The 55063-nt window shown below is 71.5% G+C and carries 53 protein-coding genes and 1 pseudogene (2 of these 54 cut by a window edge); 38 read left to right on the top strand and 16 right to left on the bottom strand.

What is annotated here, in order from left to right; translation table 11 throughout:
- On the top strand, positions 1 to 303 hold the 3' portion of the coding sequence (locus JOD31_RS15165) for a GNAT family N-acetyltransferase (protein ID WP_204951257.1). 156 nt of this gene lie to the left of the window's left edge; only the last 303 of its 459 coding nucleotides appear in the window; the start codon falls outside the window, past its left edge; the stop codon is at positions 301 to 303.
- Positions 304 to 402: 99 nt separating this feature from the next.
- Here the strand turns inward: JOD31_RS15165 and JOD31_RS15170 are convergent, their stop codons facing one another.
- Together JOD31_RS15170 and JOD31_RS15175 are read right to left on the bottom strand one after the other, a co-directional pair.
- A complete protein-coding gene (locus tag JOD31_RS15170; RefSeq protein WP_246482546.1) occupies positions 403 to 1974 on the bottom strand; it encodes a phosphoenolpyruvate carboxykinase in 1572 nt (523 codons plus the stop codon).
- A 260-nt stretch (positions 1975 to 2234) separates the two neighbouring features.
- The gene (locus JOD31_RS15175) at positions 2235 to 2483 is read right to left on the bottom strand and encodes a DUF3297 family protein (RefSeq protein ID WP_204951259.1); all 249 of its coding nucleotides are present in this window, start codon (positions 2481 to 2483) and stop codon (positions 2235 to 2237) included.
- 270 nt (positions 2484 to 2753) lie between these two features.
- On the opposite strand from JOD31_RS15175, the gene JOD31_RS15180 reads away from it, so the two are divergent.
- The 3 genes from JOD31_RS15180 (at position 2754) to JOD31_RS15190 (ending at position 7325) form a co-directional block, all read left to right on the top strand.
- Positions 2754 to 3968 carry an extracellular catalytic domain type 1 short-chain-length polyhydroxyalkanoate depolymerase gene (locus JOD31_RS15180; RefSeq protein ID WP_204951260.1) on the top strand — a complete coding sequence of 405 codons (1215 nt, stop codon included), beginning with the start codon at positions 2754 to 2756 and terminating at the stop codon, positions 3966 to 3968.
- 69 nt (positions 3969 to 4037) lie between these two features.
- Positions 4038 to 5705 (top strand): alpha-amylase family protein, encoded by a 1668-nt coding sequence (locus JOD31_RS15185; protein ID WP_204951261.1) that lies wholly within the window; start codon positions 4038 to 4040, stop codon positions 5703 to 5705.
- A gap of 36 nt (positions 5706 to 5741) precedes the next feature.
- Complete coding sequence (locus JOD31_RS15190; protein ID WP_204951262.1) at positions 5742 to 7325, top strand: alpha-amylase family glycosyl hydrolase; 1584 nt, start codon at positions 5742 to 5744, stop codon at positions 7323 to 7325.
- 12 nt (positions 7326 to 7337) lie between these two features.
- Here the strand turns inward: JOD31_RS15190 and JOD31_RS15195 are convergent, their stop codons facing one another.
- Complete coding sequence (locus JOD31_RS15195) at positions 7338 to 8348, bottom strand: WD40 repeat domain-containing protein (RefSeq protein WP_204951263.1); 1011 nt, start codon at positions 8346 to 8348, stop codon at positions 7338 to 7340.
- 248 nt (positions 8349 to 8596) lie between these two features.
- Between JOD31_RS15195 and JOD31_RS15200 the strand changes: the two genes are divergently transcribed.
- The 5 genes from JOD31_RS15200 to JOD31_RS15220 all read left to right on the top strand — a co-directional run bounded on the left by JOD31_RS15200 (position 8597) and on the right by JOD31_RS15220 (position 11974).
- Positions 8597 to 8845: a hypothetical protein gene (locus tag JOD31_RS15200; RefSeq protein ID WP_204951264.1), complete on the top strand. Its 249-nt coding sequence runs from the start codon at positions 8597 to 8599 to the stop codon at positions 8843 to 8845.
- A gap of 339 nt (positions 8846 to 9184) precedes the next feature.
- Positions 9185 to 9403, top strand: a complete 219-nt coding sequence (locus JOD31_RS15205; protein ID WP_204951265.1) for a hypothetical protein — start codon at positions 9185 to 9187, stop codon at positions 9401 to 9403.
- Complete coding sequence (locus tag JOD31_RS15210; RefSeq protein ID WP_204951266.1) at positions 9400 to 10140, top strand: metal ABC transporter ATP-binding protein; 741 nt, start codon at positions 9400 to 9402, stop codon at positions 10138 to 10140. Before JOD31_RS15205 ends, JOD31_RS15210 begins: the two co-directional genes overlap by 4 nt.
- A gap of 4 nt (positions 10141 to 10144) precedes the next feature.
- The gene (locus JOD31_RS15215) at positions 10145 to 11020 is read left to right on the top strand and encodes a metal ABC transporter permease (protein WP_204951267.1); all 876 of its coding nucleotides are present in this window, start codon (positions 10145 to 10147) and stop codon (positions 11018 to 11020) included.
- 30 nt (positions 11021 to 11050) lie between these two features.
- Positions 11051 to 11974, top strand: coding sequence for a metal ABC transporter solute-binding protein, Zn/Mn family (locus JOD31_RS15220; protein ID WP_204951268.1), 924 nt, complete (start codon positions 11051 to 11053; stop codon positions 11972 to 11974).
- A gap of 174 nt (positions 11975 to 12148) precedes the next feature.
- On the opposite strand, the gene JOD31_RS15225 is transcribed toward JOD31_RS15220, so the two are convergent.
- A complete protein-coding gene (locus tag JOD31_RS15225; RefSeq protein ID WP_204951269.1) occupies positions 12149 to 12619 on the bottom strand; it encodes an SRPBCC family protein in 471 nt (156 codons plus the stop codon).
- Positions 12620 to 12757: 138 nt separating this feature from the next.
- Here JOD31_RS15225 and JOD31_RS15230 point away from each other — a divergent pair, with 138 nt between their 5' ends.
- The 7 genes from JOD31_RS15230 to JOD31_RS15260 all read left to right on the top strand — a co-directional run bounded on the left by JOD31_RS15230 (position 12758) and on the right by JOD31_RS15260 (position 20311).
- The gene (locus tag JOD31_RS15230; protein ID WP_204951270.1) at positions 12758 to 13738 is read left to right on the top strand and encodes a tyrosine recombinase XerC; all 981 of its coding nucleotides are present in this window, start codon (positions 12758 to 12760) and stop codon (positions 13736 to 13738) included.
- A gap of 109 nt (positions 13739 to 13847) precedes the next feature.
- Positions 13848 to 14990 (top strand): CobW family GTP-binding protein, encoded by a 1143-nt coding sequence (locus JOD31_RS15235; protein WP_204951271.1) that lies wholly within the window; start codon positions 13848 to 13850, stop codon positions 14988 to 14990.
- A 102-nt stretch (positions 14991 to 15092) separates the two neighbouring features.
- Complete coding sequence (locus JOD31_RS15240) at positions 15093 to 16634, top strand: gamma-glutamyltransferase (RefSeq protein WP_204951272.1); 1542 nt, start codon at positions 15093 to 15095, stop codon at positions 16632 to 16634.
- 95 nt (positions 16635 to 16729) lie between these two features.
- The gene (locus JOD31_RS15245) at positions 16730 to 17872 is read left to right on the top strand and encodes an alpha-D-ribose 1-methylphosphonate 5-triphosphate diphosphatase (RefSeq protein ID WP_204951273.1); all 1143 of its coding nucleotides are present in this window, start codon (positions 16730 to 16732) and stop codon (positions 17870 to 17872) included.
- Positions 17869 to 18567 carry a DUF1045 domain-containing protein gene (locus JOD31_RS15250; protein ID WP_204951274.1) on the top strand — a complete coding sequence of 233 codons (699 nt, stop codon included), beginning with the start codon at positions 17869 to 17871 and terminating at the stop codon, positions 18565 to 18567. Before JOD31_RS15245 ends, JOD31_RS15250 begins: the two co-directional genes overlap by 4 nt.
- A gap of 122 nt (positions 18568 to 18689) precedes the next feature.
- Positions 18690 to 19349 (top strand): DUF1007 family protein, encoded by a 660-nt coding sequence (locus JOD31_RS15255; RefSeq protein WP_204951275.1) that lies wholly within the window; start codon positions 18690 to 18692, stop codon positions 19347 to 19349.
- Complete coding sequence (locus JOD31_RS15260; RefSeq protein ID WP_204951276.1) at positions 19346 to 20311, top strand: nickel/cobalt transporter; 966 nt, start codon at positions 19346 to 19348, stop codon at positions 20309 to 20311. Before JOD31_RS15255 ends, JOD31_RS15260 begins: the two co-directional genes overlap by 4 nt.
- A gap of 5 nt (positions 20312 to 20316) precedes the next feature.
- Here JOD31_RS15260 and JOD31_RS15265 read toward each other — a convergent pair whose 3' ends face one another.
- Complete coding sequence (locus JOD31_RS15265; protein WP_204951277.1) at positions 20317 to 21042, bottom strand: ArsR/SmtB family transcription factor; 726 nt, start codon at positions 21040 to 21042, stop codon at positions 20317 to 20319.
- 129 nt (positions 21043 to 21171) lie between these two features.
- On the opposite strand from JOD31_RS15265, the gene JOD31_RS15270 reads away from it, so the two are divergent.
- Positions 21172 to 21516 (top strand): antibiotic biosynthesis monooxygenase family protein, encoded by a 345-nt coding sequence (locus JOD31_RS15270; protein WP_204951278.1) that lies wholly within the window; start codon positions 21172 to 21174, stop codon positions 21514 to 21516.
- Between the two features lie 10 nt (positions 21517 to 21526).
- Here JOD31_RS15270 and JOD31_RS15275 read toward each other — a convergent pair whose 3' ends face one another.
- Positions 21527 to 22099: a Uma2 family endonuclease gene (locus JOD31_RS15275; protein WP_204951279.1), complete on the bottom strand. Its 573-nt coding sequence runs from the start codon at positions 22097 to 22099 to the stop codon at positions 21527 to 21529.
- 155 nt (positions 22100 to 22254) lie between these two features.
- Here JOD31_RS15275 and JOD31_RS15280 point away from each other — a divergent pair, with 155 nt between their 5' ends.
- The 9 genes from JOD31_RS15280 (at position 22255) to JOD31_RS15320 (ending at position 31474) form a co-directional block, all read left to right on the top strand.
- On the top strand, positions 22255 to 23103 hold the full coding sequence (locus JOD31_RS15280; protein ID WP_246482514.1) for a potassium channel family protein: 849 nt from the start codon (positions 22255 to 22257) through the stop codon (positions 23101 to 23103).
- 109 nt (positions 23104 to 23212) lie between these two features.
- Entirely contained in the window at positions 23213 to 24271 is a 1059-nt protein-coding gene (hemH, locus tag JOD31_RS15285; protein WP_204951281.1) for a ferrochelatase, read from the top strand.
- A 204-nt stretch (positions 24272 to 24475) separates the two neighbouring features.
- Positions 24476 to 26905, top strand: a complete 2430-nt coding sequence (locus JOD31_RS15290) for a sensor histidine kinase (protein WP_204951282.1) — start codon at positions 24476 to 24478, stop codon at positions 26903 to 26905.
- 14 nt (positions 26906 to 26919) lie between these two features.
- Positions 26920 to 28461: a tRNA (adenosine(37)-N6)-threonylcarbamoyltransferase complex ATPase subunit type 1 TsaE gene (gene tsaE, locus JOD31_RS15295; RefSeq protein WP_204951283.1), complete on the top strand. Its 1542-nt coding sequence runs from the start codon at positions 26920 to 26922 to the stop codon at positions 28459 to 28461.
- Between the two features lie 20 nt (positions 28462 to 28481).
- Positions 28482 to 29180: a nucleotidyltransferase family protein gene (locus JOD31_RS15300; protein WP_204951430.1), complete on the top strand. Its 699-nt coding sequence runs from the start codon at positions 28482 to 28484 to the stop codon at positions 29178 to 29180.
- Between the two features lie 93 nt (positions 29181 to 29273).
- Positions 29274 to 30239, top strand: coding sequence for a signal peptide peptidase SppA (gene sppA / locus JOD31_RS15305; protein ID WP_204951284.1), 966 nt, complete (start codon positions 29274 to 29276; stop codon positions 30237 to 30239).
- A 78-nt stretch (positions 30240 to 30317) separates the two neighbouring features.
- Positions 30318 to 30626 (top strand): integration host factor subunit beta, encoded by a 309-nt coding sequence (gene ihfB, locus JOD31_RS15310; RefSeq protein ID WP_204951285.1) that lies wholly within the window; start codon positions 30318 to 30320, stop codon positions 30624 to 30626.
- Positions 30623 to 30982 (top strand): lipopolysaccharide assembly protein LapA domain-containing protein, encoded by a 360-nt coding sequence (locus tag JOD31_RS15315; protein WP_204951286.1) that lies wholly within the window; start codon positions 30623 to 30625, stop codon positions 30980 to 30982. Before ihfB ends, JOD31_RS15315 begins: the two co-directional genes overlap by 4 nt.
- 96 nt (positions 30983 to 31078) lie before the next feature.
- Positions 31079 to 31474: a DUF6180 family protein gene (locus tag JOD31_RS15320; protein ID WP_204951287.1), complete on the top strand. Its 396-nt coding sequence runs from the start codon at positions 31079 to 31081 to the stop codon at positions 31472 to 31474.
- Positions 31475 to 31478: 4 nt separating this feature from the next.
- Here the strand turns inward: JOD31_RS15320 and mutS are convergent, their stop codons facing one another.
- The 3 genes from mutS to JOD31_RS15335 form a co-directional block, all read right to left on the bottom strand.
- Positions 31479 to 34157, bottom strand: a complete 2679-nt coding sequence (gene mutS, locus JOD31_RS15325) for a DNA mismatch repair protein MutS (protein WP_204951288.1) — start codon at positions 34155 to 34157, stop codon at positions 31479 to 31481.
- A 97-nt stretch (positions 34158 to 34254) separates the two neighbouring features.
- Positions 34255 to 35325: a GNAT family N-acyltransferase gene (locus tag JOD31_RS15330; RefSeq protein WP_204951289.1), complete on the bottom strand. Its 1071-nt coding sequence runs from the start codon at positions 35323 to 35325 to the stop codon at positions 34255 to 34257.
- Positions 35326 to 35491: 166 nt separating this feature from the next.
- Complete coding sequence (locus JOD31_RS15335) at positions 35492 to 37216, bottom strand: ATP-binding protein (protein WP_204951290.1); 1725 nt, start codon at positions 37214 to 37216, stop codon at positions 35492 to 35494.
- Positions 37217 to 37354: 138 nt separating this feature from the next.
- Between JOD31_RS15335 and greA the strand changes: the two genes are divergently transcribed.
- Positions 37355 to 37834 (top strand): transcription elongation factor GreA, encoded by a 480-nt coding sequence (greA, locus tag JOD31_RS15340; protein WP_204951291.1) that lies wholly within the window; start codon positions 37355 to 37357, stop codon positions 37832 to 37834.
- A 26-nt stretch (positions 37835 to 37860) separates the two neighbouring features.
- Here the strand turns inward: greA and JOD31_RS15345 are convergent, their stop codons facing one another.
- Positions 37861 to 38610 carry a HugZ family pyridoxamine 5'-phosphate oxidase gene (locus JOD31_RS15345; RefSeq protein ID WP_204951292.1) on the bottom strand — a complete coding sequence of 250 codons (750 nt, stop codon included), beginning with the start codon at positions 38608 to 38610 and terminating at the stop codon, positions 37861 to 37863.
- Between the two features lie 137 nt (positions 38611 to 38747).
- On the opposite strand from JOD31_RS15345, the gene JOD31_RS15350 reads away from it, so the two are divergent.
- Genes JOD31_RS15350 through JOD31_RS15370 form a run of 5 tightly spaced genes read left to right on the top strand, consistent with a single transcriptional unit; the run spans position 38748 to position 42616 of the window.
- Positions 38748 to 39458 carry a response regulator transcription factor gene (locus tag JOD31_RS15350; RefSeq protein ID WP_204951293.1) on the top strand — a complete coding sequence of 237 codons (711 nt, stop codon included), beginning with the start codon at positions 38748 to 38750 and terminating at the stop codon, positions 39456 to 39458.
- Positions 39459 to 39496: 38 nt separating this feature from the next.
- A complete protein-coding gene (locus JOD31_RS15355) occupies positions 39497 to 41290 on the top strand; it encodes a sensor histidine kinase (protein ID WP_204951294.1) in 1794 nt (597 codons plus the stop codon).
- Entirely contained in the window at positions 41287 to 41883 is a 597-nt protein-coding gene (locus JOD31_RS15360) for an HPr kinase/phosphorylase (protein WP_204951295.1), read from the top strand. Before JOD31_RS15355 ends, JOD31_RS15360 begins: the two co-directional genes overlap by 4 nt.
- A complete protein-coding gene (locus tag JOD31_RS15365; RefSeq protein ID WP_204951296.1) occupies positions 41880 to 42281 on the top strand; it encodes a PTS sugar transporter subunit IIA in 402 nt (133 codons plus the stop codon). The genes JOD31_RS15360 and JOD31_RS15365 overlap by 4 nt, the downstream gene beginning before the upstream one ends.
- 44 nt (positions 42282 to 42325) lie before the next feature.
- Complete coding sequence (locus JOD31_RS15370) at positions 42326 to 42616, top strand: HPr family phosphocarrier protein (protein WP_204951297.1); 291 nt, start codon at positions 42326 to 42328, stop codon at positions 42614 to 42616.
- A 3-nt stretch (positions 42617 to 42619) separates the two neighbouring features.
- Here the strand turns inward: JOD31_RS15370 and cysW are convergent, their stop codons facing one another.
- From cysW to JOD31_RS15385, 3 genes are all read right to left on the bottom strand, one after another.
- Positions 42620 to 43456, bottom strand: a complete 837-nt coding sequence (gene cysW / locus JOD31_RS15375) for a sulfate ABC transporter permease subunit CysW (RefSeq protein ID WP_204951298.1) — start codon at positions 43454 to 43456, stop codon at positions 42620 to 42622.
- A complete protein-coding gene (cysT, locus tag JOD31_RS15380) occupies positions 43453 to 44277 on the bottom strand; it encodes a sulfate ABC transporter permease subunit CysT (protein ID WP_204951299.1) in 825 nt (274 codons plus the stop codon). Before cysT ends, cysW begins: the two co-directional genes overlap by 4 nt.
- Positions 44278 to 44435: 158 nt before the next feature.
- Positions 44436 to 45446, bottom strand: a complete 1011-nt coding sequence (locus tag JOD31_RS15385) for a sulfate ABC transporter substrate-binding protein (RefSeq protein WP_204951300.1) — start codon at positions 45444 to 45446, stop codon at positions 44436 to 44438.
- A 291-nt stretch (positions 45447 to 45737) separates the two neighbouring features.
- Between JOD31_RS15385 and JOD31_RS15390 the strand changes: the two genes are divergently transcribed.
- The 5 genes and pseudogenes from JOD31_RS15390 (at position 45738) to JOD31_RS15410 (ending at position 50769) form a co-directional block, all read left to right on the top strand.
- Positions 45738 to 46382: a phosphoribosylanthranilate isomerase gene (locus tag JOD31_RS15390; RefSeq protein WP_204951301.1), complete on the top strand. Its 645-nt coding sequence runs from the start codon at positions 45738 to 45740 to the stop codon at positions 46380 to 46382.
- A 30-nt stretch (positions 46383 to 46412) separates the two neighbouring features.
- Positions 46413 to 47645: a tryptophan synthase subunit beta gene (gene trpB / locus JOD31_RS15395; RefSeq protein WP_204951302.1), complete on the top strand. Its 1233-nt coding sequence runs from the start codon at positions 46413 to 46415 to the stop codon at positions 47643 to 47645.
- Positions 47642 to 48475 carry a tryptophan synthase subunit alpha gene (gene trpA, locus JOD31_RS15400; protein ID WP_204951303.1) on the top strand — a complete coding sequence of 278 codons (834 nt, stop codon included), beginning with the start codon at positions 47642 to 47644 and terminating at the stop codon, positions 48473 to 48475. The genes trpB and trpA overlap by 4 nt, the downstream gene beginning before the upstream one ends.
- 27 nt (positions 48476 to 48502) lie before the next feature.
- Positions 48503 to 49451 (top strand): annotated as a pseudogene (accD, locus tag JOD31_RS15405) (acetyl-CoA carboxylase, carboxyltransferase subunit beta); the annotation flags it as partial.
- The gene (locus JOD31_RS15410; RefSeq protein ID WP_204951431.1) at positions 49450 to 50769 is read left to right on the top strand and encodes a bifunctional folylpolyglutamate synthase/dihydrofolate synthase; all 1320 of its coding nucleotides are present in this window, start codon (positions 49450 to 49452) and stop codon (positions 50767 to 50769) included. The pseudogene accD and the gene JOD31_RS15410, both read left to right, overlap by 2 nt.
- 108 nt (positions 50770 to 50877) lie before the next feature.
- Here JOD31_RS15410 and trxA read toward each other — a convergent pair whose 3' ends face one another.
- From trxA to JOD31_RS15425, 3 genes are all read right to left on the bottom strand, one after another.
- Positions 50878 to 51198 (bottom strand): thioredoxin, encoded by a 321-nt coding sequence (gene trxA / locus JOD31_RS15415; RefSeq protein ID WP_020186722.1) that lies wholly within the window; start codon positions 51196 to 51198, stop codon positions 50878 to 50880.
- 186 nt (positions 51199 to 51384) lie between these two features.
- Positions 51385 to 52791, bottom strand: coding sequence for an adenosylhomocysteinase (gene ahcY / locus JOD31_RS15420; RefSeq protein ID WP_204951305.1), 1407 nt, complete (start codon positions 52789 to 52791; stop codon positions 51385 to 51387).
- A 207-nt stretch (positions 52792 to 52998) separates the two neighbouring features.
- Entirely contained in the window at positions 52999 to 53802 is an 804-nt protein-coding gene (locus JOD31_RS15425; RefSeq protein ID WP_204951306.1) for an outer membrane protein, read from the bottom strand.
- A 262-nt stretch (positions 53803 to 54064) separates the two neighbouring features.
- Here JOD31_RS15425 and JOD31_RS15430 point away from each other — a divergent pair, with 262 nt between their 5' ends.
- A protein-coding gene (locus JOD31_RS15430) for a Tim44 domain-containing protein (protein WP_204951307.1) crosses the window boundary here: on the top strand, positions 54065 to 55063 show its 5' portion. It continues 27 nt past the right edge of the window; the window shows 999 of its 1026 coding nt (coding positions 1-999); its start codon is at positions 54065 to 54067; its stop codon lies off the right edge, out of view.

The raw sequence follows: 55063 nt of genomic DNA on the forward strand, positions 1-55063 counted from the left end.
GCCGGCGCCGAGCTCGACGGCCGTCTGGTGGGCTTCGCGGTGTACTACGACCTTCCCGAAGCCATCTCCCGCCGCCGCGCCGGCCAGCTCGACGACCTCTACGTCGATCCCGCCTGCCGGGGCCGCGGCGTGGCGCAGGCGCTGCTGGAGCGGCTCGTCGCCCATGGCGAGACGCTCGGCTGGGTGCACCTGCGCTGGATGGTCCCCGAGGGCAACCCCGCCGCCGCGCTCTACGACCGCCTCGCGGAGCGCGCGCCCTGGCGCAACTACGTCATCCGGATCGACCGCTCCGTGCACTGGTGAGCGGGCTGGGGTTGCGGCGCTCGAGATCGACCACCCGTCGGCGGTCCCGGCGACGGGGCGCCCCTCATGGAAACCGGGAGGCGCGGAAACCGGGAGGCGCTACTCCGCGGCGGCCGCCACGTTGGCGAAGCCGCCGCCGAGGCGCGGACCGGCCTCGCGGATCTCGGCGTCGACCTCGCTGAAGGCCTCGAAGTTCTTCTGGAACATGCGCGCCAGCCTTCGGGCGGCCCGGTCGTATGCGGCGGGGTCGCTCCAGGTGTCGCGCGGGCGAAGCAGCTTGGCGTCGACGCCGGGCACGTCGGTCGGCACGGCGAAGCCGAAGGTCGGGTCGACGTAGGTCTCGACGTCCTTCAGCGCGCCGCTGAGCGCCGCCGAAAGCAGCGCGCGGGTGGCGGCGATCGGCATGCGCCGGCCCTCGCCGTAGCCGCCGCCGGTCCACCCGGTGTTGACCAGCCAGCAGTCCGCGCCGTGCTCGGCGATCAGGCTCTTCAGAAGCTCGCCGTAGACCTCGGGCCGGCGCGGCATGAAGGGCGCGCCGAAGCAGGTGGAGAAGGTGGCCTGGGGCTCGCTGACGCCGTTCTCGGTGCCGGCGACCTTCGCGGTGTAGCCGGAGAGGAAGTGGTGCATGGCCTGCGCCGGCGTGAGCCGCGCGATCGGCGGCATCACGCCGAAGGCGTCGGCGGTCAGCATCACCACGTTCTTCGGATGCCCGGCGCGGCCGCTGGCGTGGACGTTGCGCACGAAGCGCAGGGGATAGGCGGCGCGGGTGTTTTCGGTGCGGGTCCCGTCGTCGAAGTCCGGCTGGCGGGTCACCGGGTCGATCGCGACGTTCTCCAGCACCGCGCCGAAGCGGCGGATGGCGCCCGCGATCTGCGGCTCGGCCTTAGGGTCGAGCCGGATGGTCTTGGCGTAGCAGCCGCCTTCGAAGTTGAAGACGCCGTTGCGCCCCCAGCCATGCTCGTCGTCGCCGATCAGCGCACGCTCGGGGTCGGCCGACAGCGTGGTCTTGCCGGTGCCCGAGAGGCCGAAGAACACCGCGACGTCGCCGGCCTTGCCGACGTTCGCCGAGCAGTGCATCGGCATCACGTTGCGCTTCGGCAGCAGGTAGTTCAGCGCGGTGAAGACCGACTTCTTCATCTCGCCCGCATAGGCGGTGCCGCCGATGAGCACGACGCCGCGGGCGAAGTCGATCGCGATCACCGTCTTGGAGCGCACGCCGTGGCGCTCGGGATCGGCCTGGAAGCTCGGGACGTCGACGATGGTGAGGTCGGGGCGGAATCGCGCGAGGTCGGCGCGCTCGGGCTCGATCAGCAGCGTGCGGATGAACAGCGAGTGCCAGGCGTATTCGGTGAACACCCGCACCTTGAGGCGGTTCGAGGGGTCCGCGCCGCCGTGGAGGTCCTGGGCGAACAGTTCGCGGCCCGCGACATGCGCGATGAAGTCGGCCTTGAGAAGGTCGAACTGCTCGGGCGTCAGCGCGCCGGCGTTGTCCCACCAGACCTCGTTCTCGGTCGCGGCGTCGCGCACGATGAACTTGTCCTTGGGCGAGCGGCCGGTGTGGGAGCCGGTTTCGGCGACCAGCGCGCCGGTGGCCGCCAGCGAGGCCTCGCCCCTGCGGATCGCGCGCTCGACGAGCGCCGCCTCCGTCAGGTTCCAGTTGACCCCCGCCAGGCCGTCGAAGCCGAAGGCCTCCGCGCCATGGTCGGGGTTCCACTCTCCGGTCTGCCTCACATCGTCCTCCTACACGCCTGCCCCCGCGCGCCGCATCTCCTGCGCGCCCGCTGGAGAGACCAGCGAAAATCGGCGCGAACGTGACGGCGGCGGCTGTTTTGTCGCACAGGCCGCGCTCCGGCCCGCGCGACCGCGACTTTCCTGCGACGATATCACGCCTTGCGCCAGGAGAAGCAGACGATTCGGCGCCGCGACAAGGGTCAGGCGGGCGTCGGACCGCGGAAGTAGGGCTCGACCTCGCCCTTGAGCTTCAGCGTCATCGGCTTGCCGAAACGGTCGCGCGCGAGGCCGGCGGCGACGCGGATCCATCCTTCGCTCACCGAGTATTCCTCGACGTTGGTCTTCTCGACGCCCTTGAAGCGGATGCCGACGCCGCGCTCGAGCGCCTCGGCGTCGTAGAACGGGCTGTCGGGATCGGTCGAGAGGCGGGCGGGCGGCGTGTCGTCCATCGAAGGCGCTCCGGAGAGGTTGCGAGAAGCGGCGGACCATAGGCGCAGCGTTCCGCCCGGCCAAGCCTCTCTGGTTCTCCGCCCGCCCATAGCGCCTCGGCGGCGGGCGCCGACGCACGGCGACCTTGCGCCGGCCGCGCCGCAGGCTCGCCTCATTCTCGGACGATCAATTCAATGTTGCGTCGCAGCATTGAATTGTGCCCTGCGGCGCCCACCTGATCTCAGCGACGGCGACGTCCCCGATCGTTGCGCCAAAAGACTGGATGCGCCATGGCCCGCTTCGGCGATCTCGCCTCGGAACTGAACCCATTCCTGAAGATGTGGTCGCTCGACGGCGGCGGCGCGTCCGCGGCCGGCAGCGCGCCCGCCGACGCGCGGCTCGCGACGGTCGCCGAGTTCGGCGGCAATCCCGGCGACCTCGTCATGAGGACCTACACGCCCGCGGGCCTCGCGCGCGGATCGGCTCTGGTCGTGGTGCTGCACGGCTGCACCCAGACCGCGGCGAGCTTCGAGCAGAGCGCGGCCTGGACCGCGCTCGCGGACGAGCACGGGTTCGCGGTGCTCTATCCCGAGCAGCATGCGGGCAACAACCCGAAGCGCTGCTTCAACTGGTTCAACCCCGAGGACGTCGCCCGCGGCGCCGGCGAGGCGGCCTCCATCCGCGCCATGGTCGGGACCATGGTCGCCAAGCATGGTCTCGACCGCCGCCGGGTGTTCGTGACCGGACTGTCGGCCGGCGGCGCGATGACCTCCGCGCTGCTTGCGGCCTATCCCGACGTCTTCGCGGGCGGCGCGATCATGGCCGGACTGCCGTGCGGGGCGGCGTCGTCCGTGCCGCAGGCCTTCGAGAGCATGTACAAGGGCGCCTCCCGACCGGCCCGCGAATGGGGCGACGCCGTCCGGGACGCCTCGGACCATGGCGGGCCCTGGCCGAAGGTCAGCGTCTGGCACGGCGGCGCGGACTCGACCGTCGTTCCCTCCAACGGCGACGAGATCGTCAAGCAGTGGCTCGACGTCCACGGGCTTCATGGCGCGAAGCCGACCGTCGAGCGCAAGGGCGGGCGCACCCGCCGGGTCTGGACCGGCCCGGACGGCGAAGCCGTCGTCGAACAGCACGTCGTCGCCGGCATGAACCACGGCGTCGCGCTCGACGCCCGGCGCGGCGAGACGCCGGGCCCGTTCATGCTGGACGTCGGCGTGTCGGCCAACCGCGACGTGCTCGCGTTCTGGGGCCTCGCCCCGGCGAAGGCCGCGGCCAAGGCCGCCGAGAAGGACGCTGGGAAGCCCGCCGCCGCGAACGCGTCCGCCGCCGCCGAGCCGCTTCGCCCCGCGTCGGCGCGCCGGCCCGCCGCCGCGACGCCGACGGCCAAGCCGTCCCGCAGCGGCTTCGCCGGCCGCATGGAGCCCGAGCCCCGGCGGAGCGGCCGCATCGACGTGCAGGGCGTCATCGCCAAGGCGCTGAAGGCCGCCGGCCTGATGAAGTGACGCCGCCGGAACGCCTCGTCGCCGCCCCGCGTTGACTATGGGGCGACGACGACGGCCGCGGGCGGGCGAATGATCACGGACCTCTGGTACAAGAACGCCATCGTCTACTGTCTCTCGGTCGAGAGCTTCATGGACTCGAACGGCGACGGGGTCGGCGACTTCCCCGGCCTGACGCGCCGGCTCGACTACCTCCACGGCCTCGGCGTCACCGCCGTCTGGCTGATGCCGTTCCAGCCCTCGCCGGGGCGCGACGACGGCTACGACGTCTCCGACTACTACAACGTCGACCCGCGCTACGGCTCGCTCGGCGACTTCGTGGAGTTCACCCACGCGGCGAAGCAGCGTGGCATGCGCGTGCTGATCGACCTCGTGGTCAACCACACCTCCGACCAGCACCCCTGGTTCAAGTCCGCCCGCGCGGACCCCAAGTCGCCGTTCCGCGACTGGTACGTCTGGTCGAAGACCAAGCCGAAGAACGCCGACGAGGGCATGGTGTTCCCCGGCGTCCAGAAGACGACCTGGACGCGGGACGACGAGGCCAAGGCCTATTACTTCCACCGCTTCTATGAGTTCCAGCCCGACCTCAACACCGCCCACCCGGAGGTGCAGGCCGAGATCCTCAAGATCATGGGGTTCTGGATCCAGCTCGGCGTGTCCGGCTTCCGCATGGACGCCGTGCCCTTCGTGATCGCCGAGAAGGGCGCCGACGTGACGACGCCGAAGGAGCAGTTCGGCATGCTCCGCTCGTTCCGGGAGTTCCTGCAGTGGCGCAAGGGTGACAGCGTCATTCTCGCCGAAGCCAACGTGATGCCCGAAGACGACATGAAGTACTTCGGCGACGACGGCGACCGCATGCAGATGATGTTCAACTTCCAGGTCAACCAGCGCCTGTTCTATGCGCTGGCGAGCGCGGACGTCGCGCCGCTGGAGAAGGCCCTCAAGGAGACGCGGCCGGGCTATCCCACGGCGCAGTGGGGCATGTTCCTGCGCAACCACGACGAGCTGGACCTCGGACGCCTGACCGACGAGCAGCGGCAGGTCGCGTTCGACGCCTTCGGGCCCGAGAAATCGATGCAGCTCTACGACCGTGGCGTGCGGCGGCGTCTGGCCCCCATGCTGAAGGGCGACCGCCGCCGGCTGGAGCTCGCCTACAGCCTGATGTTCGCCCTGCCGGGCACGCCCGTGCTGCGCTACGGCGACGAGATCGCCATGGGCGACGACCTCGACCTGCCCGAGCGCTACTGCGCGCGCACGCCGATGCAGTGGGCGAACGAGCAGAACGGCGGATTCAGCACAGCTGAAAAGACTTATTTGCCGGCTATCTCAGGCGGCGGCTACGGCTATCAGTCCGTCAACGTGGCGCAGCAGCGGCGCGATCCGAACTCGTTTCTGAACTGGCTGGAGCGGATCGTCCGGATGCGGCAGGAGACGCCCGAGATCGGCTGGGGCGAGTACCAGATCCTCCGTACGGGCGCGAAGGGCGTGCTCGCCATGCGCTACGACTGGCGGGGCAACGCAGCGGTGTTCCTCCACAACTTCGGCGAGGAGGGCTGCGACGTCGCCTTCCGCAGCGGCGGGGCGGAGGGCGAGCCGGACCATCTGGTCAACCTGCTGTCCGCCGACCACAGCCGTCCCGGCCCCGACGGCCGCCATCACGTCACGCTCGAGCCCTACGGCTACCGCTGGTACCGTCTCGGCCGCCTGGACGAGACCCAGCGCCGCACCGCCGCCGCGTGACCTCCCCGTTTTGACGCCGGCTCCCAGGACCGATCCATGACCGACACGCCCTGGTGGAAGAGCGCGGCGATCTATCAGGTCTATCCGCGCTCGTTCCAGGACGCCGACGGCGACGGGATCGGCGACCTGGAAGGAATCCGCAACCGGCTCGGCCATCTCGTGGAGCTCGGCGTCGACGCGCTCTGGATCTCGCCGATCTACCCCTCCCCGATGGCAGACTTCGGCTACGACGTCGCGGACTACTGCGGCGTCGATCCGATCTTCGGCACGCTCGCCGACGTCGACCGCCTGATCGCGGAGGCGCACGCGCGGGGATTGAAGCTCATCCTCGACTTCGTGCCCAACCACAGCTCGGACCGGCACCCCTGGTTCGTGGACAGCCGATCCGGCCGCCACGCGCCAAAGCGCGACTGGTACGTCTGGCGCGACCCCGGCCCCGGCGGCGGGCCTCCGAACAACTGGGTCAGCAACTTCGGCGGCCCGGCCTGGACCTATGACGAGGCCTCCGGCCAGTACTACCACCACGCCTTCCTGAGCGAGCAGCCCGACCTGAACTGGCGAAACCCCGAGGTGCGCGCCGCGATGATCGACGCGCTGCGCTTCTGGCTCGACCGCGGCGTCGACGGCTTTCGCGTCGACGTGCTGTGGCACCTCATCAAGGACATCGACTTCCGCGACAACCCGCCGAACCCCGACTACGGCCCCGGCATGCCGGACATCGCGCGCCTGCTGCAGGTCCATTCCGCCGACCAGCCGGAGGCGATCGAGGTGACGCGGGAGCTGCGCGCGACGCTCGACGCCTACCCCGGCGACCGCGTGCTGATCGGCGAGCTCTACCTGCCGTTCGAGCGGCTGATGGCCTACTACGGCCCGGACCTCACCGGCGCGCAGCTGCCGTTCAACTTCCACCTCATCCTTGCCCCCTGGAACGCGCGCGGCCTCGCGCGGCTGATCGCGGAGTACGAGCGGGCGCTTCCTCCCGGCGGCTGGCCGAACTGGGTGCTCGGCAACCACGACCAGAAGCGGGTCGCGAGCCGCCTCGGCCGCGCCCAGGCCCGCGTCGCCGCCATGCTGCTGCTGACGCTGCGCGGGACGCCGACGCTCTATTACGGCGACGAGATCGGCCTGATGGACGGCGTCGTCCCGCCTGAGGCGCTGCGCGACCCCTGGGCGCTGCGCGAGCCCGGCGTCGGCGGGCGCGACCCCTGCCGGACGCCGATGCCCTGGGACGACGGGCCGAACGCCGGCTTCTCGGCGGCGACGCCCTGGCTCCCGCTCGGCGACGGCGCGACCCGCGACGTCGCGGCGGAGGCGGCCGATCCCCGCTCCATGCTTGCGCTGCACCGCCGACTGCTCGCGCTCCGCCGCGCCACGCCGGCGCTCGCGCTCGGAGCCTACGAAACGGTCGCGGCCGACGGCGACCTGCTCGCCTACCAACGGCGGGACGGCGAGGCTCGCCTGCTGGTCGTGCTGAACCTCGGGCCGAGGCCCGCCACGTTCGAGGCCGGCGCGCCGACGCGCACGCTGCTCTCGACCCATCTCGACCGCGAGGGGCCGGAGCCCGCGGGGGCGCTGACGCTTCGCGCCGACGAGGGGCTGGTGCTGGCCTTTGCGGAATGAGAGCGCCGGCGCTCAGCCTTCGGGCAGCGCCACGATCCCGGCCTTGCCGTCCTCGGTGCCGAAGGCGATGCGGGAGCCGATGCGGTCCCAGCCGAGCGCGGTGACCGGGCCGCCCTCGCCCGGCGCGCGGCCGAGGATCTCCGCGCCGTCGGACAGGCGCGCCAGCAGGATGCAGCCGTCCTCGTACCCGAGCGCCACGACCGGGGCCTTGGGGTGCGCCGCGACGCGGGAGACGCGCGCCGGGCGGATGCCGAGCTCCTTCGGGGCCTTGCCCATGGGCCCGTCCTTCGACTGGAACGGCCAGATGACGGCGGCGTCGGCGCCGGCGGAGGCGAGCCACTTGCCGTCCGACGTCCAGTCCACCGAGCGCACCTTGCCGGGGTAGCCGGTCATGCGCATGTGCGCCCCATCCGACAGGCGCCAGCCGTGCAGCGCGTTCTCCTGCATGGTCGTCACGACGAACTTGCCGTCGGGCGCGAAGCTTACGTCGATGTGGCTGCCCTTCCAGGTCAGCTCCTTCGGCGCGCCTTCGGTGCGCGGAAACCAGAGCGAGACGCCGTTGTAGCGCGAGACCGCGAGCTGGTAGCCCTTCGGCGCGAAGGCGAGGCCGCGGGCGGCGGAGGGCGACTCGAACGTGCGGACATCGCCCTTGCCGTCGCGCGCGAACACCTTTTTGCCGGCCGACCATGCGACCGCGCCGTCGGGGCCGATCGCGACCGCGTCGATCCAGCCCTTGGCCTCGCCCACCGGCTCCGGCGTGTCGCCGGCCGCGAACTTCAGCACTTTGCCGTCGTCGCCGCCGGTGACGAGCAGGTTCGGCGCGACCGCCGTCGACACCACGCCGCCGTCGTGCGCAGGCACGCGCAGCTCGCCGTCGTCGCCCACGAACAGCACGGCGCCGTCGCCGAGCGCGAAGGCCGCCGCGCCGCCCAGGAAGGTCGCGGCGACGACATAGGCCCCGGCCTCGACCGGCGTCAGCCGGTCGGTCAGCGAGGGATAGCCGGCGTCGGTGGGCATGGACATGAGGCGCGCGCGTCCGTTTCGGGCGAAGGGGGAAGACCGAGAGGCATACAGGCGCGCGGGGCGGCTTCGCAAGCCGGCGCGGCCCTGGGCGGTTGCCGGGCTTTGGGAAGGGGATGAGGCGCGGACCTCGCTGGAGTAAGACCGCGCGTCGCCGTGCGCGCGCTGTCCGCCTCTCGACCCGTCCGCGGATCATGCTAAAAGGCGCGGGTCCCTGGCCGGTCCGCCGCCGTAACACTGGAGTTTCGCCCGTGCCCGACGCTTCCGCCGGTTCGCTCGACGTCAAGCGCGTGGTCACGCTCGCGGGCGCCACGGTGCTGATCGCGACGCAGACCATCGCCGCCTCCGTCGCCGGCGGCTGGGCGATCGCCGGGTTCTTCGGCCTCGGCGAGATCGGCGCCTACGCGCTCGAAGCGGCCGGCCTCGCCGTCGGCGTCTGGATCGTCGTCAAGTTCGTCCGCGCCGCGCTGAAGCAGGAGCCGCTGCGCACGCAGGGCTGAGGGACGGGTTCCTCCCCTCTCATCGGATTCAGGACGAGGCGCGGGTATCCCTCCTCGAGCGGAGCTTGGGGAGGGTGGCCTCGGCCGACAGGCCGAGGTCGGGTGTGGTCTCGGGCGTAGCGCCGCGGCGCCCCGGGGCTTCATCCCCCACCCACCCGACCCGGCCGGGCTTCGCCCGTCCACCCTCCCCTCTGGCGAGGGAGGGATGCCCGCGTTTCTCCGTTACCGCCCGAAGACGTCAGCGCCGTCGGTTGACGCCGGCAGAGCTCTCTTGCATCGCAAAAACGTTACGATATAACATTCGCCGCAGAGCGCTCCCCGCGCCCGACCGAGTTCGTCATGACGTCCACCCACGCCCACGACCATCACGCCCACGCTCACGGCGCGCATGACCCTGGCTCTCATGGCCACGACCATGCCCCGCGGCCGCACGGCCATGGCCCCCGCGCGCAGGCGCCCGCGGCATCGCTGCTGCGGACCTCGGCGCTCGCCCGGCTCGGCGGCGTCTCCGCGACGCTGATCGTGCTGTGGGCCGGCGTCGCCTGGGCGCTGGCATGAGCGCGCTCCGGCTCGAGGACGTGACGCTCGGCTACGACCGTCACCCCGCCGTGCACCACCTCGACGGCGCCGTCGCGCCGGGCGCGCTGCTGGCGGTGGTCGGACCGAACGGCGCCGGCAAGTCCACCCTGCTCAAGGGCCTCGTCGGGGCGATCGAGCCGATCGGCGGGCGCATCGACCGCGGCGCGCTCGGCCCCCGCGACATCGCCTACCTGCCCCAGGCCGCCGAGCTCGACCGCAGCTTCCCGATCGACGTGTTCGACCTCGTCGCCACCGGCCTCTGGCGCCGCACCGGTCTGTTCGGCGGCGTCGGCCGCGCGGACCGGGAGCGGGTGGCGGAGGCGATCGCCGGCGTCGGCCTGACCGGGTTCGAGCGCCGCGCCATCGGCACGCTCTCCGGCGGCCAGTTGCAGCGCGCGCTGTTCGCGCGGCTGCTGCTGCAGGACGCCTCCGTCATCCTGCTCGACGAGCCCTTCGCCGCCATCGACGCCAAGACGGTCGAGGACCTGCTGGCGCTAGTCGCGCGCTGGCATTCCGAGCGCCGCACGGTGATCGCGGTGCTGCACGACATGGACATGGTCCGCCGCGCCTTCCCCGAGACGCTGCTGCTCGCCCGCCGCGCCGTGGCCTGGGGGCCGACCGCGGAGGCGCTAAAGCCGGAGCGCCTGCTCGAGGCCCGCGCCATGACCGAGGCGTTCGACGACGCCGCCCCGTTCTGCTCCGCGAACGCGGCCTGACGCGATGACCCTCTACGACGCCCTCGTCGGCCCCTTCGCCGAGTTCGCCTTCATGCGGCGGGCGCTGGTGGGGTCGCTCGCGCTGTCGCTCGGCGCGGCGCCGATCGGCGTGTTCCTGATGCTGAGGCGCATGAGCCTGACCGGCGACGCCATGGCCCACGCTATCCTGCCCGGCGCGGCGGTCGGCTTCCTCGTGGCCGGCCTGTCGCTGCCGGCGATGACGCTGGGCGGCCTCGTCGCGGGCGTCTCGGTCGCGCTGCTCACCGGCCTCGTCGCCCGCACCACCGTGCTGAAGGAGGACGCGGCGCTCGCCTCGTTCTACCTGCTGTCGCTCGCGCTCGGCGTCACGCTGGTCTCGCTCAAAGGGTCGAACGTCGACCTGCTGCACGTGCTGTTCGGCTCGGTGCTGGCGCTCGACGACCAGGCCATGCTGCTGCTGGCGGGCGTCGCCAGCGTCACGTTGGTCGCGCTCGCGCTGATCTACCGGCCGCTGGTGCTGGAATGCGTCGACCCCGGCTTCCTGCGCTCGGTGAGCCGCGCGGGCGGGCCGGTCCATTTCATCTTCCTCGGTCTCGTGGTGCTGAACCTCGTCGCCGGGTTCCAGGCGCTCGGCACGCTGCTTGCGGTCGGCGTCATGATGCTGCCGGCGGCCGCCGCGCGCTTCTGGTCGAACGCGCTGACGCCGATGTTCGCGGTCGCGATCCTGGTCGCGAGCCTCGCAAGCGTCGCCGGCCTCCTCGTCTCCTACCACTTCGACCTTCCGACCGGCCCCGCGATCATCCTCTCGGCCGGCGTCCTCTACCTCGTCTCCGTCGCCGTCGGCTGGTCCGGCGGCGTGCTCTGGCGGCTCGCGCCGCCGCGCCACCACAGGGCGGCCTGACCGCCCGAACGTCATCTTCCGGAGGTTTTCATGATGCGGATGCGCTCTCTCCTCGCCGCCGCGGTCACGGCCGCGTTCGTCGTCACGCCGGCCGCGGCCGAGCCCGTCAAGGCGCTTGCGACCTTCTCGATCATCGGCGACCTCGTCCGCCAGGTCGGCGGCGACCGCGTGACGGTCGAGACGCTCGTCGGCCCCGACGGCGACGCCCATGTGTTCTCGCCGGCCCCGGCCGACGCCAAGAAGGCGGCGGACGCCGCCGTGATCTTCGAGAACGGACTCGGCCTCGAGGGCTGGATCGACCGGCTCGCGAAATCCTCAGGCGCCAAGGGAACGGTGGTGATCGCCTCCAAGGGCGTCACGGCCCAGACGATGGAGGACGAGGACGACGGCCATGCCAAAGGCCACGACCATGGGCACGGCCACGAGGTCACCGACCCGCACGCCTGGCAGTCGGTCCCGAACGCCAAGCTCTACGTGGCGAACATCCGCGACGCGCTGATCGCGGCCGATCCCGAGGGCAAGACGGCCTACGAGGCGAACGCGACCGCCTATCTCGCGACCCTCGACGCGCTCGACGCCGAGATCCGCGCGGGCCTCGCCAAGATTCCGGCGGAGCGCCGCAAGATCATCACCTCGCACGACGCCTTCGGCTATTACGCCAAGGCCTACGGCGTGGAGATCATCTCGCCGCAGGGCGTCTCGACCGAAGCGGAGGCCTCCGCCAAGGACGTCGCGAAGATCATCCGCCAGATCAAGGCGGAGAAGATCCCGGCGGTGTTCGTCGAGAACATCACCGACAAGCGGCTGGTGGAGCGCATCGCCAAGGAGACCGGGGCTGCGGTGGGCGGAACGCTCTACTCCGACGCGCTGTCGGGCCCGGACGGTCCGGCGGGAACTTACGTCGACATGATGCGCTCGAACCTCCGCGAGCTGACGGCCGCGCTGTCGAGCTGAGGCTGCCGGGCGGGTCTCTTCGTCATCCCCCGGCTGGTCCGGGGGATCCAGCCTCGTGACGGACCGCGGCGGCCAGCGGATGACTGGATGCCCCGGACGAGCCGGGGCATGACGCGGCGTATGCGCAACGTCACCCCGGAAATCATGCCGGCATAGGCCGCCGGCGAGGCCGCCTCACAGCGTCTTCGCCAGCGCCTCGAGTTGGTCCGCCACCTGCCCCCAGCCCTGATGGAACCCCATCGCCTCGTGGGCGGCCTTGTCCTCGGCCGTCCAGTGGCGCGCGATCGCGGTGTAGCGCGTCTTGCCCCCTTCGTCCGCGAAGGTGAGAATCCCGACGAAAAACGGCTTCTCCGAAGGCTTCCACGCCTCGGTGAAGGCGTCGGTGAAGACGATCTTTTCGTTCGGGACCGCGTCGAGATAGACGCCCGACATCGGCATGTCCTCGCCTTCGGGCGAGCGCATGGTGATGCGGTTCGACCCGCCGGGGCGGACGTCGAGCTCGGCGTGCGGGGTGGTGTAGGGCAGCGGCGCGAAGAAACGCTTCAGCAGCTCCGGCTCGGTCCAGCAGTGGTAGAGCGCCGCGCGCGGCGCGTCGAGCAGGCGGGTCAGCACGAGGTCGCGGTTCGGATCGGTGTCGTCGGTCATGGCGTCTGCTCCCGGTGACGGATCGGTTCGCTTTCGAGGACGGACGGGACGCCGCCGTCCCGACAGGGCCATTCCGCAAATTGTCCAGCCGGACGTTCAACCCGAAAACCTTAACCCCTCCCGGCCATCCTCACGCCCATGACGTCGCCCGCCGCCCAGACCCTCGACGACCTGCTGCTTCCCGCGGCCCCGGACCTGCGCCAGGCCGTCGCGGAGTGGCTGCGGCATCTCGCGACCGAGCGGCGGCTGTCGCCGAACACTGTCGAGGCCTACGGCCGCGACGTCCGCATCTTTCTCACCTTCCTGCAGGGCCATCTCGGCGCGCCGGCTTCGCTGGACGACCTCACCGCGCTGAAGCCCCGCGACCTGCGCGCCTTTCTCGCCGCCCGGCGGGCGGAGGGGCTGGTCAGCCGCTCGCTGATGCGGGCGCTGGCCTCGAGCCGCTCGCTCGCGCGCTTTCTCGCCCGCAGCGGCCGTGGCGAGGCGTCGGCCTTCGCGGCGGTGCGGTCTCCCAAGATCCCGCGCAGCCTTCCGAAGCCGGTCTCGCCGGCGGCGGCGCGCGCGCTGGCCGACGCCGACACCCGCGCGGGCGAGGAACGCGAGGGTTGGGTGCTCGCCCGCGACGCGGCGGTGATCGCGTTGCTCTACGGCTGCGGGCTGCGCATCTCGGAGGCGCTGTCGCTCACACGGGCGCAGGCGCCGGTCGAGGGCGTCGACCGTATCGAGGTCACCGGCAAGGGCGGCAAGACTCGCCAGCTGCCCGTCATTCCCGCGGTTCAGGCCTCCATCGCGGCCTATCTCGCAGACTGCCCCTGGACGCTCGCGCCCTCCGGGCCGCTGTTCGTGGGCGCCAAGGGCGGCCCGCTGAACCCGCGCATCGTGCAGGCGGCCGTGGCGCGCATGCGAGGGGGCCTTGGCCTGCCCGACAGCGCGACGCCGCATGCGCTGCGCCACTCCTTCGCGACCCATCTGCTGGCGCGCGGCGGCGACCTGCGGACCATTCAGGAATTGCTCGGCCACGCCAGCCTCTCGACCACGCAGATCTACACCGAGGTCGACGCCGCCCGGCTCGTCGCCGTGCACCAGCAGTTCCACCCCCGGGCCCGCGCGCGGGCCTGATACGCCGCGGTCGCGCCCCGTGACGCCAGCGCCCGGCGTCGCTATATCAGGCGCGACCCATCCATCCCGAAGCGGCCCCTCTCTGGCCGCGCCTGCCTCCGGAGGCTCCATGTCGCTCGCGGCCGCATCCGACAAGACGCCCGTCACCGTGCTCACCGGCTATCTCGGCGCCGGCAAGACCACGCTGCTCAACCGCATCCTCTCCGAGCCGCACGGCAAGAAATACGCCGTCATCGTCAACGAGTTCGGCGAGATCGGCATCGACAACGACCTCGTGGTCGGCGCCGACGAGGAGGTGTTCGAGATGAACAACGGGTGCATCTGCTGCACCGTGCGCGGCGACCTGATCCGCATCCTCGAAGGCCTGATGAAGCGCAAGGGCAAGTTCGACGCGATCATCGTCGAGACCACCGGCCTCGCCGACCCCGCGCCGGTGGCGCAGACCTTCTTCATCGACGAGGAGGTGGGCCGCAAGGCCCGGCTCGACGCCGTCGTCACCGTGGCGGACGCCAAGTGGCTGACGGACCGGCTGAAGGACGCGCCGGAGGCCAAGAACCAGATCGCCTTCGCCGACGTGATCCTGCTCAACAAGACCGACCTCGTCTCGAAGGACCAGTTGGAGGAGGTCGAGGCCCGCATCCGCGGCATCAACCCCTACGCCCGCGTCATCCGCACCCAGAAGTGCGACGTCCCGCTCGACGCCGTGCTCGACAAGGGCGCCTTCGACCTCGACCGCATCCTCAGCATCGAGCCGGCGTTCCTCGAGGCCGACGACCACGACCACAGCCATCCTGACCACGCCCATGGCCACGCGCACGATCATCACGAGCATGGGCCGGACTGCGGTTGCGGCCACGACCACGGGCATGACCACGGCCACGAAGACCATGGCCACGCGCACAAGGACCATGGCCACGGCGAGCATTCGCACGGCGGCCTGAAGCACTACCACGACGAGACCATGCAGTCGGTCGCGCTGGAGATTCCCGGCGAGGTCGATCCCAACAAGTTCATGCCGTGGGTCAACGCGCTGGCGCAGTCGGACGGGCAGAACTTCCTGCGCTGGAAGGGCATCCTCGCGTTCAAGGGCGAGGAGCGCCGCTTCGTGTTCCAGGGCGTGCACATGATCCTCGACGGCGACCTGCAGCGCGCGTGGAAGGCCGACGAGACCCGCCGTTCGAAGCTGGTGTTCATCGGCAAGGAGCTCGACGCGGCGAAGCTGCGCGAAGGCTTCGAGGCCTGCGCGGCCTGAGCATCGGGTTCGCTCTCCAGCGTCATGCCCCGGTTGAAAGGGCATGACGCTGCTTGGACCGGGCGCGCGCGTCCCAACCTCCCCACAAAGTCAGCCAAGCCCATGTCCGACATCGTCGTCTCCACGCGGGGGGCCGTGGCCGCTCCCTGCCGCGAGGCCGCGGAGACCGGCCGGCTGATCCTCGGCGAAGGCGGAGACGCCTTCGAGGCCGCCGTCGCGATGGCGGCGACGCTCGCCGTCGTCGCGCCGCACCTGAGCTCGCTCGCGGCCGACGCCGTCTGGACCTTTCGCGAGCCGCACGGCGCGATCGGCGTGATCGAGGCCCGCGGCCTCGCCGGACGGCGCGCGACCCCCGCCTTCTTCCATACGCGCGGCCACGGCGCCGTCCCGGCCCGCGGGCCGCTCTCCGCCTTCGTCGCGCCGGGATCGGTCGAAGGCTGGCGCGCGGCGCTGGAGCTCTCCGTCGGGCGTCTGCCCCGCCACGTGCTGTTCGCCGACGCGCTGCGTCACGCCCGCGAGGGGTTCGCCGTCTCGGGCGACCTCGCGCGGGCGCTGGCCTTAGGCCTTCCGAGGCTCCCCGAGGACGAGGGCTTCCAGGCGGCGTTCCTCATCGACAAGGCCGCGCCCGCCGGAGGCGCCACGCTGCGGCCGCCACGGCTGGCCGACGCGCTGGAGCATCTCGCGCGCGCGGGCTTTCGCGACCTCTACGACGGCGACCTCTCCCGCGAGCTTTCGGCGGACCTCGAGCGCCTCGGCGTCCCGCTCGCCCGCGAGGACCTGAAGCGCGTCGACGCCCGGCCGCGGGCGGCGCTCGTGGCGCGGATCAAGCGCGGCGCGGCGTTCGACGCCGAGCTTTCGACGCCCGCCCTGATCGCGCTGCTGGAGCGGCTCACGCTCCGGCGCGACGACGACGCCGCCTTCGTCCATGCCGCGGCGGAGGCCGCAAAGCGCGTCGAGGCGCTGCGCCGCGAGGCCGAGGCCGACGACCGCCCACGCGAGGCCGCCTCCGCCCGCCTGGAGCCGGATGCGCTCGACGCGGCGGCCGGCGCGCTCGACCGCACCCGCGCGACGCCGCTCACGCTCCCGGCCCTTACCCTCGGCGGAGCGGGCTGGATCGGCGTCGTCGACGCCGAAGGCCGCGCCGCCAGCGTCACGCACAGTCTGCTGTCGCCCTTCGGCGCCGGCGTTGTCTCGGCGTCGACCGGCGTGCTGCTCGCAAACCGCGGCGCGGCCTTCGCGCTTGAGGGCGACGAGCCGCTCGGTCCCGGCGCCGCGGCCTGCGATCCGCTCTCGGCCCCGCTGATGGCCATGCTCGACGGGCGCGTCGCGGTGTTCGGGGCCGGCGACCGGCCGCCGCTGGCCGCCACGGCGCTGGCGGTCCGCCGGCTCGGCTTCGAGCGGGAGCTCGGGGGCGCCCTCGCGGCCCCGCGGATCGCGCTTTGCCGCGGGCCGGACGGCGACGCCCTGCTCGCGCTCGAGGAGGGATTCGACGGCGAAGTCGCGGACCGGCTGGACCGGATGGGACATCGCGTCGCTGTGGAGAGCGCAGGCTTCGCGGCGCCCGCGGCGCTCATTCGCGAGGCCTCGGGCCGCATCGAGGCCGGGGCCGACCCCCGCGGCGAAGGGGTGGCGCTCGGGGTCTGACGCCGAAGGCGCAGGTTCCCATCGCGCCCCGGCGGGCCTATCTAGGCGCAACCTTCGGCCGCCGGCCGAGCTTTCGAGACGCCCAAAGCCGCCCGATGGAAACCGTCCTCACCAACGCCCGCCTCGTGCTCGACGACGCGATCGTCACCGGCACGCTGGCGCACCGGGACGGCGTCATCCGCGACGTCTCCGAGGGCCGCTCGTCCGCCCCCGGCGCGATCGACCTCGAGGGCGACCTGCTGGCCCCCGGCCTGATCGAGATCCACACCGACAACCTCGAGAAGCACTTCGTGCCGCGGCCCGGCGTGGTGTGGCCGAACCCGCTCGCGGCGGCGCTGGTCCACGACGCGCAGATGGCCGCCTCCGGCGTCACCACCGTCTACGACGCGCTCTGCGCCGGCGGCTACGACGCCAAGAACGACTACCGCCGCGCGATCTTCCCCGACATGGTCGCGGCGATCGAAGAAGGGGTCAGTTCGGGCGCGTTCCGCATCGAGCACCGCATCCACCTGCGCTGCGAGCTGACCGACCCGGCGCTGATCGGCGACCTCGACGGCCATCTCGATTCGCCCCTCGTGCGGCTCGGCTCGCTGATGGACCACACGCCCGGCCAGCGGCAATGGCGGGACATCGCGACGCTGAAGCGCTTCATGACGAGCAACGGCCTGTCCGAAACCGACGCCGACGTAATGCTCGCCCGGCGCATGGCGGCCGGCGCCGAGAACGCCGCCCGCAACCGGCCGCAGGTGGTGGCGCTGTTCAAGGCCCGCGGCGCGCCGCTCGCGAGCCACGACGACACCACCGAAGCGCATGTCGCCCAGGCCGCGGCGGACGGCTGCGCGATCTCGGAGTTCCCGACCACGCTCGCCGCGGCGCAGGCGGCGAAGGCCGCGGGTCTCGCCACGGTCGCCGGCGCGCCGAACGTGGTGCGCGGCGGCTCGCATTCCGGCGGGGTTTCGGCCAGGGAGTTGGCCGAACACGGCCTGCTCGACGCCCTGTCCTCGGACTACGTGCCGTCCAGCCTGCTGCAGGCGGTGGAAAGCCTCGCGGCCGACGACGGCCCGATCACGCTCGCGCAGGCCTTCGGCTTCGTGACCTCCCGTCCCGCCGCCATGCTCGGTCTCGCCGACCGCGGGCGGCTCGCTCCCGGCCTCAGGGCCGACCTCGTCCGCCTGCGCTTCGCAGGACGGACGCCGGTCGTCCGTTCGGTCGTCGTCGCAGGAGAGAGGGTGACATGAGCGACCCCCGCTACGCGATCTACTACGCGCCGCCACCGGAAAGCGCGTTGTGGACCTTCGGCTGCCGCGTGCTCGGCTACGACGCCGCGACCGCGGCGCCCGTGCCGGCGCTCGGGCCTCTGGACGTGAAGCCCAAGCGATGGGCGGAGATGACGGCGTCCCCGCGGCGCTACGGCTTCCACGGCACGCTCAAGGCGCCGTTCCGGCTGTCGGGGTCGGCGACGGAGGACGATCTGGTGGCCGCCGGCCGCGCCTTCGCCCGGACGCAGGCGCCGTTCCCGCTGCCGCCGCTGAAGGTGGCCGCGCTCGGATCGTTCGTCGCGCTCGTCCCGGACGGCGAGGCGCCCGAGCTCGCGCGCCTGTCGGACGGCTGCGTCGAAGCCTTCGACCGGTTCCGCGCCGCCGCCAACCCCGCCGAGCGCGCGCGGCGGCAGGAGGCGCCCCTGACCGAGCGCCAGACCGTGGCTCTCGAGCGCTGGGGCTACCCCTATGTGTTCGAGGATTTCCGGTTCCACATGACGCTGACCGGCGCGCTGGCCGAGGACGACGTCGCGCCGACGGTTGAGGCGCTCGCCCGGCTCTACGCGGACCACGTCGGCGCCGCGGCGACCGAGGTCAACGCGGTCACCCTGTTCGTCGAGGACAACCCCGCCGAGGGCTTCCGGATCGTAGACCGCTTCGTGTTCCAGGGGTGAGCGCCCCCCTCGCCGGCGCACGCTCTCCAAACAGTGGGTTGCAGCCGCCGCGTTTCGGCCGCACTCCGGGGCGATGACGCGCATGCGCCGCACGTGATCCCCCAGGAGCGAACCGACCGCCGATGACGACGCTTCGCCTCGCCCTGTGCGGTCTCCTCGCCGCGATCTCCGCCGTCGTCCCCCTCGCCGCCGAAGCGCACCCGCACGTGTGGGTGACGGCCCGCAGCGAGATCGTCTTCGGCGCGGACGGGCGGATGGCCTCCGTGCGCCACGCCTGGACCTTCGACGAGATGTTCTCCTCGTTCGCGACGCAGGGGCTCGACACGGACGGCGACGGCAAGCTGACCCGCGAGGAGCTGCAACCGCTCGCCGAGGTGAACGTCACCTCGCTCAAGGAGTTCGGCTTCTTCACCTTCAGCCGCGACGGCGACAAGAAGGTCGGCTTCGCCGATCCCGTCGACTACTGGCTGGAGCAGACGCCGAAGGGCCTGCTGATCCTGCACTTCACCCTCCCGGTGAAGGACAACGCGCCGCCGAAGGGCGCGCCGCTCAAGGTCGAGGTCTACGACCCCACCTATTTCGTCGCCTTCGAGTTCGCCAAGGACCATCCGGCGAAGCTCGTGGAGGCGCCGGCAGGCTGCGCGCTCGACGTCGCCCGGCCGAAGGAGCCGGACTCAGCGACATCGAAGAAGCTGTCCGAGAGCTTCTTCACCGGGCTTTCGCCGGGCGCGAATTTCGGCGCGCAGTTCTCCAACACCATCTCGGTCTCCTGCGCGCCGTGAGGCGGGTCGTCCTCGTCGCCAGCGCGGCGCTGGCGCTGGTCGCGCTGGCGGGCGCGGCGGATGCGCTCGCGCAGGCGGCGGGCCCCTTCGGCGTCGGCCGGCCGGACGGTCCCGGCGGCGCGCCCGCGGCGGGCGGCCTGCTGGGCTGGATCGCCGCACAGCAGTCGAGCTTCTACCGGTCGCTGTCGGCCGCGATCCGCGCCGCCAAGACGGATAACGCCGCGCTGTTTTCGCTCGCCGGCCTGTCCTTCGCCTACGGCGTGTTCCACGCCGCGGGGCCTGGCCACGGCAAGGCGGTGATCTCCTCCTACCTGATCGCGACGGGCGAAGGCTTCCGCCGGGGCGTCGCGCTCTCGACGCTCGCGGCGCTGGCGCAAGCCGTGACCGCGATCGCGGCCGTGGGCCTGATCGCGGTGGTCCTCGGCGCCACAAGCATGGCGATGGGCGTCGCGACCTGGTGGCTGGAAGCGGCGAGCTACGCCGTGATCCTAACGCTCGGCCTCGTTCTGGTCTGGCGCAAGGGGCGCGGCTTCCTCCGCACGCTCAGGGGCCAGGCCGCCCATGTCCACGGCCCGGACTGCGCCCACGAGCACGGCGTCGATCCAAAACTCGTCGAGGGCCGGGTGGACTGGCGCCGCGCCGGCGCGGCGGTGCTCGCGATCGGTCTCCGCCCCTGCACGGGCGCGCTGGTGGTGCTGGTGTTCGCGCTGGCGCAGGGGATTCTCTGGGCGGGCGTCGCCGCGACCTTCGCCATGGCCGCGGGAACCGCCGTCACCGTCGCCGCGATCGCCGCTCTCGCGGTGGGGGCGAAGGGCCTCGCGCTCCGCCTCGCCGCCGCCCGACCCGGCGCCGGGTCTGTGGCGCTCGCCGGTCTCGAGACCCTGGCCGCGCTGGTGGTGCTGGCCTTCGGGGCGATCATGCTCGCAGGCCTGTTGCTCACCGGGGTCGGCGCGCCCGGCTGAGCCGTTCAGGCCGGAACGCCGGTCCTCTCGGCCGCACGGGCGGCCGGAACGCCGACCTCCTCCGCGAAGAACCGCCGCCCCATCGTGGTGACGTCGAGCGTGCGCTCGTCCTTCCGGCGGGCGAGAACGCCGCCGTCGACCAGCGCCGCGAGCAGCGCGGCGCCGAGCGCCCCTGCGAGGTGGTCGCGCCGCTCGCTCCAGTCGAGGCAGCAGCGGGCGAAGGCGCGCGGGGAGCAGCGCGCGCGGGCGACGTCGACCCCTCGCGCGCGAAACCAGCGCTCGCCGGCGAGCGTCGGCTCGAAGCCGTCGTGGCCGCGCCGCAGCAGGTCGCGCGCGACCAGCGCCGCGACGAGCTCCACCGCAAGCCGTCCGGCGAGATGGTCGTAGCAGGTCCGCGCCTCGCGGAAGGCGGCCTCGGCTGCTGTGCGGGGCCGAACGGCGGGCCGGGCGACGCCGGCGAAGGTCATCAGCCGCTCGATCAGTTCCGCGACCTCGGTGCCGGCCAGACGCACGTAACGATGCCGCCCCTGCGTCGCGACCGACACAAGGCCCGCCGCGGTCATCTTGGCGACGTGCCCGCTCGCGGTCGGGGCCGAGACCCCGGCGAGGCTCGCAAGCTCCTTCGCGGTGCGGGCGCGCCCGTCCATCAGCACGCCCAGCATGCGGGCGCGGGTCGGGTCGCCGATCAGGGCGGCGGCTTCGGCGATGAGAGGGTCTGCGGGCGCGGTCATGGGGGAAGGTTACGCCTGCGGAAGCGGGCTCGCGAGCGCGAAGGCTTCGGCCTTCGTCGAAGCGTTTTGGCTTGCGGAGCGCCGGGCGCCGCGGGCAGGTTCGGACCTTGCCCGCGTGAGGAGCCGCCCATGATCGCCGTCATCTTCGAGGTCACGCCCGCCGAAGGCCGCACGGACGACTACTTCGCCATGGCGGGCGCCCTGAAGGCCGACGTCGAGACCATCGACGGCTTCATCTCGGTCGAGCGCTTCGCGAGCGTGACGACGCCGGGCAAGTACCTGTCGCTGTCGATCTGGCGCGACGAGGAGGCGGTCGCCGCCTGGCGGGCGCTCACGCGCCACCGCGCGGCGCAGGTCGCCGGCCGCGAGGAGGTGTTCGCGGGCTATCGCCTCAGGGTCGCGTCGGTGATCCGCGACTACGGGATGGACGAGCGCGCGGAAGCGCCCACGGACTCGCTCGCGCTGCACGGCTGACGCCGCGGCTTCAGTCTCCGAAGGGCAGCCCCTCGAACACGTCGCGGGCGTCGAGCCGGCACCCGATCTCGGGCAGGTCCAGCGTCGCGTCCAGCGTCTCGTAATGGTGCGGCGTCCAACCGGAGGCGTCGCGCACGTGCAGCGTCATCTGCGGCTTCTCGGTGTCGACCAGCAGGATGTAGCGCAGCGACGGCACGGACTTGTACTCGTCGAGCTTGCGCACCCGGTCGAAGTTCATGGTGCTGGGCGACAGCACCTCGACGACGAGCCGGGGCTCGGCCGAAGTTGTGTCCTTGAGGCGGGGCTCGCCGCACTCCACCGTCACGTCGGGACGCCAGATGTTGCCGGCGGAAATCTTTAGCGCCAGGTCATCAGTCGTCGGTTGGCAGGGCTTGCGGCGCAGTTGATTGGCGAACTCTCGCAGGATGTTCACGACCACGCGATGGTGGCCCCGCGTCGCGCCGGTCATCGCCTTGAGCGGCAGGACGGGCAGGCCGTCGACCAGCTCGTAGTTCCGATCCTGCGATTGCTGCCACTCCAGGAACTCGTCCTGGGTCATGCGGGTGAGCTTCAGTTCCGCCATCGACGACGCCTCCGCGCGGCCATCGAGAACAGCATAGCACGACCTTTTTCGCCGTTTCGTCCTCCGCCCCTTCGACCCCGTCGAGAGGCGCGTTTGCCGCGCGACGCGCATTGGCTATCTAGCGCGGGATGACGACCTCCCGCCCGGAGCGGCGCTTGCCCGAACCCACAGACGCCGCCGCAGCCGCCGCGGCCGCCGACCCCTCGCCCGATGGGCCGCCTCCCGCCGGACGGGGCGGCTTCGCGCGGTTCCGCCGCTCGCTGCACGCGCTCTATCACGGCGACAGCCGCGCCGCGCTGCGGTTCCAGGGCGTCGTGATCCTGATCGACCTCGCGATCATCGCCTTTTTCCTGGCGACGCCGGCGCTCAGCGACCAGCAGATCTACCTCTGGCTCGACGTCCTGATCGCGATCGTCGTGGGCCTCGACCTCGCGGCCCGCGCGCTCGCCGCGGCGGACCTGAAGCGCTGGATGCGCCGGCCGGACGTCTGGATCGACGTCTTCATCTTCGCCACGCTGCTCGCGCCCGCCTGGTTCGCGAACCTCGGCTACCTCAGGGCGCTGCGAATCTGGACGCTCTCGCGCAGCCCGACGATCTGGCGGGGCCTGCGCCGCCACGGCTTGGCCCATTGGGAGGACGCCACCCGCGCGGTGGTCAACCTCGCCACCTTCCTGATGGTGGTGACCGGCTTCGTCTACACCGGCTTCGCCGGCCGCGCCGAAGGCATCACGTCCTACGTCGACGCGCTCTATTTCACGGTGGCGACGGTCACCACCACGGGCTTCGGCGACATCACCCTGCCCGGAAGCTGGGGGCGACTGACCTCGGTCGTCGTCATGATCGTGGGCATCTCGCTGTTCGTGCGGCTGGCGCAGGCGATCTTCCGGCCGCGGAAGGTCTCGTTCTCCTGTCCGCAATGCGCGTTGACCCGGCATGAGCCCGACGCGGTGCACTGCAAGGCCTGCGGCCATCCGCTGAAGATTCCAGACGGCGACGACGACTGAGCGCGATCCGTCGGGCCCTTCGCACCGTAACGGCCCGGAACCCGCAGCTGTATTTCCCCGCGTCGGCGACTATGTTCCCGCCAGCCATTCGAGGAGTTCCAACCGTCCGATGAACGCCCCCTTCAGCCAGGGCGACATGCGCGCCGTGCGCCTGCCCGCCGACCATCCGCCGGTGAAGGTCGGCCGCATCGGCGTGCTGCTCGTGAACCTCGGCACGCCGGACGGCACCGACTACTGGTCGATGCGGCGCTACCTCAAGGAGTTCCTGTCCGACCGCCGCGTGATCGAGACGCCGCGCATCATCTGGTGGCCGCTGCTGAACGGGGTCATCCTCACGACCCGGCCCGGCCGCAAGGGCAAGGACTACGCCTCGATCTGGAACAAGGAGCGCGACGAGAGCCCGTTGCGCACCATCACCCGCTCGCAGGCGGAAAAGCTCGCGGCGAGCCTCGCCGCGTCCGCGCCCCAGCTCACGGTCGACTGGGCCATGCGCTACGGCAACCCCTCGATCCCGTCCCGCATCGAGGCGCTCCAGAAGGAGGGCTGCGACCGCATCCTGCTGGTGCCGCTTTATCCGCAGTACGCCGCGGCGACCTCCGCCACCGTCTGCGACAAGGCCTTCGACGCCCTGAAGGCCATGCGGTGGCAGCCGGTGTTGCGCGTCGCTCCGCCCTGGGCCGACGACCCGGTCTACATCGAGGCGCTCGCCAGCCAGCTGACGAAGGAATTGGCCAAGCTGCCGTTCGAGCCCGAGGTCATCCTCGCCTCGTTCCACGGCGTGCCGAAGTCGTACCTGATGCAGGGCGACCCCTACCACTGCCAGTGCCACAAGACCGCGCGGCTGATGCGCGACGCCCTCGGCCTCGACGAGCAGCGCTTCCGGATCACCTTCCAGTCCCGCTTCGGACCGGCGGAGTGGCTGCAGCCCTACACCGACAAGACGGTGGAGGCGCTCGCCAAGGAGGGCGTGCGCAACCTCGCGGTCTGCATGCCGGGCTTCACCGCCGACTGCCTCGAGACGCTGGAGGAGATCGCGGGCGAGAACGCCGAGATCTTCCATCACAACGGCGGCCAGAACTTCGCGGCCATCCCCTGCCTCAACGACGGCGAGGAGGGCATGCGCGTGATCGAGCACGTCGTGCGCCGCGAACTGATGGGCTGGATCTGAGAAAAACGCCGCCGCGGCGCACAGGCGTCGCCATAATACCGTCTCCCGAAGGACTCAATCGCGCCTTTCTCGCCCGCGTACTCGTTATGGACTCTTGGGGCCGACTCGCCCCGAGGGGTATGGTGACGCTGATTCGTGAGGGGCGCGCGCGGGGCGTATGGCGCGCCTTGCGCGGCGAACGCCGCACCGACGGGGGCTCACCAGATGCACGACCGGCCGCGCCGCGCCGTCGCTCCTATTGTCGTCGCCGCGACGGCGCTCTCCGTTCAGCCGGCCGCGGCCGCGCCGTTCGGAGCGCCTGAGACCGCCGCGCTGTCGCTCTTTCTCGGCGCCCTGTTCGTCGCCGCCCTCACCTCCATCCTGTTCCTGCGCACGCGCCAGCGCCTCGCCGAGGCCCAGAGCGCCGCGGCCGCCGAGATCGCCGAGCTGCGCTCGCGGCTCGACCGCTCCGAAGCGCTGGTCGCGACCGAGCCGCAGGTGATGATCATCTGGCGGGCGGGCGCCGAGACCCCGGAGCTGGTCGGCGATCCGGCGCGCCTGACCGGCATGCCCGCCGGCCGCCGCCTGCTCGCCTTCGGGACCTGGCTCGAACCCGAGGCCGCCCGCGCTCTCGACGCCCGGCTGGACGCGCTCCGCCAGCGCGGAGAGCCGTTCCGCCTGATGCTGCGCACGCCCGAGGGCGGCCACCTGGAGACCGAAGGCCGCCCTGTCGGCGCGGCCGTCGTGCTGCGGCTGCGCGACGTCACGGGCGAGCGCCTCGCCCGCGCCGAGATCGAGGACCGCAACGCCGAGCTCTCCGGCGCCCTGGCGCGCGCCACCGCCCTGCTGGAATCCCTGACGCAGCCGGTCTGGATCCGCGACGCCGACGGCCGGCTGACCTACGCCAACGAGGCCTATGCCCGCGCGGTCGAGGCCAGGACCGGCGCGGACGCGGTCGAGCAGGGCGCCGAGTTCCTGGACCAGCCGCTGCGCGCCGCCGCCGCGCGCGCCAACCAGGCCGGCCAGGTGTTCCGCCGCCGGGCGCCCGCGGTTTTCGCCGGCGCCCGCCGCATCTTCGACGTGGTCGAGGCGCCCTCGCCCTCGGGCTCGGCCGCGATCGCCGTCGACGTCTCCGAGCTCGAGGACGTCCGCGCCGACCTGTCGCGCCAGATGGAGGCCCACCGCCGGACGCTCGACGAGCTCGCGACCGCGGTGGCGATCTTCCGCAAGGACGGCGCGCTCGCCTTCCACAACCAGTCCTACCGCCAGCTCTGGACGCTCGACCCCGCCTTCCTGGACGGCGGCCCGAGCGACGCCACCATCCTCGACCGGCTGCGCGCCGAGCGCCGGCTCCCCGAAGAGGCCGACTTCCGCAAGTGGAAGGCCGAGCTGCATGAGGCCTACCGCGCGATGGAGCCGCGCGAGCATTGGTGGCACCTGCCCGACGGCCGCACGCTGCGCGTGGTCGCGGCGCCGAACCCCGAAGGCGGCGTCACCTACCTCTTCGACGATGTCACCGAGAAGATCGCCCTGGAGAGCCGTTTCAACGCGCTGTCCAAGGTGCAGCGCGAGACGCTCGACCATCTGCAGGAGGCGGTCGCGGTGTTCGCCTCCGACGGCCGGCTCACGCTGCACAACCCGGCCTTCGCCAGCCTGTGGCGGCTGTCCGAGGCGGACCTCGCCAACCGCCCGCACGCCGACGAAATCCTCAAGGCCTGCAGCGCGCGCCACGCCGACGTCGAGCTCTGGCGCCAGCTCAAGATGGCGATGACCGCCATGCCGGACGAGCGCCAGCCGGTGATCGCCCGGATCGACCGCGACCGCGCCGGCATCGTCGACGTCATCACCCTACCGCTGCCCGACGGCGGCACGCTCGCCACCTTCACCGACGTCACCGCCAGCGTGAACGTCGAGCGGGCGCTGCGCGAGCGCGCCGAGGCGCTCGAAGCCGCCGACCGGCTCAAGAACGACTTCGTCAACCACGTGTCCTACGAGCTGCGCTCGCCGCTCACCAACATCATCGGCTTCGGCCAATTGCTGGGCGACGCCCGGCTGGGCGCGCTTTCGCCCAAGCAGCGCGAATACGTCGAGCACATCCTGTCGTCCTCGGCCGCCCTGCTCGCGATCATCAACGACATCCTCGACCTCACCACCATCGACGCCGGCGCCATGGAGCTGGAGCTCGGCCCGGTCGAGGTACGAGAGAGCATCGACGCCGCGGTCGAAGGCGTGCGCGACCGGCTTGCGGAGGCGGGGCTCCGGCTCGAAATCGACGTCTCCCCCTCGGTCGGCTCGTTCGTCGCCGACGGCAAGCGCGTGCGCCAGGTGCTGTTCAACCTGCTCGCAAACGCCATAGGATTCTCCCAGCCCGGCCTGCCGATCCGGCTGTCCGCGCGCCGCGAGGAGGACGCCGTGGTGTTCCAGGTCTCAGATCGAGGTTCCGGGATCCCGCCCGAGATGATCGAGAAGGTCTTCGACCGCTTCGAAAGCCGCACCGCCGGCGCCCGCCACCGCGGGGTCGGCCTCGGCCTGTCGATCGTCCGCTCCTTCGTGGAGCTGCACGGCGGCCGCGTGGCGATCGACAGCGGGCTCGGCCGCGGCACCATCGTCACCTGCCGCTTCCCCGCAGGCCAGATCGCGGCCGCCGCGGAATGAAGGGCCCCGCCAGCATGATCGGCGCCGCGCGCAAGGCGACGCCGGGCGTCGAGACCTGGGAGCTCGCGCTCGCCGACGAAGCCGCGACCGCGGCGCTCGCCGCCGACGTCGCCCGCATCCTTCGCCCCGGCGATCTGATGACGCTGTCGGGCGACCTCGGCGCCGGCAAGACCACTTTCGCCCGCGCCCTGGTGCGCGCCCGCGCCGGCGACCCCGAGCTCGAGGCCCCGAGCCCGACCTTCACCCTGCTCCAGATCTACGACCTGCCGCGCGGTGCGATCGTCCACGCCGACCTCTATCGCCTCACCGGTCCGGAGGAGTTGGAGGAGCTCGGCTGGGAGGAAGCCGGCGAAGACGCGATCGTGCTGGTGGAATGGCCGGACCGCATCGGCGCGGACCTTCCGCCGGACCGGCTGGACCTCACGCTAGACCTCGGCGCGAGCCCGGAGTCCCGCAAGGCGCGGCTGTCGGGCTACGGCGCCTTCGGCCATCGGCTGGCGCGGCTGCGCGACGGCCGGCGCTTCCTCGACGCCGCCGGATGGGGCGAGGCCGCGCGCGCCCACGTGCAGGGCGACGCCTCGAGCCGGCTCTACGAGCGCCTGACGCTCGGCGACCGCACGGCCATCCTGATGGACGCCCCGCCCCGCGCCCACGGCCCCGCGATCTACGACGGCAAGAGCTACCTCACGCTCGCCCGCCTCGCCGTCGACGTGAAGCCCTTCGTCGCGGTGGCCGACGCCTTGCGCGCCTTCGGCTACGGCGCGCCCGAGATCTACGCGCAGGACCTCGCCAACGGATTCCTGCTGGTGGAGGACCTGGGCTATGAGCCGGTGGCCGCCGGACAAGCGATCGCGAGCCGCTACGAGACCGCCGTGGAGCTTCTGGCCGACCTCCACGGCCGGTCGACGCCGACGGAGCTGCCGGTCGGCCGCGAGCTTTACAGCGTGCCGCCCTACGACCTGCCCGCGATGCTGGTCGAGGTCGACCTGCTGCTCGACTGGTACATGCCGCATGTGGCCGGCGCCGCTCCCGCGCCAGAGGCCCGCGCCGAGTTCCGGGCGCTCTGGGCCGCCGCGCTCGCGCCGATCCTCGACGAGACCCCGACCTGGACGCTGCGCGACTACCACTCGCCGAACCTCACCTGGCGCGACGACCGCGAGGGGCTGCAGCGCCTCGGCGTGCTGGACTTCCAGGACATGGTGTTCGGCCCGCCGGCCTACGACGTCGTCTCGCTGCTGCAGGACGCCCGCGTCGACATGCCGGAAGGGCTCGAGCTCGCGCTCGCCGCCCGCTATCTGGAGCGGCGGCGCCGCGCCGACCCCGGCTTCGACCCCCGCGCCTTCGCCCGCGCCTACGCCACCTTGGGCGCGCAGCGCGCGACCAAGATCCTCGGCGTCTTCGTGCGGCTCGCCAAGCGCGACGGCAAGCCGGGTTACCTCGGCCACATCCCACGGGTGCGGCGCGCGCTCGCCGCCAACCTCGCCCATCCCGACCTCGCCGATCTCGCGGCCTGGTGCGCGGCCAATCTCGACCTGACGGAGACACCGGACCGTTGAGCGCCGCGATCACCGACGCCATGGTGCTGGCCGCTGGCCTCGGCACGCGGATGAAGCCCATCACCGAAACGAAGCCGAAGCCGCTGGTCGAGGTCGGCGGCGCGACGCTGGTCGACCATGTGCTGGACCGGCTGGCAGACGGCGGCGTCGCCCGCGCCGTCGTCAACGTCCACCACCACGCCGACCAGATGGAGCGGCACCTCGCCGCCCGGACGACGCCGGCGATCGTGATTTCCGACGAGCGCGACCGGCTGATGGATTCCGGCGGCGGCGTCGCGCGGGCGCTTCCGCTGCTGACGGGGGACGCCGTCTTCATCGCCAACGCCGACACCTTCTGGATCGACGGCGCGCGCTCCAACGTGGCCCGCATGGCCGAGGCCTGGGACCCGTCGCGGATGGACGCGCTGCTGATGGTGGCGGCGCTCACCGCCAGCGTCGGTTTCGACGGGGCCGGCGACTTCGCCTTCGCCGCCGACGGACGTCTCACCCGACGCGCCGAGAACCAGGTCACCCCCTTCGCCTACGCCGGCCTCGCGGTGATGCCGCGCGCCGCGTTCGAAGCCGCCGGCGACGCGCCGTTCTCGCTCAACCGGCTCTGGAACGACGCCATCGAGCGGGAACGCCTGTTCGGCCTCCGCCTCGACGGCCTGTGGCTGCACGTCGGCACGCCCGAAGCCATCGTCGAGGCCGACCGCGCCATCGCGCTCTCCGCGGTCTGAGCGGAGCGCCGCAACGCTCAGGCGAGAATGGAAGACAGCGCGCGGCCGGCCATGCTACGCCTCCTCGCCCGACCGCCGCACAGGGACGACGCCATGGCCCTCGACGCCGAATCCATCATCGAGCGACGCGCGCTGCGGCGCCGGCTGGCGATCTGGCGCGTCGGCGCGATCGCGCTGGTCGGCCTCGTCATCGTGGTCGGCGCGCTTGCGGCCTTCGGGGGCGGCGCACGGAAGCCCGGCCCGCGCGAGGCGCACATCGCCAAGGTCGAGATCTCGGGCGTCATCATGGACGACGAGAAGCGCCAGAAGCTGCTCAAGGACATCGACAAGAGCGATGCCAAGGGCGTCCTGCTGGTCGTCAACAGCCCCGGCGGCGGCGTGACCGCCTCCGAGGACATCTACCTCGCCGTCCGCAAGATCGCCGAGAAGCGCCCGGTCGTCGCCGTCGTCGAGACGCTCGCGGCCTCGGGCGGCTACATCGCCGCCATCGCCGCCGACCACATCGTCGCCCGCGAGACCTCGATCACCGGCTCGATCGGCGTGCTGGCGCAGTACCCGAACTTCACCGGCCTGCTGGAGAAGCTCGGCGTCCAGGTGGAGTCCGTGAAGTCCTCGCCGCTGAAGGCCGCGCCGAACGGCGTGGAGCCGACCAGCCCGGAGGCGCGCAAGGCGCTGGAGGCGCTGATCCTCGACAGCTACGCTTGGTTCAAGACGCTGGTCTCGGAGCGCCGCAAGCTCGACGGCGCGGGCCTGGCCACCGTCGTCGACGGCCGCGTCTTCACCGGCCGGCAGGCGATCGGCCTGAAGCTCGTGGACGAGATCGGCGGCGAGGACCAGGCCATCGCCTGGCTCGGAACCCAGGGCGTGAACGTCGATCTGCCCGTGCGCGAGTGGAAGCCGAACCAGGGCGGGCTGGCGCGGCTCGGCCTCGCCGGCATGGCGGCCTCGGCCGCTGACGCTCTCGGCTTTCCGGCGCTCGGCGCCGCGCTTCGGACCGGCGGCGACGGCCGCCCGCTGATGCTTGACGGGCTGCTTGCCCTCTGGCAACCTTCCGCCTAAAGGCCTTGTTTTCGAGGCACTTAAGTCGAATGAGAGACCTGAGCGGCTGTCCGGTCGCATCTGGCGGAGGGGATGGCGATGATCAAGTCCGAACTGGTGACCCGCATCGCGGCGGAAAACCCGCACCTCTACCAGCGTGACGTCGAGAACATCGTGAACGCCATCCTCGACGAGATCGTAGACGCCCTCGCCCGCGGCGACCGGGTCGAACTCCGCGGCTTCGGCGCGTTTTCGGTCAAGGCGCGCCCGGCGCGCGTCGGTCGGAACCCGCGCACCGGCGAGCACGTTCCGGTGGACGGCAAAGTGGTGCCGTTCTTCAAGACAGGCAAGGAGATGCGCGTGCGGCTGAACAAGGACGACCCGGCGGCGGCGGAAGCAAGCGCATGACCCTTCGTCGGCTCCTCACCGGCCTGATCGGCGTCCCGCTCTTCCTCGTCCTCGTGCTGTTCGCGGTGGCGAACCGTCAGTCCGTGGTCGTCGGCTTCGACCCGTTTTCGCCCGAAGCGCCCGTGCTCGCCGCACCGGCGCTGCCGCTGTTCGCCGTGATCCTCGCCGCCGTGATGCTGGGCGTCGTGATCGGCGGGTCGGCCTCCTGGTTCCGCCAGGGCAAATGGCGCAAGGAGGCGAAGACCCGTCGCGCCGAGGTCTCGAAGCTCGAAGCCGAGACGGAACGCGCGCACCGCGAAGCCGCCGCCGCCCGCCAGGCCCTCGCGCTGCCGGCGCCCCGCCGCGAAGCCGCGTAAAGCCGCGCGGCGACGCCACGACCGGCGTCGGATCGTTTCCCTCCCCTCGCCTTTCGGCGTCCTGCGGCGCCCACGGCAGTCGACCAGGGACCATCCATGCGCCTGACCGCACCCTCGATCGTGGCGGCGCTCGTCGCGAGCGGCGCGCTGGCGACGCCGGCCTTGGCGGCCTCGGACGAGTTCGGCCTCGATTACCGCGTGGAGCGGCGCGACGCCGGGCGGTTCAGCATCGAAAGCTGCATCGCGGCCGCGCAGACGGCGGCCGACGCCGCCGGTCTCGTCACGACCGTCGACAAGCTCCATCCGGGAGAGCTCGGCGTCCTCGCCGCGGGGCCGCGCGGCGGCGGCGGGTCGCTGATCGTCTACTGCATCGGCGTCGACCGTAAGACCGTCTTCGTCGTGCAGGCGATGGACTACATGCGCCGGGACAGCGCGGCCGCGTCGGCGCTGGCCGACAGCGTCCACGGCGCCCTGATGAAGGCGAGCCGGTAGGCGCTCAGGCCTCTCCGGCCTTTCGCAGCGCCTTCAGCCGGTAGAGCGCCTCGAGCGCGCCCTTGGGCGTCAGCTCATCGGGGTCGATCCCGTCGAGCTCCTCCGCGACGGGATCCGGCCCGGCCTCGGGCTTCGGGCGCGCGGCGGCGAAGAGCGGCAGGTCGTCGATCATGCGCTCCACCGGCGAGGCGCGGTCCGCCGCCTCCAGCTCGTCCAGCACCGCCTTCGCCCGGCGGACCACCATAGGCGGCAGGCCCGCGAGCTTCGCCACCTGGATGCCGTAGGAGCGATCGGCGACGCCAGGCGCGACCTCGTGCAGGAACACGACCTCGCCCTTCCACTCCTTCACCCGCACCGTGGCGTTGCGCAGCCGGCCGAGCCGGCGCGCAAGCGCGGTGAGCTCGTGGAAATGGGTCGCGAACAGCGACCGGCAGCGGTTGACCTCGTGCAGGTGCTCGATCGCGGCCCAGGCGATCGACAGGCCGTCGAAGGTCGCGGTGCCGCGGCCGATTTCGTCGAGGATCACGAGCGAGCGCGGCCCGGCCGTGTTCAGGATGGCGGCGGTCTCGACCATCTCGACCATGAAGGTGGAGCGCCCGCGGGCGAGGTCGTCGGCGGCGCCGACGCGGCTGTAGAGCCGGTCCACCACACCGATGTGCGCAGCCTTCGCGGGCACGTAGGCCCCAGCCTGCGCCAGCACCGCGCAGAGCGCGGCCTGCCGGAGGTAGGTCGACTTGCCGCCCATGTTGGGGCCGGTGACGAGCTGCACGATCCCCGCGTCGAGCTCCGCCTCCGACAGCGTGACGTCGTTCGGCACGAAGGGTTTTCCGCCCCGCTTCAGCGCCCGCTCCACCACGGGATGGCGGGCGCCTTCGAGCCGGAAGTCGAGCGTGTCGTCCACATGCGGGCGCACGTGCCCGCAATCCACCGCGACCTCGGCCAGCGCGGCCGCCACGTCGAGCGCGGCCAGCGCCTCGGCGCAGGCGCGGGAGGCGTCCCAGCTCGCGGTCACCTGCGCCGCCAGCCGGTCGAACTGCGCCAGCTCCAGCCCGAGCGCGGTCTGGCCCGCCTCGCCGATGCGGCGCTCCAGGTCGCCGAGCTCGGTGGTGGTGAAGCGCATGGCGCCCGCCATGGTCTGGCGGTGCACGAAGGTCTCGCCGTGGGGCGGCTTCAGCAGGCGCTCGCCATGGGCTTGCGGCACCTCGATGAAATAGCCCAGCACGTTGTTGTGCTTGATGCGCAGCGTGCGCACGTCGGTCGCGTCGGCGTAGCCCGCCTGCAGCCGCGCGATCACCTTGCGGCTCTCGTCGCGCAAGCCCCGCGCCTCGTCCAGCGCCGGATCGGCGCCCGCGCGGACGAACCCTCCGTCGCGCTTCAGCAGCGGCAGTTCGTCGTCGAGCGTCGCGGCGAGATCGGCGCCGAGCGCGTGGTCCGCGGCCCCGAGGGCTGCCGAAATCGCGCCGAGCTCCTCGGCCGCCGGAACCAGCGGCGCGATCCGCGCGGCGAGCGCGTCCGCCGCCCTGAGCGCGTCGCGGATGGCGGCGAGGTCGCGCGGGCCGCCGCGGCCGAAGGCGATGCGCTGGGCCGCGCGGGCGAGGTCGGGCGCGCCGGCGAGCGCGGAGCGGACGGCGCGGCGGACGGCGGGATCCTCGATGAAGGCGGCCACGGCGTCGTGCCGGCGGCGGATCGCGGCGACGTCGACCAGCGGTCCGGCGAGGCGCGCGCCCAGCAGCCGCGAGCCGCCGGCGGTGACGCAGGCGTCGACCGCGTCGAGCAGGCTGCCCTCGCGCTGGCCTGCGAGCGTCCGCACGATCTCGAGGTTCGCCCGCGTGGCGGCGTCGATCTCCATCGCCGCGCCCCGACCCTCGCGGACGGGCCGCGCCAGCGGCGGGCGGCTGGCGAGCTGGGTGCGCTCGAGATAGGCGACGACGGCCGCTGCGGCCCCAAGCTCGGCCTTCGACAGCGCGCCGAAGGCCTCGGCGGTCGCCACCCCGAAGTGCCCGGCGAGCCTCGCGTCGGCGCGGGCGGCGTCGGTCATGTCGCGGGGGATCGGCGTGACGGCGCCGCGGGTCTCCCCGGTCGCGGTCGCCAGCTCGTCGACCAGCGCCTCGGGCACGAGGATCTCGGCCGGGTCGAGCCGCGCCAGCGCCGCGCCGAGGCTGGCGAGCGCCGCCTCTCCGACCGCGAAGGCGCCGGTCGAGACGTCCACATGGGCGACGCCGAACACGAAGCCGCCAGTCTCCCCGCGGGCGCGGACGACCGCCACCAGCAGGTTCGCGCGCCGGGGCTCCAGCAACGCGTCCTCGGTCAGGGTGCCGGGCGTGACCAGGCGCACCACGTCGCGCCGCACGACCGACTTGCCGCCGCGCTTCTTCGCCTCCTTCGGGTCCTCGGTCTGCTCGCAGACCGCGACGCGGTGGCCGGCGGCGATCAGGCGCTGGAGATAATCGTCGGCGCGCTCCACCGGCACGCCGCACATCGGAATGTCCTCGCCGAGGTGCTTGCCGCGCTTGGTCAGCGTGATGCCGAGAGTCCGGCTCGCAAGTTCGGCGTCCCGGAAGAACAGCTCGTAGAAGTCGCCCATCCGATAGAACAGCAGGCTGTCCGGATTGGCCGACTTGATCTCGACGTACTGCTCCATCATCGGCGTCACGCGCGCCGGGGCGTCTTGGACGTCGGTCATCGGAGGTCGCGGGTTCCGCTGCGGCAAGCCTCCTTCAAACGCGATTCCGCGCGGCGGCGCAAACCTGCGGCCGATCGGAGCTGGGGACGAGCGGGCCTCAGGCCGCCCGGCGGCCGGCGTCGCCGCCGTAGTAGTCGACGTAGCGCGGGTTGATCAGCGCCCGCGGCATCACGATCAGCACGTCGGTGGTGCCGAACTGGCGGTCGATCACCGCGCCGTCCCCGATGAAGGCGCCAAGCCTCAGGTAGCCCTTGATCAGCGGCGGCAGCGCCTTGAGCGCCGCGCGCAGGTCGATCGCCTCCTTCGGCATCAGGTTCATGTCCGTCCGGCGCCCGGGAAGCGCAGACGCACTCCACTCGGCGGGGGCGGCGTGGAAGTGGTGGAGGTAGGACAGCGGCAGCGCGAGCCGCTGCGGGTCGCAACCCTCGAGGCTCGCGCACCCGATCATCACGTCGACGTCGTGGGCCTGCACATAGGCCCAGATGCCCTGCCACAGCAGCTCCACCGTGCGCTTGTCGCGGTAGGCCTTCTCCACGCAGGAGCGGCCGAGCTCCAGGAACGACAGCCCCCGGTGGCGGGCGACGAGATCGTCGATCGCGAACTCGCCCGAGGTGTAGAACCCGAAGGCGCGGTCCGCCGCTTCCTGCCGCAGCAGGCGGTAGGCGCCGACGACGCGCGGCTTCTTCTTGAAGCCCTTCGGCTTGAACGGCGCGGCGGCCTCGCCGAAGGCGCGAGCGAACTCCGCGCCCTTGCCTTCGAGCCCCTTCAGCTCGAACCCCTGCAGGCCGAGCAGCGCCTTGGCGGGCTTCGGCCGCGGGGTGTGGTCGAGCACCAGCAGGTGGTCGCAGACGGCGTCGTAGGCGTCCATGTCGCGGCGCGCGAGCCGGGCCAGCGGGTCGGCGACCGCCGACAGCTCCTTGTAGAACACCTCGTAGCGCAGCCGCTGGGCGCGCTTCACGTCCCGGGGACGTTCGGCGAGCCGGACCTCGAGCTGGCCGATGCGCCCGAGCGGCTTGGGCATGGCGTCGGCTGCGGCCTCAAGCGCGGCGCGGCTCGGCGTCAGGTCGAACGGGAAGCCCTTTCGCTTGGGCAACCCGACCGCGTGATGGGACCGAAAGCGCCCGACGAGCGAGGGAGCGCCGGCGCGGGGAGCACGGACGATGGACATGCAGGCGTGGCCTCTCGCGGACCGGCGTGGTCGCACCACGCCTCGGGACGGGGCGGCCCGTCGGGGCCGGCCTCGGGCCGCATCCGGCCCTTCCCTCACATCACCATAGTCCCCGGACGCGAATGTGACAACGCAAGCGCCGGAACGCTCTCGCGAATTCCGCGACTCACGCCACCCGGGCCGTGACCGCCGCCTGAACCGCGAGCAGGCCTTCGAGCGCGCGGGCGTCGAGCGGTTTGGCGAGCAGATCGTCCATGCCGGCCTCGAGCGCCGCGGCGCGGTCCGCCGTCGAGACGTTCGCCGTAAGCGCCACGACGAGCGCCGGCCGGCGATCGCCGGCGCGCTCGATCTCGCGCAGCCGGCGGGCGCAGGCCAACCCGTCGAGGCCCGGCATCCGGACGTCGACGAGCGCGGCGTCGAACTCGCCGGCGTCGAAGGCCGCGACAGCCGCGAGCCCGTCTCCGACCTGCACGACCGCATGGCCGAGACGGGAGAGATGCGCGACCGCGATCAGCGCGCTGACCGGATCGTCCTCGGCCAGCAGCACCTTCAGCCCACGCGCCCGAGGGAAGCTGACGGCCGGGCGGGTCTCCACCGGACCCTGGCCGCCCAGCGGACGCGGATCGTTGAGCCGGCTCGTCAGCGACGCCGCGCGCACCGGCTTCACCAGGTAGCCGTCGAAGCCGTCGGCCACGAGCGCGGGCAGTTCGCGGCGGTCCAGCGGCGTCAGCAGGGCGAGCGTCTTCTCGGCCCCGCCAAGACGGGCCGCAGCTGCGAGGTCGCTGGCGCGCACCTGGATCGCACGGTCGATCATTACGGTGTCGGCCTTGAAACGGCGAACGCGGGCTGCGAACTCGTCCGCCGGCTCCGGCGCGACGAGCCGGGCCTCCGCGCCCCATTCGGCAAGCTTCTCGACGAGCCAGGGCCCGCCGAACGGCGCGTTGGAGACCACGAGCAGACGGCGGCCGGCGAGGCTCGCCTCGGGCTGCGGCGCAGGAGCCGCGGCGGCCGCCGGCAGCGTGAGCGTGAAGACCGCGCCCTCACCCGGGCGTCCGTCGGCCGTGAGCCGGCCGCCCATGGCGGCGGCGAGCCGCGCGCTGATGGCGAGACCGAGGCCGGCGCCGCCGGCGCCCGGATCAGCGTCCCCGCGCTCGAACTCCTCGAACAGGCGCTCGGCGTCCGAAGGCTCAAATCCGGGGCCGGTGTCGAGCACCGTGAAGCGCAGGCCGTCGCCGGTGGGGTCGACCCGCAGGCCGACGCCGCCTGCGGCGGTGAATTTCACCGCGTTGCCCGCGAGGTTGAGCAAGATCTGCCGCACCCGCGCGGCGTCGCCGACGACCATCGCTGGCGCTTCGGCGGCGATGCGCACGGCGAGGTCGAGCCCCTTGGCCTGGGCGCGCGGCGCCAGCAGCTCCGCCACGCCCTCGACCACCTCGGCCACGTCGAAGGGCGCGGTCTGCAGCGCCACCCGGTCCGATTCGATGCTGGAGAGGTCCAGCATCTCGTCGACCAGCGCGAGCATGGCCTCCGCGGAGGTCTTCACCGCCGTGGCGTAGGTGCGCTGCTCGGCGGCGAGCGGCGTGCCGAGCAGAAGGTCCGCCGCGCCGATGACGCCGGAGAGCGGCGTGCGCATCTCGTGGGTGACGGTGGCGAGGAACCGCGTCTTGGCCTCGGAGACCACGGCGGCGCGCCGCTCGGCGCTCTCGACCGCGCGAACGCCCTCCGCCCGCGCGCGCTCCTCGCGCTCCTGCGCCGCCCAGACCGCGTCGCGCAAAGCTTCGGCCTCGATCGCCGCGGCCGAAAGCCGACGTCGAAGCGTCCAGCTTCCGCCCGCCGCGACCAGCGCGAGAACGCCTGTGACGGCGAACAGCGCTTCGACCTCGAAGCTCATGGCGCACCCTCCCCCCGCTGCGTTCCGACGCAGGCCCGTTGGCATCCTAGGACGGCGGCCTTGCGGAACTCTTGACGGAGGGCCACCTCGCCGGCTTGCCTATGCGTTTTCCCGAAGCCCGTCACCAACAGAGCAGCGATGAGCGTCGCCTTCACCAAAGAGCAGGAGAACGAGGCTACGGCCGCCGACCTGCCGGACCGCCCGATCTCGCCGCACCCCAATCTCGTGACGCCCGAAGGCCTGCGCCTCCTCGACGCGGCGCTTGCGGAGGCGCGCGCCGCCTACGCCGCGGCGCAGGCCACGGGCGACATCCAGCAGGACCGCACGGCGATGGCCCGCGCCACCCGCGACCTGCGCTACTACTCCGCCCGCCGCGCCAGCGCCGAGCTGATCGCTCCTGCGGCCGACCCTGACACCGTGACCTTCGGCGGGGCGGTGACCTTCGACCGCGAGGACGGCCGCCGGCAGACCTTCCGCATCGTCGGCGAGGACGAGGCCGACCCGGCGAAAGGCTCGGTCTCCTATGTCTCCCCGCTCGCCCGCGCGCTCATGGGCAAGACCATCGGCGACGCCGCGACGGTGGCGGGCGGCGAGGTGGAGATCGTCGCGATCGGCTGAGGCCGCCGCCTCACCCGCCCCGCGCCTCACCCGCCCCGCGCCTTGGCGACCAGCTCCACCAGCCGCTTGCGCACGTCGCCGGCCGTCGTCGCAGGCGCGCTGAACGGCAGGTAGGCGGCGCGGCCGTCGAGGGCGATCTCGCAGCCCAGCGGATCGACGCCCTCGAAGCGCCAGTCGCCGTCGGGCAGTTCCAGCAGCTTCGTGGCGTAGAGCCGGGTGGCGTCGGCATGGTCCTCGTTCATGTGCGCGACGATCCCCTCCTCCGCCGCGACCAGCCCTTCGGCGCCGGCGATGTCCGTCCGCAGCTCGACCCAGGACAGGTCGACGATGCGCCCGAAGCCGGCGACGAGGTGCGCGCCGCGGGGCTCCAGCCGGAGCATGTGGAAATCCGAGAACGTGAAATACATCGCCGATTCGGGATGCCGCGCGAGCCAGCGCGTCGTCTGCTGGGTCTTGTCGACCGCGACGCAGGCGCCGAACAGCGTGACGCGCGGATGGGCGAGAGGATCGCCGGCGCCGACGTCGGCGCAGAGCAGGCTGGCGCGGGGATCGCTCGCGAGATTGTGCGCGTGGCGGGCGAGATTGGACACGAGCAGCAGCGGCGCGCCGTCGGGCGCGGTCGCGAGCGCGACCAACGAAACGTAGGGAGCGCCGTCGGGGCCGAGCGTCGCCAGACTGGCGCGCCGGGAGGACCGGAGCAGCGCGCGCGCGACCCCGATCGGGTCGAAACCGGACCCGGCGGTGGGCTCCGGCGCGGCGGAGGCGGCTGTGGTCATCGGCGCTTCGCGCTCCTGTTACGGGAGGCGCCGACCAAGTGGCGCCTTGACAATCAAGGTCAATCGGCGCGTCCGTCACATTTAAGCCACTTGGCGCCGCTTCATGCGGCATGGGCTTTTCGACATATGACGGCGACATGCCAACCATCGCTTTGGTCGACGACGACCGCAACATCCTGACCTCGGTCTCCATCGCTCTCGAAGCGGAGGGGTACCGGATCCAGACCTACAACGACGGCGCCGCGGCCCTTGAAGGGCTGAAGACGTCGCCGCCGGACCTTGCGATCTTCGATATCAAGATGCCCCGCATGGACGGGATGGAGCTGCTGCGGCGGCTGCGCCAAAAGTCCGAGCTGCCGGTCATCTTCCTGACGTCGAAGGACGAGGAGATCGACGAGCTGTTCGGCCTCAAGATGGGCGCGGACGACTTCATCCGGAAGCCGTTCTCGCAGCGCCTGCTGGTGGAGCGCGTCAAGGCGGTGTTGCGCCGCGCGGCCGCGAAGGACCCGGCTGCGCCGGGCGCCATCGCCAAGGGTCCCGACAGCAAGGCGCTCGAGCGCGGCCTGCTAATGATGGACCCCGAGCGCCACACCTGCACCTGGAAGGGCGAGGCGGTGACGCTGACGGTCACCGAGTTCCTCATCCTGCAGGCGCTGGCGATGCGCCCCGGCGTGGTGAAGAGCCGCAACGCCCTGATGGACGCGGCCTATGACGATCAGGTCTATGTGGACGACCGCACCATCGACAGCCACATCAAGCGGCTCCGCAAGAAGTTCAAGTCGACGGACGACGACTTCGACATGATCGAGACGCTGTACGGCGTCGGATACCGCTTCAAGGAAATCTGAGCGGCGACCCTCCGGGCCGCGTTCGGACGGACAACGAAATGAGCGTCGACGCGGAACGGCCGGACGAGATCGCGACGGTCGACGCCGACGACGACGCCGCGCGCCCCTCGCTGAAGGAGCGCGCCAAAGCCGCCTTGCTCGCGCTGCGGATGCTCGGCTTCTCCAGCCTGACGCGCCGCATCGTCATCCTGAACCTCGCCGGCCTCGTCGCGCTGCTGTCGGGCATCCTCTACCTCAACCAGTTCCGGGCGGGGCTGATCGACGCCCGCGTGCAGAGCCTCCTGATCCAGGGCGAGATCATCGCCGGCGCGATCGCCTCCTCCGCCACCGTCGACACCAACCAGCTCTACGTCGATCCGGACCGGCTGCTCGAGCTTCAGGCCGGGGAAAGCGCCTCGCCGAACGAGGAGGGGCTGACCAGCCTCGAATTTCCGATCAACCCCGAACGGGTCGCGCCCGTGCTTCGCCGGCTCGTGACGCCCACCCGCACCCGGGCCCGCATCTACGACCGCGACGGCGCTCTGCTGCTCGATTCGCGTTCGCTCTACGCGCGCGGCGACATCCTGCGCTTCGACCTGCCGCCGCCCCAGACGCGGGAGCCCACGCTCATCGACCAGGCGGTCCGCACCGTGAAGCGGTGGTTCCGGCGCTCGGACCTGCCAATCTACGAGGAGATCGGGGCGTCCAACGGCCGGGCCTACCCCGAGGTCAAGCGCGCGATCTCCGGCACGCCGGAGAGCATCGTGCGCGTGAACGACAACGGCGAGATCATCGTCTCGGTCGCCGTGCCGATCCAGCGCTTCCGCGCCGTCACCGGCGTGCTGCTGCTCTCGACCCAGGGCGGCGACATCGACGCCATCGTGCAGGCCGAGCGCTTCGCGATCGTGCGCGTCTTCCTGGTGGCCGCCGCCGTCATGGTCGTGCTGTCGCTGCTGCTCGCAAGCACGATCGCGGGCCCCGTGCGCAAGCTCGCCGACGGGGCCGAGCGGGTGCGCAACGGCGTCCGGCGGCGCGCCGAGATCCCGGACTTCACCAACCGATCCGACGAGATCGGCCATCTCTCAGGCGCGCTGCGCGACATGACCAACGCGCTCTACGCCCGGATGGAGGCGATCGAGCGCTTTGCGGCCGACGTCGCGCACGAGCTCAAGAACCCGCTCACGTCGCTCCGCTCGGCGGTGGAGACGCTTCCGCTCGCCCGCAACGACGACTCGCGTCAACGCCTGCTCGGCGTGATCGAGCACGACGTGCGGCGGCTCGACCGGCTCATCAGCGACATCTCCGACGCGAGCCGGCTCGACGCCGAACTCCAGCGTCAGGACACCGAGCCTGTGGACGTGGTGAAGCTGCTCTCCACCGTGATCGACATGCAGAACAGCGTCACCCGCGACGACGGGATCGCCGTCGCGCTGACCGTCGCCGACGCGGCCCAGGGCCGCGACGCCTATCTGGTGCTCGGCCACGATTCGCGGCTCGCGCAGGTCGTGACCAACCTGATCGACAACGCGCGCTCGTTCTCCCCCAAGGGCGCGACGGTGCGCGTGCTCTGCCGCCGCTCCAAGGCCTCGGTCGAGATCGTCGTCGAGGACAGCGGCCCCGGCATCCGGCCCGACGCCGTCGAGAAGATCTTCGAGCGCTTCTACACCGACCGGCCGGACCAGGGGTTCGGCCAGAACTCCGGCCTCGGCCTGTCGATCTCCCGGCAGATCGTCGAGGCGCACAACGGCCGCATCCGCGCCGAGAACCGCGTCCGCAAGCCCGTCAACGAGGGCGACGAGCACAAGATCCTGGGCGCGCGCTTCGTCGTGCGCCTGCCGGCGGCGCTGGCGTGAGCGCGCCCACGGTCCACGCCAGCGTCGTGGTGATCGACGAAGCTGGCGTTCTCATCCGCGGAGCCTCGGGCGCGGGCAAGACGACGCTCGCGCTCGCGCTGGTGCGCGAAGCCGCGCGCGACGGCCGGTTCGCGCGCCTCGTCGCCGACGATCGGGCGCGGCTGACGGCGGTCAACGGCCGCCTGGTCGCCGAGGCGCCGGAGGCAATCGCGGGTCTCGCGGAGGTTCGGGGCCTCGGCGTCGTCGCGGAGGCCTGTTGTCCGGCGGCGATCGTGCGTCTGGTGGTCGATCTCGGCGCCGCCGGACCCCGCTCTCCCGAGGCGGCGGAGCTTCGCACTGCGGTAGAAGGCGTCACGCTTCCGCGACTTCAGGTCGCAGGAAATGGCTCCGGAGGCCTCGTGTTGGCGTGCCAGACTGTTTTTCGCATGCTGTCGCACGCGGGTTGTGGCGGCTCCGCACTTGCGTTCGCGCCGCAACATGAAAAACTGCCTCTTCCGGCGCCCTCGGCGCCTCTTTTCAGGTCGATCCGCGACGGCCAGCCGCGCGACGACCTCGACCCGGAGCGCAAACAAGCTTGCGCGGAGACTGCATGATAGGCCTCGTACTCGTAACCCATGGGCGGCTCGCCTGTGAGTTTCGTTCCGCGCTCGAGCACGTCGTCGGACCCCAGGGCCAGATCGCGACCATCACGATCGAGCCCGAGGACGACATGGAGCTCCGTCGGGGCGACATCATCGCCGCGGTCCACGAGGTCGACACGGGAGACGGCGTCGCCGTCTTGACCGACATGTTCGGGGGAACCCCGTCCAATCTCGCGATCTCCTGCATGGAGGGCCGCAAGGTCGAGGTCATCGCCGGCATCAACCTGCCGATGCTGATCAAGCTCGCCAGCGTTCGCTCCGACCTTCCGCTTGACGCGGCGGTGGTCCAGGCGCAGGAGGCGGGGCGCAAGTACATCAACGTCGCGAGCCGTGTGCTCTCGGGCAAGTAGGCTTCTCCCTTTTCCAGAGTGTGATCGTCCAGGACGCCGCCGCAATGATCGAGACGAGCGACAGCCGCGTTTCCTGCGAGCTCCCGATCATCAACAAGCGGGGTCTGCACGCGCGCGCCTCCGCGAAGTTCGTCCAGGTCGTCGAGAGGTTCACCGCGGACGTGCGCGTGAGCCGCGCCGGCGAGACGGTGGGCGGCACCTCGATCATGGGGCTGATGATGCTGGCCGCGGCGCCCGGCACCACGATCCACGTCGAGGCCAAGGGCGCGGACGCGGAAGAGGCGATCGAGGCGATCGCCAGCCTCGTCGCGAACCGCTTCGGCGAGGACGAGTAGGCCTCAGCCGGTCCTGTCGGGGTCCATCCGCTCGACGATCAGTTTCGCCACGATGGTGAGCAGCGCGATGCCGGCGAGCACGGTCGCCGCCGCGAAGGCGCCCGCCGCGTTGTAGTCCTGGTACAGCAGCTCGATCTGCAGCGGCAGCGTGTTGGTGACCCCGCGGATCGAGCCCGACACCACCGACACCGCCCCGAACTCGCCCATCACCCGCGCGTTGGTCAGCACCGCGCCGTAGAGCAGCGCCCAGCGCACGTTGGGCAGCGTCACGCTCCAGAGCGTCCGCCAGCCCGAGGCGCCCAGCGACAGCGCCGCCTCCTCCTCGTCCGAGCCCTGCTGCTGCATCACCGGCAGGATTTCGCGCGCCACGAAGGGCGCGGTGACGAACAGGCTCGCCAGCACGATCGCGGGATAGGCGAACATCACCTTGATCCCGAGCGCGTCGAGCGTCGGGCCGAACCAGCCTTGCGCGCCGTAGACGAAGAGATAGGCGACGCCGGCGACGATCGGCGAGATCGAGAACGGCAGCTCCACCAGCGCCGTCAGCAGGCCCTTGCCGGGAAATTCGAACTTCGCGATCGCCCAGGCGGCCGCGATCCCGAAGGCGACGTTGACGGGAACCGCGACCAGCGCGGTCAAGACGGTGAGTCCGATCGCGTGGACGGTGTCGGGCGCGGCGAGGTTCGACAGGTAGACGCCGAGGCCCGCCTTGAAGGCCTCCACGAAGATGATCGCGAGCGGCCCGACGATCAGCAGCGCGGCGCCCAGCATGACGAGGGTGAGCAGAACGGGCCGAAAGACCGGCCCGTCGCCGACGCGGGAGCGACCCTTCGCGCTCATGACGCCGACCTCGTCCAGCGCAGGCTCCAGAGCTGGATGGCGTTGACCGCCAGCAGCATCAGGAAGGCCGCGCCGAGCATCACGGACGCGATCGCGGCGGCCGCGGGGTAGTCGTATTCCTCGAGCCGGATGAACACGAGCAGCGCCGCGATCTCGGTGCGGAACGGCTGGTTGCCGGCGATGAAGATCACCGCGCCGAACTCGCCGAGCGAGCGGGCGAAGGCGAGGCTGCATCCGGCGAGAAAGGCGGGGAAGATCGATGGGAAGATCACGCTTGCGAAGATCCGGGCCTGGCCGGCCCCGAGCGTCTCGGCCGCCTCCTCGACGTCCGCCGTCAGGTCCTCCAGCACGGGCTGGACGCTCCGCACCACGAAGGGCAGGCTGGTGAAGGTCATGGCCGCGACGATGCCGAGCGGGGCGTAGGCGACCTTGATCCCGAACGGCTCCAGCAGCTGGCCGTACCAGCCGTTGCCGGCGAACAGCGCGGTGAGCGCGACGCCCGCGACCGCCGTCGGCAGCGCGAAGGGCACGTCGACCAGCGCGTCCAGAAGGCGTTTGCCGGGAAAGTCGTAGCGCACGAGCGCCCAGGCAAGGGCGAGGCCGAACACGGCGTTGATGGCGGTCGCGCCCAGCGCCGCGAGGACAGTGACGCGGAAGGCGGCGAGCGCGCGCTCGCCGGTCACCACCGTCACGAACCGGGCCCAGCCCAGGTCCGCGGCCTGCCACACGAGGGCGGCCAGCGGCAGCAGCACGATCACGCCGACGTACACGAGAGTGCAGCCCATCGCGAGGCGGAAGCCGGGGAGGATCGTGCGGGGCATGCGGGCTCGAAGGCGCTGGAGACGAGGGGCGTCATCCCGGCCGGAGCGGCGTCAACCGCGCAGAGCCGGGATCGTCGGAGGAAAAGGCGCCAAGCCCCGATGGCGATCCCGGCACCCGCTTCGCGCGGCCGGGATGACGTCCTTCCCCGCGCTAGCCTTTAGCGCCCCACGAACAGCTGGTCGAGCTTGCCGCCCGACGCGAAGTGGACCTCGTTCGCCTTCTTCCAGCCGCCGAACACGTCGTCGACCGTCAGGAGATCGACCTTCGGGAACTGCGCCGCGGTCGCAGCCGTCACCTTGGCGTCGCGCGGGCGGTTGTTGAACGAGGCGATGATCTCCTGCGCCTTGGGCGAGTACAGCCATTCGAGATAGCCGGTCGCGACCGCGCGGGTCCCGCGCTTTTCGACGACCTTGTCCACCACCGAGACGGGGAAGTCCGCGAGCAGGCTGACCGGCGGCACGACCACGTCGACCTTGTCGGCCCCGTACTCCTTCTTCACCGCTGCCGTCTCCGCCTCGAAGGTCACCAGCACGTCGCCGATGCCGCGCTCCACGAAGGTGGTGGTGGCGCCGCGGCCGCCGGTGTCGAACACCGGCACGTTCGCCAGCAGCTTCTTCACGAAGTCGTCCGCCTTGGCCTCGTCGCCGCCATAAGCCTTCAGCGCGAAGGCGTAGGCCGCGAGGTAGGTGTAGCGGGCGTTGCCCGACGTCTTGGGGTTCGGGAACACCACCTTGACGTCGGACCGGACGAGGTCGTCCCAGTTCTTGACGTTCTTCGGGTTGCCGGAGCGCACCACGAAGGCCGGCAGCGAGAAGTAGGGCGAAGCGCCGTTCGGCAGGCGCGTGCGCCAGTCGGAGGCCACCGCGCCCTTGTCGGCCAGGAACTGCACGTCGAGCTCCTGGTTGAACGTCACCACGTCGGCGTCGAGACCTTCGAGGATCGAACGCGCCTGCTTGGAGGTCCCCGCATGGCTCTGGTTGACGGTGACTTCGGCCCCCGACTTCGCCTTCCAGTCGGCGGCGAAGGCCGCGTTCAGCGCCACGTAGAGCTCGCGGCCCACATCGTAGGAGGCGTTGAGGATCGTGGTGGGCTCCGCGGCGCCGGCCGGCGCTGCGGCGAAGGCGGCGAGGCCGAGCGCGAGAGCGGCGCGGCGGAGGAAAGCGGCCATGACAGGCTCCAATGCAGGGCGCGCGGAGTGCGCCCGCGTGTGCGAGAGGGCCGTCGCGCGAGCATCGCCGCTGCGGCCAGGACGCCGCATATAGCAATCTACTGTTTAGATGTCGACTTTTCGTACAAAACCAATTTTTGAATGTTAATTTAAGTTGTAGGATTCGCCGGCGGCTCTGTTCGGCCGCCCGCGGGGCTTTCGGCGGTCCCCACCCGGATTGACGTCGCGCGGAAGAAGTCCGACATGCGGAACGAAGCCGGCGGCGGACGCGCCGCGGCCCGAGGACGCGCGATGCCGGTCGAGATCAAGATCTGCGGTCTGTCGGACGAGGCGACGCTGGACGCCGCGCTCGACGCCGGCGCGAGCCACGTGGGCTTCGTCTCGTTTCCGAAGAGCCCGCGGCATGTGGATATCCCGCGCGCGCGGGCGCTGGCGGACCTCGCCCGCGGCCGGGCCGCGATCGCCGTGCTGACCGTCGACGCCGACGACGCCGCGCTGGACGCCCTGGTCGAGGCGATTGATCCCGACGTTCTCCAGCTCCACGGCCACGAGACGCCGGAGCGGACGGCGGCGGTGAAGGCGCGTTTCGACCGCGAGGTCTGGAAGGCGATCCCGGTCGCGACCGCCGACGATCTCGCCGCCATCGCGCTCTACCAAAGCGTCGTCGACCGCGTGCTGTTCGACGCCAAGCCGCCGAAGGGCGCGGTCCTGCCCGGCGGCAATGGCGTCGCCTTCGACTGGGGCCTCCTTGCCGCGCTTGACCCCAGCCTGCGCTTCGTGCTTTCCGGAGGGCTTACGCCCGAAAACGTGGCCGAGGCCGTCGCGCGCACCCGCGCGCCCGCGGTCGACGTCTCCTCGGGCGTGGAAAGCGCCCCCGGCGTCAAGGATCAGGACCGCATCCGGGCGTTCGTCCGCGCCGTACGATCAGACGGCTGACCGCACCCGCGCCGGCCGTCGCGAATCTTGATGAAGGCTTCGTCCGTGACCGAGCATGCCCTGCCGAATTCGTTCCGCACCGGCCCCGACGAGCGCGGCCGGTTTGGAATCTATGGCGGCCGTTTCGTCGCCGAGACGCTGATGCCGCTGATCCTCGAGCTCGAGGCCGAGTACGAGGCGGCGAAGAAGGACCCGGCGTTCCACGCCGAGATGGCGTCGTACCGGACGCACTACATCGGCCGGCCGAGCCCGCTCTATTTCGCCGAACGCCTGACCGAGCATCTCGGCGGCGCCAAGGTCTACCTGAAGCGCGAGGAGCTGAACCACACCGGCTCCCACAAGGTGAACAACGTCCTCGGCCAAATCCTGCTCGCCCGCCGCATGGGCAAGAAGCGGGTGATCGCCGAGACCGGCGCCGGGCAGCACGGCGTCGCCACCGCGACGCTCTGCGCCCGCTTCGGACTCGAGTGCGTGGTGTTCATGGGCGCGGTCGACGTCGCCCGTCAGGCCCCCAACGTGTTCCGCATGAAGATGCTGGGCGCGACCGTGGTGCCGGTGCAGTCCGGCGCGAAGACGCTCAAGGACGCCATGAACGAGGCGCTGCGCGACTGGGTCACCAACGTCGCCGACACCTTCTATTGCATCGGCACGGTCGCCGGCCCCCATCCCTACCCGGGCATGGTGCGCGACTTCCAGTCGGTCATCGGCGACGAGACCAGGGTCCAGATGCAGGAGATGGAGGGCCGCCTGCCCGATAGCCTGATCGCCTGCGTCGGCGGCGGCTCGAACGCGATCGGCCTGTTCCACCCCTTCCTCGACGACGCCGACGTCGCGATCTACGGCGTCGAGGCTGCGGGCTTCGGCCTGTCGGGCCTCAACGCCGCTTCGATCGCCGGCGGCCGGCCCGGCGTTCTGCACGGCAACCGCACCTACCTGCTGATGGACAAGGACGGCCAGATCGAGGAAGGCCACTCGATCTCCGCCGGCCTCGACTATCCCGGCATCGGGCCGGAGCACGCCTGGCTGAACGACATCGGCCGGGTGAAGTATCTCTCCGCCACCGACGACGAGGCGGTGTCGGCGTTCCAGCTGCTGTCGAAGCTCGAGGGCATCATCCCGGCGCTGGAAAGCGCGCACGCCATCGCCAAGGTGGTCGAGCTCGCGCCGACGCTGCCGAAGGACCACCTGATGGTCGTCAACCTCTCCGGCCGCGGCGACAAGGACGTGCCGCAGGTGGCCGAGCTGCTGGGAACGAGCCTGTGACGACCCGCATCGACGCCCGTTTCGCCGCGACCGCAGCCGAGGGCCGCGCGGCGCTGGTGACCTTCGTCACAGCCGGCGACCCCGACCACGCGACCTCGCTCGCGATCCTCAAGGCGCTGCCGGGCGCGGGCGCGGACGTGATCGAGCTCGGCGTGCCCTTCACCGACCCGATGGCCGACGGCCCCGCCATCCAGCAGGCGGGCCTGCGCGCGCTGGCGGGCGGCGAGAGCCTGGTGAAGACGCTCGATCTGGTGCGCGCCTTCCGCGAGGGCGACGGCGCCACGCCGATCGTGCTGATGGGCTACTACAACCCGATCTACGTCTACGGCGTTGAGAGCTTCCTGGCGGACGCCAAGGCCGCCGGCGTCGACGGCCTGATCGTCGTCGACCTGCCGCCGGAGGAGGACGAGGAGCTCTGCCTCCCCGCGCTGAAGGCCGGCCTCGCCTTCGTCCGGCTCGCGACCCCTACGACGAACGACGTGCGGCTTCCCGCCGTGCTCCAAAACACCTCGGGTTTCGTCTATTACGTATCCATCGCAGGCGTGACCGGCACGGCCACGCCTGATTTCGACGTGGTCGCCGGAGCGGTGCAGCGCATCAAGCGCCACACGGCCCTGCCCGTCGCCGTCGGCTTCGGCGTGAAGACGCCCGAGCATGCGGCGGCGATCGCGAAAGGCGCGGACGGCGTGGTGGTCGGCTCGGCTCTGGTCGACGCCGTCCGCGGCTCGCTCGACGCCGAGGGCCACGCAACCGCAAAGACCGTGTCCGCGGTGACGGACCTCGTCGCGGCGCTCGCGGCCGGCGTCCGCTCGGCCCGCGTCGCGGCCTGACGCTAACACGGGAGGCGCAAGGCCCCGATGAACTGGCTCGTCAACGTCGTACGTCCCAAGATCAACAACCTCTGGCCGCGCAAGGACGCAACGCCGGAGAACCTGTGGATCAAGTGCCCGGAGACCGGGCAGCTCGTGTTCCACAAGGACGTGGAGGCCAACGACTGGGTGATCCCCGGGTCCGGCTACCACATGCGCATGGGCGCCAAGCAGCGCCTCGCGGCGACGCTCGACCCCGGCTACGAGGAGATCGCGCTCCCTGAGGTGACGATCGATCCGCTCAAGTTCCGGGACGAGAAGAAGTACGTCGACCGCCTGAAGGACGCCCGCACCAAGACCGGCATGACCGACGCGGTGAAGGTCGCGGTCGGAACCATCGACGGTTCGCCCGTCACCGTCGTGGTGCAGGACTTCGAATTCATGGGCGGCTCGCTCGGCATGGCCGCCGGCGAGGCGATCGTGCGCGGGCTGGAGACCGCCGCTGAGCGCGGCACCCCCTGCATCCTGTTCGCGGCCTCCGGCGGGGCGCGCATGCAGGAGGGCATCCTCTCGCTCATGCAGATGCCGCGCACGACCGTCGCGGTGCAGATCCTGCGCGAGGCGAAGAAGCCGTATATCGTCGTCATGACCAACCCGACCACGGGCGGCGTCACCGCCTCCTACGCGATGCTGGGCGACGTCCACATCGCCGAGCCCGGCGCGCTGATCGGCTTCGCCGGTCCGCGGGTGATCGAGCAGACCATCCGCGAGAAGCTGCCGGACGGGTTCCAGCGCTCGGAATACCTCAAGGACCACGGCATGGTGGACATGGTCGTCCACCGCAAGGACCTGCGCGCGACGCTCGCGCGGCTGTGCCGCCTGTTGACCAAGCAGCCGAAGGACGACGGTCGCGCTCTCGCCGCGCCGGAGCCGGAGGAGGCGCACGCCGGACCCGTTCCGGCGTGAGCCCCGCGCCCGCCCGGCAGCCGACCTCGGTGGAGATCAGCGACGCCATCCTCGCGCGTTTCCTCGCGCTGCACCCGAAGGAGATCGACCTCTCCCTCGGACGGACCCAGCGTCTGCTGGCCGACCTCGGCCATCCGGAACGGGCGATGCCGCCGGCGATCCAGATCGCCGGCACCAACGGCAAGGGGTCGACCACGGCCTTCCTGCGGGCGATGCTGGAAGCCTCCGGCCGCTCCGTCCACGTCTACACCTCGCCCCATCTCGTGCGCTTCCACGAGCGCATCCGGCTCGGGGCGCCGGGCGGCGGAAGTTATGTGGACGAGGACCGGCTGGTCGCGACCTTCGACGAGGTCGAGCGCGTCAACGCCGGCCGCGAGATCACGCTGTTCGAGATCACCACCGTCGCCGCGATGCTGTTGTTCGCGCGCTCCCCGGCGGACGTGCTGCTGCTCGAGGTCGGCCTCGGCGGCCGCTACGACGCGACCAACGTGATCGAGACCGCGCTCGCGAGCGTGATCACGCCGGTCAGCCTCGACCACCAGAAGTTCCTCGGCGACGACATCGCCGCCATCGCCCATGAGAAGGCCGGCGTGCTGAAGAGCCTGACGCCGGCGATCCTCGCCCGGCAGGAGGAGGCCGCCCTCGTCGCGATCGAACGCGAGGCCGCGCGCGTCGCGGCGCCGCTGTCGATCTCGGGCCAGGATTGGCAGGCGCGCGAGGAGCGCGGCCGGCTGGTGTTCGAGGACGGCGACGGCCTCCTCGACCTGCCGCTGCCGCGCCTCGTCGGCCGCCACCAGATCGAGAACGCCGGCGCCGCCATCGCGACGCTGCGCGCCCTGCCCGCGCTCAGGATCGGGGCCGACGCCATCGAAGCCGGGCTTGGCGCGGTGAACTGGCCGGCGCGCATGCAGCGCCTCGCGACCGGACGTCTGCCTACCCTGCTGCCGGAAGGCTCCGAGCTCTGGCTCGACGGCGGCCACAACCCGGACGGCGGCCGCGCCGTCGCCTCGACGCTGGCCGAGCTCGACGAGCGGTCTCCGAAGCCGATCGTGATGATCGTCGGCATGCTGAACACCAAGGATTCGGACGGTTTTCTGGAGGCCTTCGCGGGCCTCGCCGGCCGCGTCTACTGCGTGCCGATCTCGTCCTCGACCGCCGCGCGGTCCGTCGAGGAGGTGGCGGCGGCGGCCGAACGCGCGGGCCTCGCCGCCGAGGCCTGCGCCACGATCGACGAGGCCCTCGGCAAGGCGGCGCGCGCGGCCGGCTCGGTTCCGCCGCGCGTGCTGATCACCGGCTCGCTCTATCTCGCGGGCGACGCCCTGGCCGCCAACGGCACCCCGCCGCAGTAGACGCCCGCGCGTCGACCTCGGCGTCCCGAAACCAAAAAGCCCCCGGCTCGCGCCGGGGGCTTTTGTCGTTCAGACGCCGTCCCCGGACACTCCGGGATTGGGGGCGATCTAGACCGAGGTCTCGATCCAGCTCACGAGCTTGGACTTCGGAGCCGCGCCGCGCTGGGTGGCGACATGCTCGCCGCCCTTGAACATCATCAGCATCGGAATGGCACTGATGCCGAAGCGGGTGGCGATCTCGGGGTTCTCGTCGACGTTGAGCTTCACGATCTTCACCTTGCCCGCCATCTCCTCGGAGATCTCTTCGAGCGCCGGGCCGATCGCGCGGCAGGGGCCGCACCATTCGGCCCAGAAGTCGACGACGACGGGCTCGGACGACTTCAGCACGTCCTGTTCGAAGGTCGCGTCGGAAACCTTGGCGGTCGCCATGGGGCAAATCCTTATCGTTGGAGCGCGGACAAGGGGGCCGTGGGCGACCCGCCAGCGCTCTCGTGCGTTGGCGCGAAGGTAGGAACCGCGCGCAGGAGCGTCAAGCGAGCGCGGCCCTGCGCCGCGCCAGACGAGGGGCGGGGGCGGCGCGCCCCGTCTCGTGTGGAGAGGGGCGCGCCGGACCGCTCAGTAGCGGTAGGTCTCGGGCTTGAACGGGCCGGCCTGCGGCACGCCGATGTAGCTCGCCTGCTTGTCCGAGAGCTTCGACAGCTTTACGCCGATCTTGCCGAGGTGGAGCGCCGCGACCTTCTCGTCGAGCGTCTTGGGAAGCACGTAGACCTGCTTGCCGTACTTGCCGTCCTTGTTGTTCGCCCAGAGCTCGATCTGCGCGAGCGTCTGGTTCGTGAACGAGGCCGACATCACGAAGGACGGGTGGCCCGTGGCGTTGCCGAGGTTCACCAGGCGGCCTTCCGACAGCACGATGATGCGCTTGCCGTCGGGGAACTCGACCTCGTCGACCTGCGGCTTGACGTTGTCCCACTTGAAGTTCTTCAGCAGCCCGATCTGAATCTCGCTGTCGAAGTGGCCGATGTTGCAGACGATCGCCCGGTCCTTCATCGCGCGCATGTGGTCGACGGTGATGACGTCGACGTTGCCGGTCGCGGTGACGAAGATGTCGGCGCGGGTGGTCGCGTCCTCCATCGTGGTGACCTCGTAGCCCTCCATCGCCGCCTGCAGCGCGCAGATCGGGTCGACCTCGGACACCATCACGCGGCAGCCGGCCTGGCGCAGCGAGGCGGCTGAGCCCTTGCCGACGTCGCCGAAGCCCGCGACCATCGCGACCTTGCCGGCCATCATCACGTCGGTGCCGCGGCGGATCGCGTCGACGAGGCTCTCACGGCAGCCGTAGAGGTTGTCGAACTTCGACTTTGTGACGCTGTCGTTGACGTTGATCGCCGGGAACAGCAGCTCGCCCTTCTTGGCGAGCTCGTACAGGCGATGCACGCCCGTGGTGGTCTCTTCGGTCACGCCCTGGATGGCGTCGGCGTTCTTCGTGTACCAGCCCGGATGGGTCTTGAGGCGCGACTTGATGGCCGCGAACAGGACCTCTTCCTCCTCGTTGGTCGCGCCTTCGAGGAAGGCGACGTCGCCGGCTTCCGCGCGCTTGCCGAGGTGGAGCAGAAGGGTGGCGTCGCCGCCGTCGTCGAGGATCATGTTCGGCGTGCCGCCGTCCGCCCACTCGAAGATGCGGTGGGTGTAGTCCCAGTACTCGGTCAGGGTCTCGCCCTTGACCGCGAACACCGGCGTGCCGTTGGCGGCGATCGCGGCGGCGGCGTGGTCCTGGGTCGAATAGATGTTGCACGAAGCCCAGCGGACGTCGGCGCCGAGCGCCTTCAGCGTCTCGATCAGCATCGCGGTCTGGATCGTCATGTGCAGCGAGCCGGCGATGCGCGCGCCCTTCAGCGGCTGCGACGGGCCGTACTCCTGGCGCACCGACATCAGGCCGGGCATCTCCGTCTCGGCGATCGCGAGCTCCTTGCGGCCCCAGTCGGCGAGGGAGATGTCCTTGATGACGTAGTCGGGAGCGCTCATGGGGCTCGTCCTTTCGCGGAGGGTCCTGTGACCGCGGGCGAGCCCGACGATCGATCTGGGCCGCTGCCTAGCACGGCAGGCTCCGCCAATCAATAAAGACATAAAGAAGTCTTTATATCAAAGCTGCGACAGCCTCCCTGGCGAGCCGCTCGAACGCAAAAGGGCGGCCCGAAGGCCGCCCTTCCATCCCGACGCCCGTAGGGTCGATCAGAACTTGTAGTTCACGCCCAGGCGAGCGATGTGGCCGTCGTTCTCGAACTTGGAGCGGTAGCCCGACTGGCCGACCGGCGCGAGCGCGGTGCGGTTCACGTTCAGCTTGGTGTCGCCCAGGTCGTAGTAGAGGTACTCGCCCTTCACGGTGATGTTGTCGGTCACGGCGTACTCGACGCCGCCACCGACCGCGTAGCCGACCTCGACGCCGCTCTCGCGGTCGGAGAAGCCGAGCGTGCCGCCGCCGGTGGAGTTGTTAAGGAAGCGAGCCGAGGTCTTGACCTTGCCGTAGGCGAGGCCGCCGGTGCCGTAGACCAGAACGCGGTCGAAGGCGTAGCCGAGGCGGCCGCGCACGGTGCCCAGGAACTCGAGCTCCTGCTTGAAGCTGGAGCGAATGATGCCCGGGCCGCGATCGAAGGGGATGGCGTAGCGACGGGTGTCGTCGATGTCGGTGTAGGAGATGTCAGCCTCGACGCCGAAGACGATGGGGGAGTTGTCGAGCTGGAAGTTGTAGCCAGCCTGCGCGCCGACCATCCAGCCGTCCCCGTCGATGCCGATGCTCGGCGGGCGCAACCGCCGATCGACGTTGCTCCGCGTCATGTCGTCCTTGCCGCGGGTCTTGATGTCGTGGTCGCCCCAGACGTAGCCAGCGTGCGCGCCGACGTAGAAGCCGGTCCAGGTGAAGCCCGACACCGCGATGGCGGCCGGCGCTTCGTAGGCGGGGAGATCGGCGGCGGACGCGAGGGAGACGCCGGCGAGCAGGGCGGCGGCCGATACGGCCGTGCGCAGAAGCGAGGTCATGGGATGCCTTGGGGTATGCGGGGACACGAATGACGCAACAATGAGTTGCATCGCCGAGTGCATGAATTGACGAGAGTGTGATCGGGCGGCAATTCGCGCATGAGTGGCGCCGACGCCTCACTTCGACCTGGCCGAGGCTCGCCTCGGGCGTCGGCGACCGGCCCACTGGCGCAAGCGTGATCGCGGATCACGCCCGCGATCGATGACATTTGCCCCGCGGCCCACCATGTTTCCGGCGGTTCAACATAGGAATAGGCGCCGCATGCCCCGCACGACCCCCGCTTTCCGCCGCACCTTGGCCGCGGCCCTCGCCGCGCTGATCGTCGGCGTGACGCTCGCGCCGCTCGACGCGGACGCGCGCGCCGGTCGCAGCGGCAGTTTCGGCAGCCGCGGCAGCAAGACCTTCTCCGCGCCGCCTCCGACGGCGACCTCGCCGGGCGCGGCGCCGATGCAGCGCTCCATCACGCAGCCGGGCCAGCAGACGCCGGGCGCCGGCGCGGCCGCAGGCCAGCAGCGTCGCGGCATGTTCGGCGGCGGCCTCGGTGGCGCGATCATGGGCGGCCTGCTCGGCGCCGGCCTGTTCGGCCTCCTGTCCGGCTCGGGCCTGTTCGGCGGACTCGGAGGCTTCGCCTCGATCCTCGGCCTGCTGCTGCAGGTCGCCCTGATCGGCGGCGCGATCTATTTCGCTCTGAAGTGGTTCCGCCGCCGCAACGAGAGCGCGCCGGCCTACCGCGCCGCGACCGCGGGCGGTCCTGACGTGGGCGCCGGCTATCGTCCCGAGGCTCCGAACGCCGCGGCCCGCACGGGTCTTGGCGGCGGTCTCGGCTCGGGTCTTGGATCCGGTTTCGGTTCGGGCTTCGGCGGCGGAGCCGCCGCGGCCCCCGTCGAGCTTCAGAAGGACGATTTCGACGTCTTCGAGCGGCTGCTCGGCGAGGTGCAGGAGGCCTGGTCCCGCGAAGACCTCTCCCGCCTGCGCGGCCTCGCGACGCCCGAGATGGTCGAGATCTTCGGCGAGGACCTCGCCGACGACGCCAGCCGCGGCGTCGTGAACAAGGCCTCCGCCATCAAGCTGCTCCAGGGCGACCTCGCCGAAGCCTGGCGCGAGGGCGACCGCGAGTACGCGACCGTCGCGATGCGCTACGAGTTGGTCGACGTCACGGAGGATCGCGCCACCGGCCGGGTGGTCGACGGCGACCCGACGACGCCGATCGAGGCGACGGAGGTCTGGACCTTCGTGCGCGCCCGCGGCGGCCGCTGGCTG

The sequence above is a fragment of the Methylopila capsulata genome, from assembly GCF_016907975.1.
Classification (GTDB): domain Bacteria; phylum Pseudomonadota; class Alphaproteobacteria; order Rhizobiales; family Methylopilaceae; genus Methylopila; species Methylopila capsulata.

Excerpts from the sequence above, each read along its gene's own strand:
- JOD31_RS15345 (WP_204951292.1), bottom strand. The coding sequence starts at position 38,610 with ATGACCACAGCCGCCTCCGCCGCGCCGGAGCCCACCGCCGGGTCCGGT.
- JOD31_RS15265 (WP_204951277.1), bottom strand. The coding sequence starts at position 21,042 with ATGACCGCGCCCGCAGACCCTCTCATCGCCGAAGCCGCCGCCCTGATC.
- trpB (WP_204951302.1), top strand. The coding sequence starts at position 46,413 with ATGAAGGCTTCGTCCGTGACCGAGCATGCCCTGCCGAATTCGTTCCGC.
- cysT (WP_204951299.1), bottom strand. The coding sequence starts at position 44,277 with ATGCCCCGCACGATCCTCCCCGGCTTCCGCCTCGCGATGGGCTGCACT.
- JOD31_RS15425 (WP_204951306.1), bottom strand. The coding sequence starts at position 53,802 with ATGACCTCGCTTCTGCGCACGGCCGTATCGGCCGCCGCCCTGCTCGCC.
- JOD31_RS15290 (WP_204951282.1), top strand. The coding sequence starts at position 24,476 with ATGCACGACCGGCCGCGCCGCGCCGTCGCTCCTATTGTCGTCGCCGCG.
- JOD31_RS15235 (WP_204951271.1), top strand. The coding sequence starts at position 13,848 with ATGTCGCTCGCGGCCGCATCCGACAAGACGCCCGTCACCGTGCTCACC.
- sppA (WP_204951284.1), top strand. The coding sequence starts at position 29,274 with ATGGCCCTCGACGCCGAATCCATCATCGAGCGACGCGCGCTGCGGCGC.
- ihfB (WP_204951285.1), top strand. The coding sequence starts at position 30,318 with ATGATCAAGTCCGAACTGGTGACCCGCATCGCGGCGGAAAACCCGCAC.
- JOD31_RS15250 (WP_204951274.1), top strand. The coding sequence starts at position 17,869 with ATGAGCGACCCCCGCTACGCGATCTACTACGCGCCGCCACCGGAAAGC.
- JOD31_RS15275 (WP_204951279.1), bottom strand. The coding sequence starts at position 22,099 with ATGGCGGAACTGAAGCTCACCCGCATGACCCAGGACGAGTTCCTGGAG.
- trxA (WP_020186722.1), bottom strand. The coding sequence starts at position 51,198 with ATGGCGACCGCCAAGGTTTCCGACGCGACCTTCGAACAGGACGTGCTG.
- JOD31_RS15190 (WP_204951262.1), top strand. The coding sequence starts at position 5,742 with ATGACCGACACGCCCTGGTGGAAGAGCGCGGCGATCTATCAGGTCTAT.
- JOD31_RS15350 (WP_204951293.1), top strand. The coding sequence starts at position 38,748 with ATGCCAACCATCGCTTTGGTCGACGACGACCGCAACATCCTGACCTCG.
- JOD31_RS15335 (WP_204951290.1), bottom strand. The coding sequence starts at position 37,216 with ATGAGCTTCGAGGTCGAAGCGCTGTTCGCCGTCACAGGCGTTCTCGCG.
- JOD31_RS15300 (WP_204951430.1), top strand. The coding sequence starts at position 28,482 with ATGGTGCTGGCCGCTGGCCTCGGCACGCGGATGAAGCCCATCACCGAA.
- JOD31_RS15355 (WP_204951294.1), top strand. The coding sequence starts at position 39,497 with ATGAGCGTCGACGCGGAACGGCCGGACGAGATCGCGACGGTCGACGCC.
- JOD31_RS15365 (WP_204951296.1), top strand. The coding sequence starts at position 41,880 with ATGATAGGCCTCGTACTCGTAACCCATGGGCGGCTCGCCTGTGAGTTT.
- JOD31_RS15210 (WP_204951266.1), top strand. The coding sequence starts at position 9,400 with ATGAGCGCGCTCCGGCTCGAGGACGTGACGCTCGGCTACGACCGTCAC.
- JOD31_RS15270 (WP_204951278.1), top strand. The coding sequence starts at position 21,172 with ATGATCGCCGTCATCTTCGAGGTCACGCCCGCCGAAGGCCGCACGGAC.
- JOD31_RS15175 (WP_204951259.1), bottom strand. The coding sequence starts at position 2,483 with ATGGACGACACGCCGCCCGCCCGCCTCTCGACCGATCCCGACAGCCCG.
- mutS (WP_204951288.1), bottom strand. The coding sequence starts at position 34,157 with ATGACCGACGTCCAAGACGCCCCGGCGCGCGTGACGCCGATGATGGAG.
- JOD31_RS15220 (WP_204951268.1), top strand. The coding sequence starts at position 11,051 with ATGATGCGGATGCGCTCTCTCCTCGCCGCCGCGGTCACGGCCGCGTTC.
- JOD31_RS15315 (WP_204951286.1), top strand. The coding sequence starts at position 30,623 with ATGACCCTTCGTCGGCTCCTCACCGGCCTGATCGGCGTCCCGCTCTTC.
- JOD31_RS15385 (WP_204951300.1), bottom strand. The coding sequence starts at position 45,446 with ATGGCCGCTTTCCTCCGCCGCGCCGCTCTCGCGCTCGGCCTCGCCGCC.
- JOD31_RS15390 (WP_204951301.1), top strand. The coding sequence starts at position 45,738 with ATGCCGGTCGAGATCAAGATCTGCGGTCTGTCGGACGAGGCGACGCTG.
- JOD31_RS15330 (WP_204951289.1), bottom strand. The coding sequence starts at position 35,325 with ATGTCCATCGTCCGTGCTCCCCGCGCCGGCGCTCCCTCGCTCGTCGGG.
- JOD31_RS15205 (WP_204951265.1), top strand. The coding sequence starts at position 9,185 with ATGACGTCCACCCACGCCCACGACCATCACGCCCACGCTCACGGCGCG.
- cysW (WP_204951298.1), bottom strand. The coding sequence starts at position 43,456 with ATGAGCGCGAAGGGTCGCTCCCGCGTCGGCGACGGGCCGGTCTTTCGG.
- hemH (WP_204951281.1), top strand. The coding sequence starts at position 23,213 with ATGAACGCCCCCTTCAGCCAGGGCGACATGCGCGCCGTGCGCCTGCCC.
- greA (WP_204951291.1), top strand. The coding sequence starts at position 37,355 with ATGAGCGTCGCCTTCACCAAAGAGCAGGAGAACGAGGCTACGGCCGCC.
- JOD31_RS15180 (WP_204951260.1), top strand. The coding sequence starts at position 2,754 with ATGGCCCGCTTCGGCGATCTCGCCTCGGAACTGAACCCATTCCTGAAG.
- tsaE (WP_204951283.1), top strand. The coding sequence starts at position 26,920 with ATGATCGGCGCCGCGCGCAAGGCGACGCCGGGCGTCGAGACCTGGGAG.
- JOD31_RS15185 (WP_204951261.1), top strand. The coding sequence starts at position 4,038 with ATGATCACGGACCTCTGGTACAAGAACGCCATCGTCTACTGTCTCTCG.
- JOD31_RS15225 (WP_204951269.1), bottom strand. The coding sequence starts at position 12,619 with ATGACCGACGACACCGATCCGAACCGCGACCTCGTGCTGACCCGCCTG.
- JOD31_RS15230 (WP_204951270.1), top strand. The coding sequence starts at position 12,758 with ATGACGTCGCCCGCCGCCCAGACCCTCGACGACCTGCTGCTTCCCGCG.
- JOD31_RS15320 (WP_204951287.1), top strand. The coding sequence starts at position 31,079 with ATGCGCCTGACCGCACCCTCGATCGTGGCGGCGCTCGTCGCGAGCGGC.
- JOD31_RS15245 (WP_204951273.1), top strand. The coding sequence starts at position 16,730 with ATGGAAACCGTCCTCACCAACGCCCGCCTCGTGCTCGACGACGCGATC.
- JOD31_RS15195 (WP_204951263.1), bottom strand. The coding sequence starts at position 8,348 with ATGTCCATGCCCACCGACGCCGGCTATCCCTCGCTGACCGACCGGCTG.
- JOD31_RS15215 (WP_204951267.1), top strand. The coding sequence starts at position 10,145 with ATGACCCTCTACGACGCCCTCGTCGGCCCCTTCGCCGAGTTCGCCTTC.
- JOD31_RS15240 (WP_204951272.1), top strand. The coding sequence starts at position 15,093 with ATGTCCGACATCGTCGTCTCCACGCGGGGGGCCGTGGCCGCTCCCTGC.
- JOD31_RS15255 (WP_204951275.1), top strand. The coding sequence starts at position 18,690 with ATGACGACGCTTCGCCTCGCCCTGTGCGGTCTCCTCGCCGCGATCTCC.
- JOD31_RS15370 (WP_204951297.1), top strand. The coding sequence starts at position 42,326 with ATGATCGAGACGAGCGACAGCCGCGTTTCCTGCGAGCTCCCGATCATC.
- ahcY (WP_204951305.1), bottom strand. The coding sequence starts at position 52,791 with ATGAGCGCTCCCGACTACGTCATCAAGGACATCTCCCTCGCCGACTGG.